The 57,671-nt window shown below is 53.1% G+C and carries 56 protein-coding genes, 2 tRNA genes and 2 pseudogenes (2 of these 60 cut by a window edge); 7 read left to right on the forward strand and 53 right to left on the reverse strand.

The window, feature by feature from the left end; translation table 11 throughout:
* Positions 1-334: the 5' end (the start) of a transposase gene (locus tag NST43_RS22370; protein ID WP_339219482.1), read on the reverse strand. It extends 1,025 nt beyond the left edge of the window; the window shows 334 of its 1,359 coding nt (coding positions 1-334); it begins with the start codon at positions 332-334; the stop codon falls past the left edge of the window.
* A gap of 334 nt (positions 335-668) precedes the next feature.
* On the opposite strand from NST43_RS22370, the gene NST43_RS22375 reads away from it, so the two are divergent.
* Positions 669-1,388 (forward strand): hypothetical protein, encoded by a 720-nt coding sequence (locus NST43_RS22375; protein ID WP_339219483.1) that lies wholly within the window; start codon positions 669-671, stop codon positions 1,386-1,388.
* Between the two features lie 101 nt (positions 1,389-1,489).
* Positions 1,490-1,610: pseudogene (locus NST43_RS22380) on the forward strand (hypothetical protein); the annotation flags it as partial.
* Between the two features lie 331 nt (positions 1,611-1,941).
* Here NST43_RS22380 and NST43_RS22385 read toward each other — a convergent pair.
* A pseudogene (locus NST43_RS22385) lies at positions 1,942-2,363 on the reverse strand (recombinase family protein); the annotation flags it as partial.
* Between the two features lie 357 nt (positions 2,364-2,720).
* On the reverse strand, positions 2,721-2,903 hold the full coding sequence (locus tag NST43_RS22390; protein ID WP_339219485.1) for a hypothetical protein: 183 nt from the start codon (positions 2,901-2,903) through the stop codon (positions 2,721-2,723).
* Positions 2,904-3,180: 277 nt separating this feature from the next.
* Here NST43_RS22390 and NST43_RS22395 point away from each other — a divergent pair, with 277 nt between their 5' ends.
* A complete protein-coding gene (locus NST43_RS22395) occupies positions 3,181-3,396 on the forward strand; it encodes a hypothetical protein (protein ID WP_339219487.1) in 216 nt (71 codons plus the stop codon).
* A 116-nt stretch (positions 3,397-3,512) separates the two neighbouring features.
* Here NST43_RS22395 and NST43_RS22400 read toward each other — a convergent pair whose 3' ends face one another.
* Positions 3,513-3,698 (reverse strand): hypothetical protein, encoded by a 186-nt coding sequence (locus NST43_RS22400; RefSeq protein WP_339219488.1) that lies wholly within the window; start codon positions 3,696-3,698, stop codon positions 3,513-3,515.
* 437 nt (positions 3,699-4,135) lie between these two features.
* Entirely contained in the window at positions 4,136-4,363 is a 228-nt protein-coding gene (locus NST43_RS22405; protein ID WP_209988560.1) for a hypothetical protein, read from the reverse strand.
* 259 nt (positions 4,364-4,622) lie between these two features.
* On the opposite strand from NST43_RS22405, the gene NST43_RS22410 reads away from it, so the two are divergent.
* On the forward strand, positions 4,623-4,856 hold the full coding sequence (locus NST43_RS22410; RefSeq protein ID WP_339219490.1) for a hypothetical protein: 234 nt from the start codon (positions 4,623-4,625) through the stop codon (positions 4,854-4,856).
* Positions 4,857-5,169: 313 nt separating this feature from the next.
* Here NST43_RS22410 and NST43_RS22415 read toward each other — a convergent pair.
* From NST43_RS22415 to NST43_RS22465, 11 genes are all read right to left on the reverse strand, one after another.
* A tRNA-Ile gene (locus NST43_RS22415) sits at positions 5,170-5,243 on the reverse strand.
* A gap of 49 nt (positions 5,244-5,292) precedes the next feature.
* Positions 5,293-5,366: transfer RNA gene (locus tag NST43_RS22420), tRNA-Met, on the reverse strand.
* Positions 5,367-5,451: 85 nt separating this feature from the next.
* Complete coding sequence (locus tag NST43_RS22425) at positions 5,452-5,616, reverse strand: hypothetical protein (protein WP_167347621.1); 165 nt, start codon at positions 5,614-5,616, stop codon at positions 5,452-5,454.
* Between the two features lie 442 nt (positions 5,617-6,058).
* Positions 6,059-6,700 (reverse strand): orotate phosphoribosyltransferase, encoded by a 642-nt coding sequence (gene pyrE, locus NST43_RS22430; RefSeq protein ID WP_339219491.1) that lies wholly within the window; start codon positions 6,698-6,700, stop codon positions 6,059-6,061.
* Entirely contained in the window at positions 6,697-7,413 is a 717-nt protein-coding gene (gene pyrF, locus NST43_RS22435; protein WP_339225505.1) for an orotidine-5'-phosphate decarboxylase, read from the reverse strand. The genes pyrE and pyrF overlap by 4 nt, the downstream gene beginning before the upstream one ends.
* 199 nt (positions 7,414-7,612) lie before the next feature.
* Complete coding sequence (carB, locus tag NST43_RS22440; RefSeq protein ID WP_339219492.1) at positions 7,613-10,834, reverse strand: carbamoyl-phosphate synthase large subunit; 3,222 nt, start codon at positions 10,832-10,834, stop codon at positions 7,613-7,615.
* Between the two features lies 1 nt (position 10,835).
* A complete protein-coding gene (carA, locus tag NST43_RS22445) occupies positions 10,836-12,017 on the reverse strand; it encodes a glutamine-hydrolyzing carbamoyl-phosphate synthase small subunit (RefSeq protein ID WP_339219493.1) in 1,182 nt (393 codons plus the stop codon).
* Positions 12,018-12,101: 84 nt separating this feature from the next.
* On the reverse strand, positions 12,102-13,385 hold the full coding sequence (locus NST43_RS22450; protein WP_339225506.1) for a dihydroorotase: 1,284 nt from the start codon (positions 13,383-13,385) through the stop codon (positions 12,102-12,104).
* A 111-nt stretch (positions 13,386-13,496) separates the two neighbouring features.
* Positions 13,497-14,405: an aspartate carbamoyltransferase catalytic subunit gene (locus NST43_RS22455; protein ID WP_339219494.1), complete on the reverse strand. Its 909-nt coding sequence runs from the start codon at positions 14,403-14,405 to the stop codon at positions 13,497-13,499.
* A gap of 2 nt (positions 14,406-14,407) precedes the next feature.
* Positions 14,408-14,989, reverse strand: a complete 582-nt coding sequence (gene pyrR, locus NST43_RS22460) for a bifunctional pyr operon transcriptional regulator/uracil phosphoribosyltransferase PyrR (RefSeq protein WP_209988099.1) — start codon at positions 14,987-14,989, stop codon at positions 14,408-14,410.
* Positions 14,990-15,610: 621 nt separating this feature from the next.
* Positions 15,611-15,847, reverse strand: coding sequence for a hypothetical protein (locus NST43_RS22465; protein WP_339219496.1), 237 nt, complete (start codon positions 15,845-15,847; stop codon positions 15,611-15,613).
* A gap of 170 nt (positions 15,848-16,017) precedes the next feature.
* On the opposite strand from NST43_RS22465, the gene NST43_RS22470 reads away from it, so the two are divergent.
* Positions 16,018-16,578 carry a GNAT family N-acetyltransferase gene (locus tag NST43_RS22470; protein WP_339219498.1) on the forward strand — a complete coding sequence of 187 codons (561 nt, stop codon included), beginning with the start codon at positions 16,018-16,020 and terminating at the stop codon, positions 16,576-16,578.
* Between the two features lie 302 nt (positions 16,579-16,880).
* On the opposite strand, the gene NST43_RS22475 is transcribed toward NST43_RS22470, so the two are convergent.
* From NST43_RS22475 to lspA, 3 genes are all read right to left on the reverse strand, one after another.
* Positions 16,881-18,134 (reverse strand): LL-diaminopimelate aminotransferase, encoded by a 1,254-nt coding sequence (locus NST43_RS22475; protein WP_209988074.1) that lies wholly within the window; start codon positions 18,132-18,134, stop codon positions 16,881-16,883.
* A gap of 101 nt (positions 18,135-18,235) precedes the next feature.
* Complete coding sequence (locus tag NST43_RS22480; RefSeq protein ID WP_209988072.1) at positions 18,236-19,210, reverse strand: RluA family pseudouridine synthase; 975 nt, start codon at positions 19,208-19,210, stop codon at positions 18,236-18,238.
* Positions 19,203-19,706, reverse strand: coding sequence for a signal peptidase II (lspA, locus tag NST43_RS22485; protein WP_339219500.1), 504 nt, complete (start codon positions 19,704-19,706; stop codon positions 19,203-19,205). The genes NST43_RS22480 and lspA overlap by 8 nt, the downstream gene beginning before the upstream one ends.
* Before the next feature lie 256 nt (positions 19,707-19,962).
* Here lspA and NST43_RS22490 point away from each other — a divergent pair, with 256 nt between their 5' ends.
* Positions 19,963-20,691, forward strand: coding sequence for a TraR/DksA C4-type zinc finger protein (locus tag NST43_RS22490; RefSeq protein ID WP_339219502.1), 729 nt, complete (start codon positions 19,963-19,965; stop codon positions 20,689-20,691).
* A 250-nt stretch (positions 20,692-20,941) separates the two neighbouring features.
* Here NST43_RS22490 and NST43_RS22495 read toward each other — a convergent pair whose 3' ends face one another.
* The 14 genes from NST43_RS22495 to NST43_RS22560 all read right to left on the reverse strand — a co-directional run bounded on the left by NST43_RS22495 (position 20,942) and on the right by NST43_RS22560 (position 38,580).
* A complete protein-coding gene (locus NST43_RS22495) occupies positions 20,942-21,259 on the reverse strand; it encodes a DUF5665 domain-containing protein (protein WP_339225507.1) in 318 nt (105 codons plus the stop codon).
* A 417-nt stretch (positions 21,260-21,676) separates the two neighbouring features.
* The gene (ileS, locus tag NST43_RS22500) at positions 21,677-24,769 is read right to left on the reverse strand and encodes an isoleucine--tRNA ligase (RefSeq protein WP_209988067.1); all 3,093 of its coding nucleotides are present in this window, start codon (positions 24,767-24,769) and stop codon (positions 21,677-21,679) included.
* Positions 24,770-25,896: 1,127 nt separating this feature from the next.
* Complete coding sequence (gene pseI, locus NST43_RS22505) at positions 25,897-26,949, reverse strand: pseudaminic acid synthase (RefSeq protein WP_339219503.1); 1,053 nt, start codon at positions 26,947-26,949, stop codon at positions 25,897-25,899.
* The gene (gene pseH, locus NST43_RS22510) at positions 26,927-27,499 is read right to left on the reverse strand and encodes a UDP-4-amino-4,6-dideoxy-N-acetyl-beta-L-altrosamine N-acetyltransferase (protein WP_339219504.1); all 573 of its coding nucleotides are present in this window, start codon (positions 27,497-27,499) and stop codon (positions 26,927-26,929) included. Before pseH ends, pseI begins: the two co-directional genes overlap by 23 nt.
* Positions 27,477-28,589 carry a UDP-2,4-diacetamido-2,4,6-trideoxy-beta-L-altropyranose hydrolase gene (pseG, locus tag NST43_RS22515; protein WP_339219506.1) on the reverse strand — a complete coding sequence of 371 codons (1,113 nt, stop codon included), beginning with the start codon at positions 28,587-28,589 and terminating at the stop codon, positions 27,477-27,479. The genes pseH and pseG overlap by 23 nt, the downstream gene beginning before the upstream one ends.
* Positions 28,583-29,377 carry an SDR family oxidoreductase gene (locus NST43_RS22520; RefSeq protein WP_339219508.1) on the reverse strand — a complete coding sequence of 265 codons (795 nt, stop codon included), beginning with the start codon at positions 29,375-29,377 and terminating at the stop codon, positions 28,583-28,585. Before NST43_RS22520 ends, pseG begins: the two co-directional genes overlap by 7 nt.
* 4 nt (positions 29,378-29,381) lie before the next feature.
* Entirely contained in the window at positions 29,382-30,299 is a 918-nt protein-coding gene (locus NST43_RS22525; protein ID WP_339219510.1) for an aldo/keto reductase, read from the reverse strand.
* Between the two features lie 19 nt (positions 30,300-30,318).
* Positions 30,319-32,115: an N-acetylneuraminate synthase family protein gene (locus NST43_RS22530; RefSeq protein WP_339219512.1), complete on the reverse strand. Its 1,797-nt coding sequence runs from the start codon at positions 32,113-32,115 to the stop codon at positions 30,319-30,321.
* The gene (pseC, locus tag NST43_RS22535) at positions 32,112-33,308 is read right to left on the reverse strand and encodes a UDP-4-amino-4,6-dideoxy-N-acetyl-beta-L-altrosamine transaminase (RefSeq protein ID WP_209988048.1); all 1,197 of its coding nucleotides are present in this window, start codon (positions 33,306-33,308) and stop codon (positions 32,112-32,114) included. The genes NST43_RS22530 and pseC overlap by 4 nt, the downstream gene beginning before the upstream one ends.
* Positions 33,305-34,270, reverse strand: a complete 966-nt coding sequence (locus NST43_RS22540; protein ID WP_339219513.1) for a GDP-mannose 4,6-dehydratase — start codon at positions 34,268-34,270, stop codon at positions 33,305-33,307. Before NST43_RS22540 ends, pseC begins: the two co-directional genes overlap by 4 nt.
* Positions 34,271-34,281: 11 nt before the next feature.
* Entirely contained in the window at positions 34,282-35,289 is a 1,008-nt protein-coding gene (locus NST43_RS22545; protein WP_339219515.1) for an SDR family NAD(P)-dependent oxidoreductase, read from the reverse strand.
* A gap of 17 nt (positions 35,290-35,306) precedes the next feature.
* A complete protein-coding gene (locus NST43_RS22550) occupies positions 35,307-36,731 on the reverse strand; it encodes a CDP-glycerol glycerophosphotransferase family protein (protein WP_339219517.1) in 1,425 nt (474 codons plus the stop codon).
* Positions 36,732-36,769: 38 nt separating this feature from the next.
* A complete protein-coding gene (locus tag NST43_RS22555) occupies positions 36,770-37,546 on the reverse strand; it encodes a glycosyltransferase family 2 protein (protein ID WP_339219519.1) in 777 nt (258 codons plus the stop codon).
* A 179-nt stretch (positions 37,547-37,725) separates the two neighbouring features.
* Entirely contained in the window at positions 37,726-38,580 is an 855-nt protein-coding gene (locus tag NST43_RS22560; RefSeq protein WP_339219520.1) for a glycosyltransferase, read from the reverse strand.
* A gap of 209 nt (positions 38,581-38,789) precedes the next feature.
* On the opposite strand from NST43_RS22560, the gene NST43_RS22565 reads away from it, so the two are divergent.
* Positions 38,790-39,254, forward strand: coding sequence for a hypothetical protein (locus NST43_RS22565; protein ID WP_339219522.1), 465 nt, complete (start codon positions 38,790-38,792; stop codon positions 39,252-39,254).
* A gap of 93 nt (positions 39,255-39,347) precedes the next feature.
* Here the strand turns inward: NST43_RS22565 and NST43_RS22570 are convergent, their stop codons facing one another.
* The 20 genes from NST43_RS22570 to murF form a co-directional block, all read right to left on the reverse strand.
* Positions 39,348-39,833: a DivIVA domain-containing protein gene (locus tag NST43_RS22570; RefSeq protein WP_036690176.1), complete on the reverse strand. Its 486-nt coding sequence runs from the start codon at positions 39,831-39,833 to the stop codon at positions 39,348-39,350.
* A 131-nt stretch (positions 39,834-39,964) separates the two neighbouring features.
* On the reverse strand, positions 39,965-40,747 hold the full coding sequence (locus tag NST43_RS22575; RefSeq protein WP_339219524.1) for a YlmH/Sll1252 family protein: 783 nt from the start codon (positions 40,745-40,747) through the stop codon (positions 39,965-39,967).
* Positions 40,748-40,752: 5 nt separating this feature from the next.
* Entirely contained in the window at positions 40,753-41,022 is a 270-nt protein-coding gene (locus tag NST43_RS22580; RefSeq protein WP_209988017.1) for a YggT family protein, read from the reverse strand.
* Positions 41,023-41,029: 7 nt separating this feature from the next.
* Positions 41,030-41,473 (reverse strand): cell division protein SepF, encoded by a 444-nt coding sequence (sepF, locus tag NST43_RS22585; protein WP_036690181.1) that lies wholly within the window; start codon positions 41,471-41,473, stop codon positions 41,030-41,032.
* Positions 41,473-42,168 carry a YggS family pyridoxal phosphate-dependent enzyme gene (locus NST43_RS22590; RefSeq protein WP_339219525.1) on the reverse strand — a complete coding sequence of 232 codons (696 nt, stop codon included), beginning with the start codon at positions 42,166-42,168 and terminating at the stop codon, positions 41,473-41,475. Before NST43_RS22590 ends, sepF begins: the two co-directional genes overlap by 1 nt.
* Before the next feature lie 4 nt (positions 42,169-42,172).
* Positions 42,173-43,030: a peptidoglycan editing factor PgeF gene (gene pgeF / locus NST43_RS22595; RefSeq protein WP_339219527.1), complete on the reverse strand. Its 858-nt coding sequence runs from the start codon at positions 43,028-43,030 to the stop codon at positions 42,173-42,175.
* Positions 43,031-43,238: 208 nt separating this feature from the next.
* Positions 43,239-43,583, reverse strand: coding sequence for a YlmC/YmxH family sporulation protein (locus tag NST43_RS22600; RefSeq protein ID WP_209988007.1), 345 nt, complete (start codon positions 43,581-43,583; stop codon positions 43,239-43,241).
* Between the two features lie 165 nt (positions 43,584-43,748).
* Positions 43,749-44,531, reverse strand: a complete 783-nt coding sequence (gene sigG, locus NST43_RS22605; RefSeq protein ID WP_339219529.1) for an RNA polymerase sporulation sigma factor SigG — start codon at positions 44,529-44,531, stop codon at positions 43,749-43,751.
* A 78-nt stretch (positions 44,532-44,609) separates the two neighbouring features.
* Positions 44,610-45,332 carry an RNA polymerase sporulation sigma factor SigE gene (gene sigE, locus NST43_RS22610; protein ID WP_036690190.1) on the reverse strand — a complete coding sequence of 241 codons (723 nt, stop codon included), beginning with the start codon at positions 45,330-45,332 and terminating at the stop codon, positions 44,610-44,612.
* Positions 45,333-45,351: 19 nt separating this feature from the next.
* Entirely contained in the window at positions 45,352-46,308 is a 957-nt protein-coding gene (gene spoIIGA / locus NST43_RS22615) for a sigma-E processing peptidase SpoIIGA (protein ID WP_339219531.1), read from the reverse strand.
* A 214-nt stretch (positions 46,309-46,522) separates the two neighbouring features.
* On the reverse strand, positions 46,523-47,386 hold the full coding sequence (locus NST43_RS22620) for an Rpn family recombination-promoting nuclease/putative transposase (protein ID WP_339219532.1): 864 nt from the start codon (positions 47,384-47,386) through the stop codon (positions 46,523-46,525).
* A gap of 117 nt (positions 47,387-47,503) precedes the next feature.
* A complete protein-coding gene (gene ftsZ, locus NST43_RS22625) occupies positions 47,504-48,619 on the reverse strand; it encodes a cell division protein FtsZ (protein ID WP_209987998.1) in 1,116 nt (371 codons plus the stop codon).
* A gap of 63 nt (positions 48,620-48,682) precedes the next feature.
* Entirely contained in the window at positions 48,683-49,945 is a 1,263-nt protein-coding gene (ftsA, locus tag NST43_RS22630) for a cell division protein FtsA (RefSeq protein WP_209987995.1), read from the reverse strand.
* 326 nt (positions 49,946-50,271) lie between these two features.
* Positions 50,272-51,036: an FtsQ-type POTRA domain-containing protein gene (locus NST43_RS22635; RefSeq protein WP_339219534.1), complete on the reverse strand. Its 765-nt coding sequence runs from the start codon at positions 51,034-51,036 to the stop codon at positions 50,272-50,274.
* A gap of 66 nt (positions 51,037-51,102) precedes the next feature.
* A complete protein-coding gene (murA, locus tag NST43_RS22640; RefSeq protein WP_209987992.1) occupies positions 51,103-52,386 on the reverse strand; it encodes a UDP-N-acetylglucosamine 1-carboxyvinyltransferase in 1,284 nt (427 codons plus the stop codon).
* 185 nt (positions 52,387-52,571) lie between these two features.
* Positions 52,572-53,687, reverse strand: coding sequence for an undecaprenyldiphospho-muramoylpentapeptide beta-N-acetylglucosaminyltransferase (gene murG, locus NST43_RS22645; protein ID WP_339219536.1), 1,116 nt, complete (start codon positions 53,685-53,687; stop codon positions 52,572-52,574).
* Between the two features lie 5 nt (positions 53,688-53,692).
* A complete protein-coding gene (spoVE, locus tag NST43_RS22650) occupies positions 53,693-54,790 on the reverse strand; it encodes a stage V sporulation protein E (protein WP_209987984.1) in 1,098 nt (365 codons plus the stop codon).
* 49 nt (positions 54,791-54,839) lie between these two features.
* Complete coding sequence (gene murD, locus NST43_RS22655) at positions 54,840-56,261, reverse strand: UDP-N-acetylmuramoyl-L-alanine--D-glutamate ligase (RefSeq protein ID WP_339219539.1); 1,422 nt, start codon at positions 56,259-56,261, stop codon at positions 54,840-54,842.
* Between the two features lie 3 nt (positions 56,262-56,264).
* Positions 56,265-57,230 carry a phospho-N-acetylmuramoyl-pentapeptide-transferase gene (gene mraY / locus NST43_RS22660; protein WP_339219541.1) on the reverse strand — a complete coding sequence of 322 codons (966 nt, stop codon included), beginning with the start codon at positions 57,228-57,230 and terminating at the stop codon, positions 56,265-56,267.
* A 16-nt stretch (positions 57,231-57,246) separates the two neighbouring features.
* Positions 57,247-57,671 carry the 3' portion of a UDP-N-acetylmuramoyl-tripeptide--D-alanyl-D-alanine ligase gene (gene murF / locus NST43_RS22665; RefSeq protein WP_339225508.1) on the reverse strand. The gene runs 985 nt beyond the window's last position, so 425 of the gene's 1,410 nt are visible here — the last part of the coding sequence; its start codon lies beyond the right edge, outside the window — the gene reads right to left on this strand; the stop codon is at positions 57,247-57,249.

Below are 57,671 nucleotides of genomic sequence, written 5' to 3' on the forward strand. Positions count from 1 at the left end.
AAGTTCGCGTGACGGAGGTCAAGGTTTCGACTCGCTGAACGGTGTCGCTGCTGAGTGAAGTCAAGAAACGCCGCCAAGCAAATTGGCTGTGATTCAGAAACCGGTAGACGGCATCTTTGCCAGGAAACGCTTCACCTTTGGAACTTTCGAGCAGACGAAACCAGTTCTTCTGATGAAAAAGCAAGACAAAAACGAGCATAAATAGATGGGAACAGGTATAACCAAACGTCTTTTTGAATCCTGCTTTTCTCAAGTGCTTCAAGACACCGAGTTCCTGAAAAGCAGGTCTCATTTCAGGTGGGAGTTGATCTAGGGACGACTTTTGTTTTATCATGGAAGGGACACCTCTTCTGTGGTTTAGTGGATCTCGACAATCTCACTTTACCAAAGGAAGCGGTGTTTTTCTATGTTGGCAAGATCGCTACTTAAACCAGCTTCACCTTAACACCGGCTTGGGGTCAACTCAATTTTGACTCTGCGAAAGTTGAGTTACGAGTAACAACAAAGAGCTTATTTTTGCTTCTCTAGATAAAAACCTCAGCCTATCCACCGCCACTGGCAAAATCCAACCCCTTCCTAAAGAGCTGGCGGCTCCTAAGTTTTTCGCCACTGAAAGCAAAAGCTACTACGTATTTCTGGACAACCGGAATAAAAAGACCGTATATGAGGTGTACAATACACAACGTAAGCTGCTGTATAAGGTGAAAGCTGATAATTATGATCCTAATCCTACCAGAGCAAAAACCTCATTGCGAATAATGGATGACAGCTCGCTTCTTATCTTCTCTCATTATTATGACGATACCACGTTAAAGAAATACGATCAAAAAGGAACTTTGCTCTGGAAAAATACTTATCCAAAACAAGTACTAGAAACCCCCAAATTAATGACCAGAGATGGACATATCTATCTGCAATACGAGAACAAAGCTTCCAGGACAGAATATATCGTAGCCTTGAACCCTGCAAACGGCAAAGAAATGTCTAAACTGACCTTCACAGGTTACCTAGACCAAATGCATTTCGGCTCTTTCGAGGCAGCCAATATGCCAGCTTCCAGACTAGAGACAAGGGGAAGTAATAATATGGCTGCACCTGCAGATCTCAATCTCTATGTTAGGGGCAAGGAAACTGGAGATGTTCAATATGATATGTTAAAGCTGGATACTGAGTTGAAAGAGGTTGACCATTATGAGCTGCGCGAGAATTCTTATCTGGATAACTCCTTAGAAAGCACTATTACACAAGCGCTGCCAGGGACAGTATCCAGCAAATTTCATGTTCTTTCCTCCAACAATGACTCCTTCTATGTCTATGTCCATGGTAAAAAAACTGCGGACAGATATCTAATCAAAGCACATAGGGAGCCGGTAAAGACCCTCAACTAGTTCTTCTGATACCCACTCCATAGACTAACGCCCTACATACAATATGGGGACCTGGCTGCATACATGCAGTTAAATTGTTAGCTCAAAAGGAGCTGGAATCAGTGAATTCAGGAACAAGGCTTACCGGACGGGTTATCTACAAAAGGTGATCCGGGCTATGAAAAGGCACGCAAAAATTGGGACCCGCATACCGACAGATTCCCGAAAGTGTTCAAATTTTCGGTATGCACCAAAAAAGGGTCCCTTCTACGGTTACCCAAATTAAAAAATATTTAGGACCCGGGGGAAATCAGTTTTTCTAACATTTCTCCTTTTCCTAGCTCTCTCAACTTTTCGTTCAATTTGTCCCGCCGTTCCTGAAGTTTAATCGGTTGTACAAAAGTAAAATCAAACAAAGCATCAGCACTCCCCCCCCATTGTCATACCGGAATATGATGCAAAATAGTAGTTTTTATAATCTCCGTTATCATAGTAATGACCGAGACTAGGAACACCGCCTGAATCGCGAGCACTCATATCGTTTCCGGCTTCTTCATGCCGATCCTTCTCATTCAATGCCTTCTGCCTGCCTTGAACGATTCTTCTTCCGTTCCTGTTCCGCCACGTATGCCAGGAGGCTAAGGAACTGATCCTCCATAACCTTTCCGAAGTCTCCCATGGTCTTAAACTTTCGGGAATCGAACGGTATCTCGTTATCCAGGCATACAATGTCTGCCCCGATCTCTCGCGTGATATACTTCCACTCCGCAATGATGCCATCATAATCTCTACCTAGCCGATCCAGGGCATCCACATAAACCAGATCACCTTCCCGCAGCATGAGCTGCATCGCCTGGTAACGTGGACGATCAAAATCTTTGCCGCTCTGCTTATCCACAAAACAAACCGTTCCTCAATACCTAATTCCCGGAACTTCAAAAGCTGACGCTCTACATTTTGCTCCTTTGTTGAAACTCTTCCATATGCGATCTTCAATGGTCCCCCTCCTAATAGAACAAACGTCTCAAATGATCCCTTGAATCACTGAGACGTTCCAAAACTGATTTTATGGTCTTTTGCAACGAACTAATAACCAGTTATTCCGCTGTCTCAAAAAGCATGCTTTTTGGAACTGTTCCTTCATTTATATTTAGAAGTCCATTAAGATTCTGGAACTACTTTATAATAAACCGCCTCAATACTCCCCTTAATTGGAAGGACACAGGCTCCAGTTTTTTTAGACTGGAAATTATTTTTCTGGCCTGATCCCCCTCTATTTCTTCAAGTGTTGTATAACATTCAAACCGTTTTCCCATACCGTAATTCCCGTATACACAGCGATCTTTATTTCAATCACTCCTCGGTTATTATGATGTTGTCTTTGCCAGCGTAAGTAACACGAGCGATTTTATTGTCTGCATCTTTTATCTTCACGGTGTACCTATCGACTAGCTTGATTTCCAGTAACTCCGTTACGAAACTTGCTTCCAGCAATTTCAGAATATAAAACTGCTCTAAGGTTTCAGCTTTGATCATCTCGAATTCTCCCTTTGCTTTATGTGTTTACTGATCAGTGTCTTCGGACTGCGTAACTACTACAACGTATCCCTTACACTTGCTACTGGATTGTCCTTCGCAATCTGCTCAATTTTGCTGTCCAGTTCCTATCATGCTGCCTTTTTGCCGATTTGGGATACTGATCCCTTTTGTTCACAGTTCATTCATTAAACTAGGCAAATGCCCTAAGCATTCCGCTCTTGTACTTACATATTTATACATGTACTTAAATTAATAGAAAAAAGGAGTTTTATTAATGAACTATTATTATGGGAATATCCCCCCGCGTGTACCTTATACACCCGTTGGTTGTGTTGGAAAATGGACCTTAATAGAAATGAATAATGGAGCAGTATTTCCAATGCTTATTTCAATTGCAGATCCTGCGGGAATGACTGTAGGGCAAATACCTCCATCTATGTCAACAACATCATTTCCTTCAAGCTCAATTAAAAATTCTGTTTGTCTATAACTAGAGTTTAATTAGAGGCACCAAGAAATCATTTTCTTAGTGCCTCTTGTCTTTAATGGCTTATACAAAAATATTCCCTGCTGCGTATTCTGCGTCAACCATACATCAAATCGGTCCTATTGAAACGTCTGTTTATAATCCTTGGAATCGAATTTACCCGTTTTCCGATCAACAGCGACCAGGCCGATATCCGTATGAAAAACATGGCATCGATCATTCGAATGTGCATAATGGACTTCTTTATAATCTGCCTTCGTTAATACACGACACAGAATCATTTGTTCAACCAGCCCCAGCTGCATAATTCACCTCCTCATCCGTTGACTTTTCGCAATCTAGCGCAAAACCTCAAAGTGCAAATTCACCGCGCGATTATCAAATTGCCGGACTGCTGCTGCGATAACTGCACGTATCGTGCATACTTCCGGGGGCTTACCTTCCCAGCCTCGATCATAGTTGGCCAGACGTTTACTGAACTCTTTTTGCCGATTCGGATACACGGTCAACCGACTGATTCGACCTTCGGATATCCCATACGAGGATGGCTCAGAGAATACATGTGCTTGTACATAGAGACCTTGCACCTCTCCTTCAAAGACGTCCCCTGCGTACAGGGGACGTTTGTGTTCCAGTGGCATTATTGTTTATCTCCTTTTTCAAAAGATGAGCATACGTACATTTGAGATAAGCATCCTCATGTACAAATCTGAGCATTTGCGCAGCATTGAATACGGGACAATCAGATTTCATGCGACTCATCCTTTCTGTCCTTGAGTTGAAATCCATTCGAATCCTGAACAATCTCTAGATAATCCGCAGGGACTGGGCTAGTAAAATAAGAGCAGTTTTCTTCACCTGATAATACTTCGCTCGGTACCAATTGAATTTGTTCATGAGGTATTCGTCTAACTCTTCCTCCCGGCAAAAATACTTTGCTTGAATCAGCAGCTGCCACTTGTGATATCATTCATGACTCCTCAGAAAGCTACATAACGAATCAAGCCAACTTACATATTCGCGCTTATTACAATTGGGATGGCGACTGCCATACGGAATCGGGGTTACTGGCTGAAGACATCATGAGTAAGGTGTCCATGCGGAGTAAGGTAAATGCAAACGAACAGAAAGAAATGCAGTTCTGGACCATTGAAGAATTCACTCAATTTCTGTAATCCTCGAAGCATCATGTTCATTACATTGCCTTTTCATTAGCCATATATACTGGAATGCGGCGAGGTGAAATTCTGGGGCTGCGGTGGAAAGATATCGACTTTGAGAAGAAAGAGCTGAAGGTTATTCAGACAGCGAATTGGACACGGGATGGCTTGGTGATCCAGCGGGTCAAGCTCTTTCAGAATATTATTGACGATCTTCAGAGCGCTATTCACAAATCGAAGCCTACAAGAAGGATTACGGGGAAGCCTACGAGGACAAGGACCTGGTATGCTGTTATCCCGTAGGAGGTTATATTAAGCCGAAGCAAATCACAGAGGTAAATCCGAAGGTTGCCGCCGAACGCCTGGGCATGACTCCAGCGATGTTTAATGAGAGGTACTCCCATCTGTTACCAATCATGCAAGAAGAGGCCGTTGACAGAATTGAAAATGAACTCAATAAATTCGCAGAAAAGCAGCTTCAACCTGGGGAATGAAAGTCTCCGTTAGCAAATCCGTTAGCAAGCTTAAAAATATGGCCTTTCCCCAATCAAACATATTCGTTACAACGAGTCTATTAACAGCAAAAAACCCTTACTAGGTAAGGGTTTCAGTGAAGTGGGCCCTACAGGACTCGAACCTGTGACCAATCGGTTATGAGCCGACCGCTCTAACCAACTGAGCTAAGGGCCCGGACTAGGATATCCGTATTATACGAGTGCTGTCCGGTGTAATAAGGTAATTGCGGGGGCAGGATTTGAACCTGCGGCCTTCGGGTTATGAGCCCGACGAGCTACCGGGCTGCTCCACCCCGCGTCAGTTAATAATTATTCAAACAGCGACAATAGATAATATACAATATATCCATGGATAAAGTCAAGGATGATTTTGGTTTTTATAGCTAAGGCAGAAAACGAACTCCATAACGCCCCTTGCGCGAACGGTATATTTCCACAAAACTCGGATCATGATAGCCATAGATCCAGCCGTCCTGCTCCAGTCTTTTGGCAAGGCAGCCCGCTTGAAATCTGGTCCTGAATAACTTGGCAAAATAGATCCAATTCATGATACCCTCTTCTCCTTCATCACAATAATATTATGTCCCGGTGCTATTTATCATGCCCAGTTTTGCAAGAAAATTAGAGGATTGCTTCGCGGAGCGGATGGCAATTTCTGCCCGTATTTAGGTGACTGGTTGAAGGATAACGCTTGGATATTGGAGTGTGCAGCTAATTAGGGGCTGTGGAGATAATGAGCAGTTGAGGGGAAACAGTTGGATTTTGTACACTTGCTTGACTGGAAATCGTCTCTTCAAAGGAAATAATTGCATTTAGGTCATCTAATTCTGGCGGTATCTGCGTTGAGCCCAAAAACAAATTAATTAAAGCAATAAAAAAGAAGCCCATCCCCCAGCATAGGGGGACAAAGCTTCTCCTCATCTTCTCATTCTCTACGCTTACCTATTCTCTACGTACCCTCAACCGATCCTCTGCTTCTTCTCCTAAGCCCTACACGCCGAACGTAGCAGGGTCCTGGCGCCAGGATTGCAGCAGCGCTACATCGCTCTCAGCAATCTTGCCTTGAGCCAGCGCAACATCGATGAGTGTGCTGTAGTTGGACAGGCTCTGGAGCGGAAGCTGTGCAGCGGCGAATGCTTCTACCGCGCGGTCCAGCTCGTAGCTGAAGATGGCCAGGACGGCCAGCGGGAGGCCGCCTGCTTCCTGTACGGCCTGCGCGGCCTTGATGGAGCTGCCGCCGGTGGAGATCAGGTCCTCGATCACAACGACCTTCTGGCCGGGCGTGATCAGTCCTTCGATCTGGTTCTGCTTGCCGTGGCCCTTGGCTTTGTCCCGGATGTAAGCCATCGGGAGACCGAGCTTATCGGCCACCCAGGCCGCATGCGGGATACCGGCGGTTGCTGTCCCGGCAATCACCTCGGCGTCCGGGTAGCTGGTTCTGATCAGCTCTGCGAAGGCCTCCGCAATGTAGTTGCGGACAGCCGGGAAGGCCATGGTCAGACGGTTGTCGCAGTAGATCGGCGATTTGATACCGGAGGTCCAGGTGAACGGCTCCTGCGGGCGCAGGGCTACGGCTCCGATCTCCAGCAGATGACTTGCGACCTGTTCACTTCGATTCTCTAATATGCTCATGCTTGGCTCATCTCCTCAATAATAGTCAGTGCTGCCGCACGCGGATCTGCCGCTGCTGTAATCGGCCGGCCCACTACCAGGTAGTGGCTGCCTTGGCGGATGGCTTGTCCGGGCGTCATTACCCGGGACTGGTCGTCCAGGGACGCCCCGGCAGGCCGGATGCCCGGGGTAACTGTACGGAACTCTGGTCCGCAAGCTTCGGCAATCACCACGGACTCCTGCGGGGATGCTACAACTCCATGCAAGCCAGCCTCCGCTGCAAGCTTGGCGTACCGTACCACCGCATCAGTCACCGTTCCGGCTATGCCGATTTCGCGGTTCATTACTTCCTGGCTGGTGCTGGTAAGCTGGGTTACCGCGATAATCAGCGGCAGTTGCAGCGCTGGCTGAAGGCTGACGGCCCGGGCTGCCCCTTCCACCGCAGCAGCCATCATGGCAGCTCCTCCGGCGGCATGTACATTGAACATATCCACGCCGAGCTGGGTCAAGCTCTCCGCCCCGCCCCGAACGGTGTTGGGGATATCATGCATTTTGACATCGAGGAATACCGAATATCCTCGTTCCTTCAGCTCCCGGATGAAGTCAGGACCAGCTGCATAGAACAGCTGCATGCCCACCTTCATATAACAGGGGATGCCTTCGAGCTGTTCGATCAGCGCCCGCGCCTGGTCTGCATTCGGGTAATCCAGGGCGACCATCAGCCTTCCGGCCATTTCCTTACGCTTTTCTGCTTGTAGGGTGTTATCAGGTTCGTGTTGTTGCTGCTCTGCTGTCCCGTCCATTCGCTTACCTTCTTTCCTGGTCAAAGTGGTCTCCTAACCAACCCTTTCAAGGTCCCGGGCATAGGGGAACGGTCTGCGTTAACGCAAACCGTCCCTGTAGCAGCCTGTTACAGCTGCCTAACCCTCTATCTTATTGTCCGACAAAAGCAGGCATCGGCTGGGACGAGAAGTTAATCGTCTGCAGCATTCTCAGCAGCGCCGTTACCGTATCGAGCGAGGTCATACATACGACGCCGTTCTCTACCGCTTCACGGCGGATGCGGAATCCGTCACGCTCAGGCGTTTTGCCCTTGGTCAGTGTATTGAAGACGAAGTTCGCTTGACCGCCGCGGATCAGATCCAGAATGGTCGGCTCACCCTCATCCAGCTTGTTAACGTTCATGACGTTCAGCCCGGCCTGCTCCAGGGCCGCTGCCGTACCGCCGGTGGCGATGATTTTGTAGCCCATGGCATGGAAGCCCTTCATCAGTTCAACCGCTTCAGCCTTGTCTTTGTCGGCTACGGTTACGATGATCGCGCCGGTAGCTGGAATCTTCATGCCTGCGCCGATCAGGCCTTTGTAGAGCGCCTTGGCGTACAGCTTGTCGCGGCCCATGACTTCACCGGTAGATTTCATCTCCGGTCCGAGCGTAGGCTCTACTCTGCGCAGCTTGGCAAAAGAGAACACCGGCACTTTTACCGACACATAATCGCTCTCCGGCCATAAGCCTTCCGTATACCCATCTTCCTTCAGCTTGCCGCCAAGGATGATCTTGGTTGCCAGATTCGCCATCGGGATGCCGGTCACCTTGCTCAGGAACGGAACCGTACGCGAGGAGCGCGGGTTAACCTCAATGACATACACTTCATTCTGATAAATGACGAACTGGATGTTGACCAGTCCGATGGTCTTCAGTTCCTTGGCGATCTTAATGGTGATCTCGGAAATTTTCTGCTTCAGGCCCTCATCCAGATATTGCGGCGGGTAGACTGCGATGGAGTCACCGGAGTGAACCCCTGCGCGTTCCACATGCTCCATAATGCCCGGAATGACAACCGTCTCTCCGTCGCAGATAGCGTCCACTTCCACTTCCTTACCCAGCATATAGCGGTCGATCAGCACCGGATGTTCCGGATTGACTTTTACCGCTTCAACCATGTAGCTCAGCAGCTCTGTGTCGTTGTAGACAATCTCCATGGCGCGTCCGCCCAGGACATACGATGGACGAACCAGCACCGGATAACCGAGTGACTGCGCCGTTTCGACGGCTTCATCGATGTTGATTACGGTCTTGCCTTTAGGTTGTGCGATATTCAGACGGGCCAGCAGCGCTTCGAACTTCTTGCGGTTCTCGGCTTCATCGATGCTCGCAAGGCTGGTACCCAGTATATTCACACCTGCAGCAGCAAGCGGTGCAGCCAGGTTAATCGCGGTCTGTCCGCCGAACTGTACGATAACTCCGATCGGATTCTCCTGGGCAATTACGTTCATGACATCCTCGAAGAACAGCGGTTCAAAGTACAAGCGGTCAGAGGTATTGAAATCCGTAGATACGGTCTCTGGATTATTATTGATAATGACGGCTTCATAGCCAGCCTTCTGGATGGCCCATACCGCATGTACCGTGGAGTAGTCGAACTCAATTCCCTGGCCGATACGGATCGGACCGGAGCCGAGTACAATGACCTTCTGCTTATCGGAATGAATGACCTCATTCTCTGTCTCATAGGTAGAGTAATAGTATGGCGTTGAAGCCTCAAATTCTGCGGCGCAGGTATCGACCATTTTGAAGACCGGAACCAGCCCTTGCTGCAGACGCAGCACACGCACTTCCGACTCCTTGGTGAATGCCCCGCCTGGACGGCCTTCGGCACGGATCTCGGCAATCGCCCGGTCTGTGAAGCCCTTACGCTTGGCCTGATACAGTATGTCAGCAGACAGTGTCTCTTCGGCACGGATCTCGTCCTCGAAGCTCACGAGCCCTTCGATCTTGGAGAGGAACCACCAGTCCACATTCGTAATATCCTGAATCTCCTGCAGCTCATAGCCGCGGCGGAAGGCTTCCGCGATCAGGAACAGACGCTCATCATCCGGCTTGGCAAGTCTATAGCGCAGCACACTCTCTTCAAGCAGCTCCGCTCCCGGCAAGCGGAAACGGTGGACACCGATCTCCAGTGACCGGATGGCCTTGTGAATCGACTCTTCAAAGGTACGGCCGATCGCCATCACTTCACCGGTCGCCTTCATCTGTGTACCCAGCTTGCGGTTCGCCGAGATGAACTTGTCGAACGGCCAGCGCGGGATTTTGCTGACGATATAATCCAGTGTAGGCTCGAAGCAGGCGTAGGTCTGGCCGGTCACCGGATTGACGATTTCATCCAGCGTATAACCGAGGGCAATCTTGGCCGCCATCTTGGCAATCGGATAACCGGTCGCCTTCGACGCCAGCGCCGAGGAGCGGCTTACGCGCGGATTCACTTCAATCACATAGTACTGATAGCTCTGCGGATCTAATGCGAACTGAACGTTACAGCCGCCTTCAATATTCAGCGCGCGGATAATCTTCAGTGAAGCACTCCGCAGCATCTGATATTCACGGTCGGACAGCGTCTGGCTCGGTGCCACAACGATACTGTCGCCCGTATGTACGCCAACCGGATCAAAGTTCTCCATGTTGCAGACTACGATACAGTTGTCGTTCGCATCACGCATAACTTCATATTCGACTTCCTTCATACCGGCGATGCTCTTCTCGACCAGACATTGGCCGATCGGGCTGTAACGGATACCCGCCTTGACGGTCTCGCGCAGCTCTTCTTCGTTGTCACAGATCCCGCCCCCGGTTCCGCCCAGCGTGTAGGCAGGACGAACGATCAGCGGATAGCCGATTCCGGAAGCGAAGCCCATAGCTTCTTCCACACTGGTGATGATCGCGCTCTCCGGCACCGGCTGATCCAGCTCACGCATCAGCTCGCGGAACAAATCGCGGTCTTCTGCTTTCTCGATGGATTCGAGCTGGGTCCCCAGCAGCTTCACGTTCTCCTTCTCCAGGACTCCGGCACGGGCCAGTTCAACAGCCATGTTCAGTCCGGTCTGTCCGCCGAGTGTCGGCAGCAGTCCGTCCGGACGCTCCTGACGGATAATGCCAGTCACGAATTCCAGCGTGATCGGCTCGATGTATACTTTGTCCGCCATATTGGTATCGGTCATAATCGTCGCCGGGTTGCTGTTGATCAGCACGACCTCGACGCCTTCTTCTTTAAGGGCCTGGCAGGCCTGTGTGCCTGCATAGTCGAATTCGGCAGCTTGACCAATAACGATCGGGCCGGAGCCGATAACCAGAATTTTTTTGAGTTTATTGTTCTTAGGCATGTTATAGAGCTCCTTTCACGGCTTCAAGCTGGGGTGCGGATGATTTCGGTGCCGTGATTCTGGCATTCGCTGCAAGCTGCGCCTGACGCGATCCGGCCGGCCGCTGTGCCTTGTGGTCTGCGATCAGCTGCAGGAAGCGGTCAAACAGATAACTGCTGTCATGCGGCCCCGGTGCCGCTTCCGGATGGTACTGCACCGAAAAAGCGGGGTAGCGGGTATGCTTCAGTCCTTCAACGGTCTTGTCATTATTATTAATATGGGTAACTTCCAGGTCTGTGCTGGCAACCGATTCCTCGTTCACCGTGAACCCATGGTTCTGGGAGGTAATGAAGCAGCGTCCGCTCTCCAGCTCCTTCACCGGATGGTTCCCGCCGCGATGGCCGAACTTAAGCTTCTCCGTATCGGCGCCGCAAGCCAGTGCGAACAGCTGGTGTCCCAGGCAGATGCCGAAGATCGGGTATTCGCCGAGCAGCTCGGAGATCGTCTGTACCGCATAAGGCACATCCTTCGGGTCTCCAGGGCCGTTCGAGAGCTGAATGCCGTCAGGGTTCAGGCGGCGGATCTCGTCTGCGGTGACATCATGAGGCACAACCACTACATCGCAGCCGCGGCTGTTCAGCTCGCGCAGGATGCCTGTCTTCGCGCCGTAATCGACCAGCACGATGCGTTCTTTGGTGCCCGGGCTGCTGTAGGCTGCTGTAGTTGAGGTACGTGCCACCTGATTGCGTAGCTCTTCAATGGTAGTGTCACCCATCATCTCCATCAGTTCTTCCACACGCTTGTTAGAAGTGGTGAGGATCGCCTTCATGGTGCCGTAGTGGCGGATAATGCGGGTAAGCATACGGGTATCAATCTCGCTGATGCCGGGAATATCATATTCCTTCAGCAGATCGTCCACACTGTATTCAGCACGCCAGTTGCTGGGTACGGATTCGTGGCGCCGCACCACAAAGCCGTGTACAAAAGGGCGCACGGACTCGAAGTCATCACGCGTAATCCCGTAATTCCCGATCAGCGGATACGTCATGGTGACGATCTGGCCGCAGTACGAAGGGTCCGATAGTACCTCCTGATAGCCTGTAATTCCTGTGTTAAAAACAACCTCGCCCGTCTTCTCGCCCTCCGCGCCAAATGCGGTGCCTGTAAACAGTGTTCCGTCCTGAAGCAGCAATCTCGCCTGCATGCCTTCCACTCCTTCTTGTTTCTGTAGTCTGATTCTTATGTCACAGCCATGCAGCCTGGCTGCATGGGCTACTGCTTACTTCTGTTAAGCCTCACTCCATACGGCTCTGCCGTCTACCCAGGTCTTCACCGGCCAGCCCTTAAGCTTCCATCCGGTAAAAGGTGTATTGCGACCCTTGCTCGCAAAAGTTGCAGGATCTACTGCCTTCTCTTCATTCAAGTCAATCAGGGTCAGATCGGCAGGCGCCCCTACTGTAAGGCTGCCTGTATTCAGTCTGAACACCCGGGCCGGATCAGCGGTCATCCGCTGGACCAGCAGGGACAGATCCCATTTGCCTGTGGCCACAAAAGCGGTATACAGCAGCGGGAAGGCCGTCTCAAAGCCCACGATGCCAAACGGTGCAAGCTGCATGCCTTTGGCTTTCTCTTCCTCGCTGTGCGGGGCATGGTCGGTCACGATGATATCCAGCGTGCCGTCCAGCAGCCCTTCGATGCAGGCTTCTACGTCGCGGCGCGAGCGCAGCGGCGGGTTCATTTTCCAATTGGCGTCCATGCCCGGAATATCTTCCTCTGAGAGCAGCAGATGATGCGGGCATACCTCAGCGGTCACCTTAATGCCGATTTGCTTCGCCTGGCGGATCAGCCGGACCGATTGCTCGGTGCTGACATGACACACATGATAGTGAACACCCGTTGCTTCAGACAGCAGAATGTCACGGCCTACATGAATTGCTTCCGACTCATTCGGAATTCCCTTCAGGCCATGCTTGTCGGCAAAAGTGCCTTCGGCTACCGGCGCTCCTTCTACCAGCGAGTTATCCTCACAGTGGGCAATCACCGGCATATCCAGTCCCTTCGCCAGCTTCATCGCATCCTTCATCATCTGCGCACTCTGCACGCCTACACCGTCATCGGTGAAACCAATCGCTCCCGCTTCCTTCAATGCCGCAAAATCCGTCAGCTCACGTCCCAGCTCATTCTTGGTAATGGCCGCGTAAGGCAGCACCTTCACCAGTCCCGCTTCGCGCGCCTTATCCTTCACCAGCTGTACGATCTCGGCACTGTCAGTTACCGGGCGTGTGTTCGGCATACAGGCTATGGTCGTGAATCCGCCCTTGGCCGCCGAACGCGCACCCGTCTCAATGGTTTCCTTATGCTCGAAGCCCGGCTCACGCAGGTGCACATGCATATCGATCAGTCCCGGAATCAGCAGCTTACCATCCGCTTCAACGCTCTCGCCGGCTTCCTCTACCGCCTCGGCGGCATCCTGAATCTTCGAGATAACTCCGTCCTGCACAACAATATGCTTGCGCTCCAGCACGCCTTCTTCGTTCAGTACACTGGCATTTTTGATGATCACGGTTAGGATTCTCCTTTGTGCCTTCCGGCCGCAGCCGTAAGCTCTGTAGTTATTATATAATAAAAATTCATCTTTGTGTATATTTATTAATTCTCTTATGTGAGGTTTTTTTCTGCTGCGCTACTGTAGCGCCCGCTCCATGACAGCCATCCGTACCGGCACTCCGTTCGCCATCTGCGGGAAAATCCGGGACTGGCTGCTCTCCACCACCGCATCGTCGATCTCCACATTGCGGTTGACCGGCGCCGGGTGCATGATGATTGTTGACGGGTCCAGCCTGGACGCCCGTTCCTCTGTCAGTCCGAAGTACTCCCGGTACTGCTCAGCCGATAAAATAATGCCCGAAGCATGCCGCTCCAGCTGCACTCTCAGCATCATGACCACATCCGCTTTCAGCGCTTCTTCCATAGACACGTATGGAGCGTAGGCCGCAAGCTCCGGAGCCTGCATATTCGCCGGTGCGCAGAACTGCACGCTTGCCCCCAGTTTCGTGAGTGCCCAGAGGTTGGACCGTGCTACCCGGCTGTGCATAATATCCCCGATAATCGAGACCTTCAGGCCCTTCAGTCCGTTAAAATGCTTGCGCATCGTGTACAGGTCCAGCAGCGCCTGCGTCGGATGCTCGTTGTTGCCGTCCCCTGCATTGATGAGTGGAATGCCTACCTTCTCGGCAAGCTGCTGCAGCACCCCGGCAGGCTTCAGCCGGACCACTCCGGCATCGATACCCATTGACTCCAGTGTGCGCACTGTATCATAGATTGACTCGCCCTTCTCGACACTAGAGGCCGCAGCCGTGAAGTTCAGCACTTGAACGCCGAGGCGTTTCTCGGCCATCTCGAAGGAAAAGCGGGTTCTTGTACTATTCTCGAAGAACATATTGGCAACAAAATGGGCTCTCAGCACCGGCGTGAGCTTCTCGCTCTGTTGATCCCAGTACGCTGTTCTGTCTAACAGCTGGTTAATCTCCGACCCCGCCAGCTCCTTCATCCCCAGCAGACTGCGTTCCTTCACTTTGGTTGCCGTCATCATTGTTATCGTTCCTCCCGGTTTGAAATAATGTACACTTCGTCCTTGCCGTCATATTCGCTCAGGGACACTTCAATCTGCTCATGCCTGGAGGTGGGTACGTTCTTGCCGATATAGTCGGGGCGGATGGGCAGCTCGCGGTGACCGCGGTCAGCCAGTACAGCCAGCTGGATCATCCGGGGCCGTCCGCAATCCATCAGCGCATCCATTGCCGCGCGGATCGTTCTTCCGGTGTACAGTACATCGTCGAACAGGATCACTTTCTTGTCCCGGGTGCCGCTGGTGCCGGGAGGCAGGATCAGGTTGCTGTTCACAACCGTCTTGTCCATCGCTTCCCGGTTATCCCCGCCGCCTTCGCGGTCATCGCGGTAATGGGTAATGTCCAGCTCCCCGTAAGGGATGTCCACGCCCTCGATTTCCTTAATGCGCTCCGCGATCCGCTGAGCCAGGTAGATCCCCCGGGTCCGGATGCCGACCAGCAGGCAATTCTCGATACCCTTGTTTTTCTCCAAAATCTCATGTGCAATGCGTGACAGTGCCCGGCGAATCGCCGTTTCGTCCATAATGACATTTTTTTCAGTAACCATCCTCTTTGCCATCCCCCTGCTTGATCGCCTGTTCAAGTTCCCCGGATAAACCAAAAACTCCTTGCCCAAAGCAGGCAAGGAGTGAAATCCGCAGATTCAAAAAGATGGCGTGTCCGCGCGCATAAAAAGACCCTCCGTACTCATACGGATTCCTTCTTTCATGACGCGAACCTCGATTCACGTTACCTTGCCAGCCTCACGGGACTGAATTAAAGGCGCTATTCAACTATAGGGAATTATGACAGATGGATGGGGGGATGTCAAATTATATTCGGGAGTGTGGGGGGGCAGCGGCTGCTAGAGGGTGGGATACATTTAGGTGAGGGGCGCGGCTGCGGTGATTTTGGACTTTCGGTCGCTGTTGTCTCCAGATTTATTTGAATTAACCGCTTAGCGGATTAAATCTGGAGACAAAGGCGAACGCTATCGCTCCTGCAGTTCCAAAATCCCCTCCGCCGCTTCCACCTAAACGGTGCAGGACAAGGGCTTGCCATCCCCCCTTGGGAGGGGGCAGGCTGGGGGGGCACTATGGCGCTGCGCTGATCGTGCGGACTACACAACTGCAGAATGCAGGAATTGCACTAACGGCACAAGACACCGCATCAGCGGCAATATGCCGGCTCATTTAAAAAAAGTAACCGCCACAATCAAACTTAGTAACAACACGGGAATACCGTAGACAATCATGTATCCTATATATTTCACGGGTCCGGGAAGGCTGGTGAGATCAACTCGCCGAAAAGGCCCCCCGCCTTCGATCAGTTGCTGAGGCAGCAATTGTTCATCAATATAACCGGTACTGCCTTCAGCAATATCAGCTTTCTTATGGGTTTCAGCATGTGAGGGCGTTGTGTTCATCTTCTCTCTCCTAATGGAAAAATAATCGTCGTACAAAAATCCATAGCCCAAGAGTCTAATTATTAGTTCTCATATTATACATTTTTTTACACGGGCGATCCACCCTAATTTCGTTCCAGCCCCTGCTCTGTTATGATAAAACTGGAATGGAACTGGAGGCGAAGAAAATCATGAATGTGGAGTTTATTACTATAGAAGAGTGGGATGAAGCGTGGTGGGGACGGATGGAGCAGATCTACCATGATGCTTTTCCCAGCGGAGCTAAGACAGAAGCGATTCTGCGGAGTATGCTGAACCGGAGGATTGGATACTTACATGCTGGGGTGCATCAGGGGGTGGTTGTTGCCATGGCGGTTACCGGTGTGGCGGGACAAGCTGCGGATAAAGTGCTGATTATTGATTACCTGGCAGTCGATAACGAATCGCGCGGAACAGGGACGGGAACCTGGATGCTGGAGCAGATTAAAGCTTGGGCGGTACAGGAGCATAACATCCGGGGAATTATCATCGAAGCTGAATCTGGTGCTACGGAGTCGCACAAGGAACGTATTCATTTCTGGGAGCGGAACGGGTTCGTCCTGACCTCCTATGTGCATCAATATCGAATGGTACCGGAGCCTTATCAGGCTATGATGCTGCCACTGGGTGAACCGGGGAATGTGCCGGATGATGGTGAAGCGCTGTTCCGCTATATCAATGCTTTTCATAAGGTGGCTTACCGGAAAGGTTAGGCGGCACTGCTTCCCTAATGTTGCACATTATGCAGGAATTCTTCCGCTCATGTGTGCTGTTGGGCCAATTGTTGCAGTTTTTGCAGGATTCATGCCAAATATTTATCATCACCGAATGGATTGTTGTAAAAAGTGCAGGATTTGTGTATCCGGGCTTGGTTTGAGCGGTGCAAGGCTGCAATTTGTGCAACAAATTTGGGCCGGGCAGGGTCAGGGGGGCGGGGCGATCACTATGTAGATAGACGGCGGCAAAAAAAACCGCCGCAGATTCCTCTACAGCGGCATTCCATTCAAACCAAAACTTAAAATTCAAATTCAACGTCGCTCAGACGTCTTTGGATTTCGGAGATGACACGCTTCTCCTCTTCCTCGCCCTTGGCTACGAAGGTCACGGAGAAACGCACGAACGCGCCGGCATCATCCCAAGGCACGGTGGAGATGAGCTTCTCGCGGATCAGGAACTGTGAGAAATCCTCGCCGGATTCGAAGCGGCGTCCGCCCTTGACGCCCTTAGGTGCAGCTACATACAGGAAGAAGGAACCCTTCGGCTTCTCGGCCTTGAAGCCCAGGCTGTTCAGTGCATCCACCAGCATGTTGTGGCGGCGGGAGTATTTGGCGGCAATCGCTTCGGTAATCTCAGGATGAGAGAGACCGAACGCGGCAGCTTTTTGAATCGCGATGAACTGGCCGGAATCATTGTTGTCCTTCACATCACTGAACGCCTTCACAATCAGCGGATTGCCGGCCACGAAGCCGATTCTCCAGCCGGTCATGTTGTAGGACTTGGACAGGGAGTGCAGCTCAACGCCGACATCCTTGGCACCAGGCACGGACAGGAAGCTCAGCGGCTTCACGCCGTCATAAGTCAATGCAGCATAAGGAGCGTCATGGATTACGACTACATCATATTTTTTGGCCCAGGCCACTACTTCGCTGAAGAACTCAGGTGTAGCACTTGCACCAGTAGGGTTATTCGGATAGTTGAGATAGAGCAGCTTCGCCTTGCGGGCTACGTCTTCAGGAATGGAGTTCAGGTCAGGCAGGAAGTTGTTCTCCTTCTTCAGCTCCACGGAGTAGACTTGTCCTCCCAGATACTTGGTATGGGTGCCCAGCACCGGATAACCCGGAATGGTCATGATCGTGATATCGCCCGGATTAATGAAGACGGATGGCAGCATAGCCAACGCAGGCTTAGAGCCGATTGAATGCACGATTTCTGTTACAGGGTCAATTCCGTCCACCTGAAAAACTTCCTTAAGGTACACAGCCGCTGCGTCCTTAAATTCAGGAATACCGTTATCGGAGTAGCCGCGGTTCTCTTCCTTGGCCGCTTCCAGCGCAAGTCTGGACACGATGCCTTCATCCGCCATTTCGTCCGGCTCGCCGACGCCCATGTCAATCAGTTCAATGTTCGGAAAATCCTGCTTCGCCGAGGCTTTGGCGCGTTTGATTTTCTCGAATTTGTAGATGGAGGTGTCCTTGCCGTATCCTTCACCGCCGATGCGGTCTGCAAAATTCGTCTGAATGAATGTAGCCTGATAGTGTTCAATACTCATAATCTTCTACTCATCTCCTGGGCCTATGTTGTGAACCTATACTCTAAATATGACGCAAATCCGGCCGCTGTTCCATGGATTTATAATCTATTGATTTGTACTTATCTGCTGCGCAGCGTAAATAGAAGTTCTTCCATATCCGCCGGAATCGGCGCACTGAACTCCTTGTACTCGCCTGTAGAAGGATGTACAAATCCGAGTACCGCTGCATGCAGGGCTTGTCCGTTCATAGTAGTTCCCTTGCTGCGCCCGTAGATCGGATCACCCACCAGCGGATGGCCGATGAACTTCATGTGAACACGGATCTGATGCGTGCGTCCTGTCTCAAGCTGCAGCTCCAGCAGTGTGCAGTCACCAAACCGCTCCAGCACGGTAAAATGCGTCACGGAGCGCTTGCTGTTCTTCTCGGTTACGGTATACAGCTTACGGTCATGCGGATCACGGCCGATTGGTGCATCTACGGTCCCCTTGTCATGAGACAGATTGCCGTGCACCACTGCGATATAGCGGCGGGTCACGCTGTGCTCCTTAAGCTGGGCGGACAGCGAAGCATGACTGGCGTCATTCTTGGCTGCCATAATCAGACCGGAGGTATCCTTGTCGATCCGGTGGACAATGCCTGGACGAATCTCGCCGTTAATGCCGGACAGGTCCTTGCAATGATACATCAGCGCATTGACCAGGGTGCCGGAGGGATGTCCCACTGCCGGATGCACGACCATGCCGCGTACCTTGTTCACCACTATCACATCGCTGTCCTCATAAGCCACTTCCAGCGGAATATCCTGTGCAATCAGGTCCGTAACCTCGGGTTCCGGCACCGTAACCGTTACTTTATCGCCTTCGTTCAGCTTATAGTTCGCTTTAACCGGCGCGCCGTTAACCACTACATGGCCGCTGCTGATCCATAGCTGAACCTGGGAGCGCGAGATCTCGTCTTCCATGGCCTCTGTAACGTATTTATCAATCCGCTCCCGCGCATTGCCCTCGGCAACGATCCATTCGGTGACGTCTCTTTCTTCCTCGAGGGCGCCAGAATCCGCCAGCTCTTTGACGTCTTTGTTCAAATCATTCATTCCCTTCTTTGACTTCCTGTGATTCCTTCACCTCGGTGACTTCCTGTTCGCCCTTCACTTCCAGCAGCGTGTCCAGAATAATCAGCCCCACCCCGACCACGATACAGGAATCGGCCACGTTGAAGATCGGGAACGTATAGCTTCCGAAATTGAACATGAGGAAATCCACAACCTCACCGCTTAGAATCCGGTCCAGGAAGTTGCCGATTGCTCCGCCAAGGACAAGCGCCAGTGCGGTTGGCAGCAGCTTGCGGGTCTTGCGGGCCTTGTTCAGGTACCAGACGATTCCGCATACAACGACTACCGTAATCACAATGAAGAACCACTGCTGCCCCTCCAGAATTCCGAAGGCGGCTCCACGATTGCGGTGCGACGTAATAATGAAGAAATCCTTGATTACCGGAATTTGCTCTGCGAGCTCCAGCCGGGTGGCAATCAGATATTTGGTACCCTGGTCAATCACAAATACAATTAGCGCAATCAGAAAGTACACCACAGAAGTTGTCACTCCGTTCTTATTTTTCCCGCGGCTTCGCGGTACGAATACTGTATAAAGACTTGTATATTGTAGCACAGGCCTCAAGATACCGTCCATGGCATGGTCATACGGATCTGTAAAGTCAGGGCACTATTTGCCATCGCTAAAAAAGGGCCCCGGAGGCCAAGCTATCTATACAAGCGGAAACGGTTTTGCCGTCTTTTTAAAGGACGGTACCGTTTCAGCGATTAGCTACCGAAAGGAGCTCACAGCAATGAGCCATCTTACATCACAGCAGCTCTCCGGGCTGCGTACTGCTCTCCTGCAGCAGCAGGAGGATATCAAGCACAGGCTGAGTAACAGCGGACAATATGGACTGCAGGAGTCTATGCGGGATAACACTGGAGAGCTGTCCGAAATCGACAATCATCCCGGCGATGCCGCCACAGAGCTGTATAACCGCTCCATGGATATCTCCCTGCTGGAGCGCGATGAGCATGAGCTGGACGATATTGAATCAGCACTGCGGGCGATGGACGAAGGAACCTATGGCATCTGCATCGCCAGCGGCGAACCCATTCCCTATGAGCGCCTGGCCGCCCTTCCCTCCACCCGCTTCACCAAGGAGCACGCCCCCCGCCAGAGCGCTCCATTCACCCGGCCGGCCGAGGAGGAGCTGCTGTCTCCGCCGTTTGGCCGCACCAGCCTGGATGAGCGGGACGATCAGAACGGCTTCGATGGCGAGGATGCCTGGCAGATCGTGGAGAGCTGGGGCAATTCGGATTCCCCTGCGATGGCTGAAGGCAGCAACATCGGCTCTTACAATGACATGGAGATCGAAGCGGACGAAACCGAGGGCTTCGTGGAGCCCTGGGAGAATTTCGTCGCCACCGACATCACCGGCAACCATCTGACGATCATCAAAGGCAACAGCTACCGCCATTACATGGACGACGGGGAAGGCGACTACCTGCTGGACCCGACCCGAAAAGAACGGAAGTAGCACAGCTGACACAGCAATTTAGTACAAACCATGCCCGAGCTAATGCTTGGCAATCGTTAGGAATGATCCGATAAGGGAGCTGGATTGGCTTAATTGCACTTTGTACAAGTAAAACATCTGATTTATACGCGATATCCTGTTTAGTTGCATTCCGAACATCCTACAACTATCCCTGCGCTTGTCTTGGAGCCCTGTTCCATTTCCTTCTATTCGCAATCGCCATGCCCCACAATGTGGGGTTATTTCAGGTTCAGAACGTCTTCAGCTCCAACTGATGCTGGACAATCCGCACAATGTCCGCGATATAGTCGCCAATGATCGGCAGATTCAGCGCACCCAGCACCTGAAGCACATAAATAATCGTCGCTGCAAAAAAAGTAAACCCGAGCGCTATCCCCAGTCCCCTGGCCGCTCCGGAGAGGATGTTCAGCCAGATCAGCCGGAACGGAGAATACAGCAGTTCGGTGTATTCCGAGATCCGTGACTTCTCCATCTGCTGGGCCAGACTCGTGGTCATCCGGTACAGGGCGTTCAGCTTCTCTTCCGGGGGAAGATCGGCCGGATCAATGGCTGCTGTAACAGCCGCTGTAGGCTTAGGATTGGAAGCGCTTGGCTGACTTTTCTCAGGATATTCTGTGCCCGGATCTGTCTTGCCCGTTGGACCTGCTCCAGAATACGGGGGTTGCTTCTCATGCGGCGCGTCCTCCCTGTTGTTCCCTCTGTCTGTGGTTCTGATCGAAATTCTGCCCGGCCCTTCCGGCTGCTTCGGCTGCTCTGCAGGATTCTTCCCGTTGTTCCATCCACCCATGCCCCTGTACCTCCTGGTTGTCTATAAGCCGCAAAACAAACGAGCCCGGTCGAAGAGAATTCTCTCTTCAAGCACAGGGCTCGTCATTTGCATTCTAACCCGTGGAAACTATTCCTTTGCGGCTAGTATATGCCATACATGGACAAGTAATGCAGGAAATGCGCGGCCGCTCTGGAGTTAAGCACCGATATGAATACCGATGCTCTTGCCGCCGGCATCCACTGTCTCATAGGTATAATCTCCGTCAAAATCAACCGTAGTCACCAGTACATTCTCACGCAGCACATGCTCGAATGCAGTCACCGCCGCCTTCAGCTCGTCATCGACATGCAGGGTCAGGGCAATCCGCTTGTCGATCGGCAGATCCAGACGTTTGCGGTAATCCTGCACCGCACGTACGACTTCACGTACCCAGCCTTCCTGTACCAGCTCCGGCGTGATTTCTGTGTTCAGGGCCACAGTCAGTCCATAGCCGGAAGCGGAGGCAAAGCCTGGTTTGGCCTGCTTCTCAACCAGTAGCTCCTCGGACGTAATCTGCAGCTCTTCCCCGTCCGGTGACACAATGGCGATAACGCCTTCTTGTACCGCCTTGCGGGTAGCGTCACTATCCATCGCTTTGAGGAAGCCTTGCAGGAAGCCGACGCTCTTGCCGTATTTCTTCCCTGCTACCTTCAGATTCAGCTTCAGGGTGAAGTCTACGAAGCCGCTGTCGCTGTGCTCGATGACGATATTTTTAACGTTGATCTCTTCTTTGATCAGCTCTTCATAATCCGCCACGTTGAAGTCGTCCGGAGTGGACGCGATCAGCTCGGACAACGGCTGGCGGGTCTTGATGCCGCTCTCGTTGCGGACGTTACGGGCCAGCTCGACGATGCCGCGGGCGTACTCCATATCTTTTTCCAGGGCAAGATCGATCAGGTTCTCATCCGCTGCCGGATAGTCTGCCAGATGCACGCTCTCCCCGCCGCCCAGGTTCGTGAAGATATCCTCGGACAGCATCGGAGTGAATGGAGCCATCAGCTTGGCTGTGGTCAGCAGGACATGCGTAAGGGTGCGGTAAGCGTCCAGCTTCTCTTCGCCCAGCCCGCTGCCCCAGAACCGGTCACGGGAACGGCGGATGTACCAGTTGCTTAGCTCATCCACGAAGTTCTCAATGGCCTTAGAGGTGTTCACAAAATCATTCACGGCCAGGCCCTTATCGAGCAGCACGATCAGGCTGTTCAGGCGGGACAAAATCCAGCGGTCGAGCTTATGCTCAGACAACTTGAACGGGTGATCCGCAGGATCATAGCCGTCGATCCCGGCATACAGCGTAAGGAAGGCATGCGTGTTCACCAGAGTGTCCACTACCTTAGACTTCGTCTCCCCGACCAGACCGCGCGAGAACCGTTTGTTGTTCCACGGCGCACTGTCAGACAGAATGGCCCAGCGGAAGGCATCCGTGCCGTATTCGTTCATGATCTCCCAAGGGTCAATGACATTGCCTTTGGATTTGGACATCTTTTGGCCGTTCTCATCGAAAATATGGCCGTGGGCGATAACCGCCTTATACGGCGCCTTGCCTGTGAACAGGGTCGATACGGCCAGCAGGCTGTAGAACCAGCCGCGCGTCTGGTCGATCCCTTCGCAGATCATATCTGCCGGATACTGGTCCTCGAACCGGTCTTGATTCTCGAACGGATAATGACTCTGGGCGAACGGCATCGAGCCGCTGTCGAACCAGACGTCGATCACTTCAGGGGTGCGGACCATGATGCCGCCTTCGCTGAACGGGCTGCGCAGCTGAATATTATCCACGTACGGCTTATGCAGCTCGATATCCTCAGCCACCTCACCGATGGCCATTGCTCTCAGCTCGGCGATGCTGTGCGGCGCGAATTCCTTGCCGGTATCCTGACAGACCCATACGTTAAGCGGCGTACCCCAGTAGCGGTTACGGCTGATATTCCAGTCCACCAGCTCCTCCAGGAACTTGCCGAAGCGGCCTTCGCGCACATGGTCCGGGTACCAGTCCACACTGTTATTGTTGGCAATCAGCTGATCCTTGATCGCTGTCGTCTGGATGAACCAGCTGTCTGTTGCATAATAGAGCAGCGGGGTGTCGCAGCGCCAGCAGAACGGGTAGCTGTGCTCGTATTTCTCTTTATGGTAGAGCAGTCCGCGTTCAGACAGCACCTTCACGATATCCAGGTCACAATCCTTCACGAACCGTCCTGCAAAATCACTCACTACATCCGTATACTTGCCGGAAGTATCTACTACGTTCACAAAGCTGATCCCATTCTCGCGGCAGCTCTTATAGTCGTCTTCCCCGTGTGCCGGAGCCATATGTACGATCCCGGTACCGCTGGAATCCGTTACAAAAGAGGCTCCGACGATCACATTATGCTTCTCCGCCTTGATATAACCGAACGGCGGTGTATAGCTCTGGCCGATAAAGTCAGCGCCTGTGTGTGTAGACAGGATGGTGTACTCACCCTTCAGCACTTCGTCCACCAGATTCTTCGCCAGTACATACACGCCGTCTTCCTGCTGCGCACGCACATATTCCATAGCCGGATTCATCGCCAGCGCCATATGCGCCGGAAGCGTCCAAGGCGTAGTCGTCCAGGCCAGCACATAGTCGCCGCTGCCGTCCAGCTTGAACTTGGCGGTAGCACTCAGATCCTTAACTGTCTTATACCCCTGGGCTACTTCATGGGAGCTGAGGGTCGTCTGACAGCTCGGGCAGTACGGGCTGACGCGGTGACCCCGGTACATCAGGCCCTTCTCATGAACCGTAGCCAGGATGTTCCACACGCTCTCGATATACGTATTGTCCAGCGTTACATATGGATGATCCAGATCCGTCCAATAGCCGATCGCTTCCGTGAATTCCCGCCACTGCTTCTCATAGCCGAATACACTTTCCTTACATTCCTTGATGAACTTCTCCACACCGTATTCTTCGATATCCTGCTTACCGGAGATGCCGAGCTTCTTCTGCACCCCGAGCTCTACCGGCAGGCCGTGCGTATCCCAGCCCGCTTTGCGGATGACACGGAAGCCCTTCATGGTCTGGTAGCGGCCGATAAAATCCTTGATGACCCGGCCCAGCACGTGCCCGATATGCGGCACCCCGTTCGCCGTCGGCGGCCCTTCATAGAACACATAGTTCGGGCGTCCCTCGCGGTTCTCCATGGAGCGGCGGAATGTGTCCTCCTCGCTCCACTTTTTCAAGATCCGGACATCTCTGGCCCGGGCTTTTTCTTTGACGTCTACCTTATGCATGATGGTCAATCCCTTCGTTTAGTCTTAAACTTTATCGGATATCATCCGAGCCTTCTTCTTAAAAGATTTTAAAACTTTAAAGATTTTCGATCCCTCCCAAACCCTCCCTTCGCCAAGGGAGGGCCCCAAGGGCGCTGCCCTCTGGACACCCGAAATCAGTGCATCGTGCGAGGAGCGGGGGCAGTGGACGGGAAGGATTACTTCGGCGGAGTCCTCGGCCCTTCTTAGGCTGCCCTACGGGTACGCCTGCGGGGCCTTAACCGCGCTAATGCAGCATGAATCTTTAACTCAGGCCCACTGAAGATTGGATGAAAAGAAGCCACACCAACCGAGTAGGTCAGTCCTAGCGGACCGCAGAGCCGTTATATTCAAGAAAACAGCACTTTTGGCGAGCTAACGGACCCAGTCGACCTTATTGTCCTGCTAAGAACCATCTAGAAGCGAAATTTCCGGTAATAAGGGCTGTGGGGTCCTTTACTTGCCCTAATAGTAGCTTTCTTCCAAAATAAGAGCTCCTCAGTCCGTTACACCGTCCGGGCTGTGCCTGGGGTTCTTGCCGGGGGCTCTTGGCCCCTCGCTCGGGGCGCAGTTAAGGCCACGCAGGCGTTCCCGTAGGGGAGCCTAAGAAGGGCCGCTCCTTCCGCCAACAGAGTCCATTCCCTTCCGCCCACGCCACTCTTTCCACGGAGCACTTGCCTGCGGGTGTCCAGAGGGCGGCCAGCCCTTGGGGTCCCCCTTGTAAGGGGGATTTAGGGGGATGCCCACCACACAAAAATACGCCGCCCCGCCCCCAAAGGGGCGAGACAGCGCTCGCGATACCACCCTAATCTGCACTGCACGCACATCACAAGGGGTGTGGATTCAGTACAATCTCAGTCCGCAGGCAATAGACAACCATGCGGGTCCGGGATAACGTCCGGCAGACGGCGGAGCCTACACACGTATACACGCTTCAGCTTAGCTTCTAGGGGAGGATCTTCGGGTAAGGCGTGAACGATCGGCTCGCAGCAAGCACCGACTCTCTGGAGAACGTTACCTTATCGTACTTGTCCCGTCATCGAATTTAGATTCAATGGATACAGATATGTTCTAGTTATAGACGTTTTCGCCCCAATTGTCAAGGCAGATTACAGCAGCAGGTCCCAGTTCAGCGGGGTGCCGATGGGCAGATCGGTTCTTAAGCGTTTGCCGAGAAGCAAGTCATAATACTTGGGCGCGAGGCCGTAGCCGGGACGGATGACTCTGATGTTATCCGCAGTCAGCAGGTCCCCGGCCTTGATGTCCTTGGAAGTATAGACGGACCGTCTGAATTGCAGGGATTTCTCTTCTTCGGGGGTGGGACCGATGGAGACGCCGCCGAGTGCCCTCCAGGCCGTATTTGTCTCCCGGACCAGGGAAGCGAACTCTGCCGGCTCCAGGGAGAATGCAGCATCCACCCCGCCTTCTGCACGGTTCAGGGTAAAATGCTTTTCGATCACCGTACTGCCCAGCGCCACGCTTGCTACTGCTGCCCCTACGCCCAGGGTATGGTCGGACAGGCCCACCTGAGCACGGAAGACGTCGCGCAGATACGGAATGGTATTGAGGTTGGTATTCCCGGGTGAAGCCGGATAGCTGCTGGTGCATTTGAGCAGTATATATTCCCGGCAGCCTGCCCCGGTAATGGTGCGGACAGCCTGTTCAATATCTCCAAGCGAGGCCATCCCGGTGGAAATAATCATCGGCTTCCCTTTGGAGGCTACCTTACGCAGTAAGGGAATATCATTATTTTCAAAGGAAGCGATCTTGTAGCAGTCTACGCCGAGGGTCTCCAGGAATTCGAGCGAGGACTCATCGAACGGGGTGCTGAACGGAATCATCCCGAGCGCCCTGCACGAAGCAAAGATAGGCTCATGCCACTCCCAGGGCGTATACGCCTCAGCATACAGCTCATACAGCGATTTCCCCTTCCACAGTCCGTTCGATTCCCCAATCATGAAATCCTTATTCCGTAGATTAAGCGTCATGGTGTCCGGCGTATAGGTCTGGATTTTGAACGCATGTGCGCCCGCCCGGGCGGCGGCCTTAACGATTTCGAGCGCACGGTCCAGCGACTTATTATGATTACCGGACATCTCCGCGATCACAAAAGGCGGATGCCCGCTGCCGATGGTGCGGTTACCGATCTTTATTTCCTTCATGGCCTGTCGTTGCCTCCTCTGTCAGCCGTAGCCTGTGCTTCTCCCATTGCTCCCGGAACAGGGCCATCAAGACCACATCCACAGGCTGATGATTTCTGATCCGTTGTCTGCCTAACCTGCCTTCCTCTATGAAGCCTAGTTTGCGGTGATAGGACAAGCTCCGCTGATTGAAATCCAGAATTTGCGCACACACCTTACTTAGCTGCTCCACCTGGTAAATATGGTCCAGCGCCAAGATTCCCATCTTGGTGCCGGAGCCGGGGGGACAGCTCTTGTCCCCTATATAAAAGCCCCACTCACAGGTCTTGTGGACCTTGTCGATCTGTGAGAACTGCACGAAGCCTGCCGGTGTGTCCAGATAGTAACAGATTCGGACCACCCGGCTGATATCCTCCGCTATGGTATTCATCCAGTGAAGATGCTCTTCAAGCGGAATGATCCCGTCATGATTCATATAGGGCCTAATGTGATCGGCATTGCGCCATTCCCATATTAGCCTGCTATGCTCCTGGCTCAGCTTCTCAAGCCTATAGTCCCTTAGGTCTGCCATAGTCCCCTCCCATAATCCTGTCTATGACCTCATCCCATTTATCCTCGCCCATCAGGCGGAGCGCCTGCTCCGACATGGCCCGTACCCTGGCCGGGTCAGCCAGCATAGCCTTAAGACCCTGCTCAATTCCTTGGGCGGTCACCTCGTTACTCTTCCCCAGGCTGAATGCAGCCCCCCGCGCATGAACCAAGGCCGTGATCTCCCGCTGATTATCCGCCGTAATAATGCACAGCGAAGGCAGGCCCAGGTAACAGCGCTCCCAGGTCGTACTTCCGCCTGCTCCGATGGAGAGGTCCGCCTTCTGCATCAAGTCAGCCATGTAATCAACCTGACAATGGAAGCTGGCCTGTGGCATCGTGTCGCATAAGGCTGCGATGTCATCCTTGCGGCGGTTCATTCCGCCTGCTACGACATCCAGCTTCAGGTTAGCGAAGGCGGGACTTTGCAGCGCCTGTAAGGTTTTGAGAGTCTCCCCCGTAGGATCTGTGCCGCCAAAAAACACCAGAACCCTGCTTATGCTTCCGTCCCGTTCAGTCAGCCCCAGCTTAGCCGCGCGGAATTCCGGCCGCAGCAGCGTATAGCATGTGCCTGTCAATTTCGTGCAGTAAGCGGGAAGCAGCCCCTGGTAGCGGTCCCTGGCAGCAGATGGATTGGGGTCCAGCAGCAGATCGCATTGATGCGGACGGTCCGCCAAATCATCGATGGCCACGATCTTCTTCACTTTTCCCTGCACCCATGTCTCCCACCGCTTATCAATTCCGTAATGGTCAACAATGAGGCAATCTGCAGGAGCAGCTCCCTCCAGCCGCTGCACCGTCTCCAGGGCATCGGTCCGCCAATCCACCTGAAGCCAGAATGCAGCGTACGACGGATCATCCGGCGAGGGCAGCAGCTTCACCGCATAGCCCTGACCCCTGATATAGTCTGCCAGATTCCCCGGCAGCTCGCGGCAAATGAACGTGATCTGCCCGCCCCTGGCGGCAAGCCCGCCTGCAAGTGTCAGGCAGCGCATGATATGGCCCGTGCCCATGGAGTACGAGGAATCGGCCCGAATCCATATATTCTTCTGGTTAGCTGCTGTGCTTACCATGCGGTCCAGCCTCCGTCAACAGAGATATTCTCACCTGTAACATAGCTTGAGGCGGCGGAAGCCAGGAACACCATCACTCCCTTCAAATCTTCAGGGGTGCCGATCCTGCCCAGCGGATTCTTCCGCTCCAGCTGCCGGATGAACTGCGGGTCGGCTTGAACCGCTGCATTAGGAAAAGGCCCAGGCGATACCGTATTCGCTCTGATTCCGTGCTGCCCGAAGTGGCAGGCAATGTAACGGGTAAACTGGCCTATCGCCGCTTTACCTGCTCCGTAATTGGCGGGATTATCCATCCCGCTGTCTCCGTAGACCTCCGGGTTAGGCGAGACTAGCCCGTACATCGAGGAGACGTTAATGATGGAGCCTCTCTTTTGTTCAACCATATAGGGCAGGACCGCCTTGACACATCTGAAGGCTCCATTGATCGTCCCGTCCAGCCCGGCCAGCCACTGCTCTTCACTCATAACTGCCAGCTTGGCGGCTGAGCTGAACGCGGCATTATTCACCAGGATATCGATGCTTCCGGCCGCTTCAGCGATGCTCTGAATACATTCTCTGACTGATGCTTCCTGCCGGATATCCATAGCCTTGCCGAAGCAGGCTGCTCCGGTGGTGCGGGCGATCGCCTCAGCGGCCTCCATGCAGCGCTGTCCGTTCGAGCTTACCAGATAGACTGCCGCGCCAGCCTCAGCCAGCCCCTCCGCTATGGCTGTGCCCAGATAACCAGCCCCTCCGGTCACAACCGCTGTCCGTCCTTGCAGATTAAATAATTCTTGAAGAGTACGCATCCGGTTACTTCCACCTCCTGGGGTCAATGATCTCTACAGGAATATCCGCAAAGGATTCACCAAGCGTCTGTCTCACCGCCCGGTTTAGAGGGGGCAACGCCATCATCCGCAGGTTCTCCTGCACCTGCTCCACCGTCTCGCAGCCAATCACCAGTCCGGATATCCCCGGAAGATCCCTCACATAGAGGAAGCACAGCTCTTTAACCGCTATCCCGGTTTCCTTGCTGTACCTGATTAATCGTAACAACGGCTGCTCCGCTTGCTTCAGTCCCGCCGGAAGCTGCTCCGGTGCCATCAGCAGCAGGCCTTGCAGATAGACACTGCGGACGAAGATTTCTGTGCCCCTCCGGGCGAGTTGGTCCAGCACTCCATTCGCTAGCCACCTCTGGTCGAGGACATTCAGCGGAATTTGAATGCTGTCCAGCCCCTCCACGCTCAAAAAATTCGTAACATCCTCCGCATCATACACAGATACGCCGATTCTGCGGATCAATTGCAGCTGCTTCAGCTCCTGCAGCATTCGCAGAATTTCGCCGCCGTGGTAAGTCATATCCAGCGGATCATGCAAGAGACAGACATCCAGCGCAGAACACTTCAGCCGGTTCAGGGAAGCATGCACGGAAGAGGTGACGAACCTCCTCCGCGCTTCCTCCGAGTGCAGCCCTAACCTCTGGACGGAAGGGAGCTTCGTCACAATCTGCGGCCGGCTCTGCGGCTCAGTGTGTTCCAGGCAATCTCCGATAATAGACTCGCTGTCCCCGTAGCCCGGTGCGGTATCCAAATAACCGATCCCCGAGGAGAGGGCATATTGGAGCAGCCCGTTCCTCTGTTGCACAGAGCGGTTGACAGCTGTATTCGCAATCCCGTAATTTCCGCCCAACTGGGCCGTCCCCAGCACAAGGCTGGCTTTATTTATCATCATCCGAAGCCTCACTAACTTGTTATAGTCCCTTCTTCAGGGTGGTTGCTGCATTCAACTCCTTGACCAGCTCTGTATCATCCCGCCATTTCACCTGAATGCCCCGGTTGCGCTCAGCCACCTCAGGGTGGCCCTGCAGGAATTCCTTCAATTCTTCGAAGGATAGCGGTCTTGCACCCACATCCAGTGCCTGGTAGATCTCCTCAAACAGCTCCAGATCCTGAATTTCATCCATGGTCAGCCGCCACTCGGGGTGCACCCACTCCGCAGGAAGGTCCACAGCATTGAGGTTGAAGAGATGCGGATTGTTGAAAAAGTAAAAGGACAGATACTCCGCATGCGTAAGCGGATTGGAATAGTGCAGCAGCCTTCTCAGCGCTTCAACGGTAAAAACATCCCCCACCGTCCCCATAGTCGACTCCTTGGCGTAGGTGAAATCTGCACCGCTTGCCAGATGCCGGTCTATCAGAAGCTTAAGCATCTCAGGAGAGATCGCCGGATTGTCGCCGGTGACCCGGACTACGATATCCGCCTGGACCGCTTCAGCCACGCTCAGCATTCTTGCAGCCACATTGTCCGGGTCGCCGGTTACCACCTTCACCTGATGGTTCAGGTTGAACGCCGTAAGCGGCTGGTCATCCGGCAGATCCGAGGTGGCCAGCACCACCTCATAGCCGCCCGGCACAGCCAGACAGTTCATCAGGCACCTCTCGATGGCTGGAATGCCGTGAATTTCGCGCAACGCCTTGCGGCGGAGCCGGGTGGATTTCAATCTGCAGATGACGGCGATGCAGATTTTGGGTGCTTTTACCTTCCCCGGCGTGATGGGTGTGTTCGCTGGAATTGCTGCCGTTGCAATCATAGGGAATTGTACGGAAGCATTGCGGACCATGAAGGCATCCGGCACGGAGGAACGTTTATAGCTTATGTTCTCGGGTGTGATCATTTGACCCGGGCGCAGTTCTGTGCGGGAGACAATTCTCAGGGAGGAATCCTCCAGATAGCTTCTTTCCGATTCCTTGATTTCCAGGCTGCCTTGTACACACTCTGCCCGGCGCAGCTTATCCACCATCCGCCCAAACTCCTCCGGCTCCAGCGCGGAATAGTAGTCAATGCCTTTCTCCGCACGGTTCAGGGTGATATGCTTCTCAATGACACTGGCACCCAGCAAATAGGCATAGACCGGAAGATCGACCGCCATTTCATGATCGGCATCCTCATGGTCCGCGAACCCCACCTCCAGCTGATAGGTTTGTTTGATATGGGCGATACGGCTCAGGTTGGAATCCTCTGTCCGGGTCGGATAGCCCTGGAAGCCGTGCATGAGCACGATGGGGCCTTTGTAATGGCTCCGAATGTAAGATAATTGCGTATCCATTTCTTCCTCCAGCCAGCCGCCTACACCGATGAGCAAGGGCTTATCGAACTTTAGCAGGGCTAGAGTCAAGGGGAGCGACTGGAGCACAGTTGTTGGTATTTTCAAGCCATCTACCTGCGATTCAAGCTCCGTGAGCAGCCCGGCGCCCCATTCATCGTAGATATCTACCCACACCTCCATTCCCGCATCCTTGGCAAGCTGTACAGCCTCCGCCCATTGCTGTTTGCCGATGAACAAATCGATATACGTCTGATAATGGATGAAATCCGGCACCGCTAGGCTGTCGTAATGGAACCATTGAAATTTCACCCCGTCAGCGCCGCTGCCTGCGGCCGCTAGGATCAGCTCCCGCAGCCGGCCGGGGTCGCCCAGATGGGCATTGGCAATCTCGGCAATCACCTTCACTTTGGCCACATTAATCACTCCCTTCTCTATTTTCACTTGGAGTAGTGGCGGATCACCTTCTTGACCGCAGCGACCACATCCAACACATCTTCAGGTTCCATACCCGCATATAGCGGGAGTGTAATGAATTCCTCGTAGCAGCTCTCAGCGACCGGACAGATTCCCTTGCGGAACCCCAAGCTTTCGTAGTACGGATGCAGATAGGCGGGGATGTAGTGGACGTTTACTCCGATGTTCTCCTTTTGCAGCGCCTGAAAGACCGTCTTACGGGTGGCCTTCAGCCTTACGAGCTGCAGTCTGACAATGAACAGGTGCCAGCTTGACTCCGCCTCTGGAAGCTGATGCGGCAGAATAAGCTCCTTGGTCGCGCTCAGCTCTTGCAAATACAAGGCGGCAAGCTGCTTGCGCTTCTCGATGAAGCCCCCGATTCTGCGAAGCTGGGAGATGCCGAGTGAGGTCTGTATATCTGTGATCCGGTAGTTGTACCCGAGGAATTGCATCTCATAGTACCAGGGTCCGTGGTTCTCCCTTAACTTGCGCTCATCCCTGGTGATGCCGTGGGTGCGGAACTGCAGCAGCTTCTCATAATATACCGGGTTATTGGTCGTGATCATTCCGCCTTCTCCCGTTGTTATATGCTTTACAGGATGGAAGCTGAACATGGTCATGTCCCCGATAGAGCCTATGCTTCTATCCTTATATCTCGCACCCAGCGCATGGGCGGCATCCTCAATCACGATCAGATTATGCTCCCGGGCAATCTGCAGGATCTCATCAAGCTGCGCCGGCTGGCCGGTGAAATGGACGGGAATAATCGCTTTCGTTCTGGCCGTAATGCTCTCCCTGATCCGCTGCGGATCAAGATTATACGTCCGCGGATCGATATCGGCGAATACCGGTACGCCCCCCTGATACAGCACGCAGTTCGCTGTGGCCGCAAACGTCATGGGGGTCGTAATCACCTCATCCCCTTCGCCGATCCCGGCGGCATAACAGGCCCCGTGCAGTGCCGCAGTTCCACTGGAGAAGGCCACGGCATATTTTGCCCCAGTAAACGCTGCGATCTCTGCTTCGAATTGCTCAATGGCCGGGCCGCTGGTCAAATAATCACTTTGCAGCACCTTGACCACGGACTCAATATCCTCGTCATCGATCATCTGTCTCCCATACGGCAAGTAGTGGGCACGTACAGGCTTCCCGCCGTCAATGGCCAGTTTGCTTTTACTCATGACTGGTTCGGCTCCTTTCGGTGAAAGGTCTCAAGAATCCATTGCTCTGTCTGCCGGATGCCTTCTTCAATGGTTACCTTAGGCGTCCAGGACAATTGCTTCTCTGCCTTGTTGTAATTACATAACAGCTTCTGGATCTCACTCTGCGGATGAATATGGGGAACATGCTGGATCGGTGCCTGCCCGTCTGCAATCAGCTCGGCCAATTGATTGACGGTGATATCCTCACCCGTGCCTGCATTGACAATTTCTCCGTGGAGCTTGTCGCTGTAGCCTGCCTCCACTACGAAATCTGCACAGTCCCCGACATATAATAGATCCCGTGACTGGGTGCCGTCCCCGTAGATATTCAGCGGCTCGCCTTTTAATTTGCTGTGGATGAAGATCGCCACAACGCCGCCTTCGCCGCCGGTTTTCTGATAGGGACCATACGTGTTAAACGGCCTTACGACCACCACCGGCAGATCATAGGCATAGAAATAGGATAGCACCATATTCTCCGCAGCGATCTTGGCCCCGGCATAGGGAGAGGCTGGCTTGATTGGGGATTGCTCGTCAATTCCCTGTTCATCCACCGCTCTGGCGTAGACCATGCAGGTACTCATGAAGACCATCTTCACCTGCTGCTTGCGGCATTCCTCGAGCAGATAGAAGGTGGCCAGCGTATCATTATTGAACGTGGTCTCAGGATCATCTATGCTGTCTTGCACATTAATGCTTGCCGCCAGATGGTAGCACAGGTCGAAGGAAACCTCCCGGAAAAGCTCCTTCAGAGCTTCTCTGTCCTTGAGGTCCATGATCTGCACCTTCTGCAAATGCTCGCTATCTTCATACTCCTTCAGATTATCCAGCGATGAGTTCGCCAGATTATCGACGACCCATACGCTTTGTCCATCCTTTAACAAACGTCCGACCACCCATCTGCCGATGAATCCGGCACCTCCGGTTACGAGTATATTCATAGTAGCCTCCACTAGATTAGATTTTGTTCCGATGCCAGCTTCTTTACCTGCTCCTTGGTTAGCGGGATCTCTCCCTCGGAGCTGTAGGTACCCGGCTTCGGCCTGCTTGCTTCCCGGTAGGACTGCGGTGCAGCATAGGGGGAAGGGACAATGTATACATCCTTTAATTCATAAGCGCTTAAGGATTCCTCATGGGTCATTAGCTCTTCGTATCTCTTCTCACCGGGCTTCAGGCCGATCTCCAGGATCTTCACCGTAGACGACGGGGGAACCCCGTATTTCTTCGGCGCTTCCTCGGCTACAACCTCAGCCAGATCCTTCAGCCTGATCACAGGCATCTTCAGAATAAAAGTCTCCCCCCCCTTCGCCAGCTGCAGGGACTGAATGGTGAGCCGGGTCGCCTGCTCCAGCGTCATCATGAACCTGGTCATGGACAGATCCGTTACGGTGATCGCTCTGCCTTCTCTCGCCTGCTTCACGAACAAGGGAATGACAGATCCCCTGGAGCCCATCACATTCCCGAACCGTACGGTGCAGAACACCGTTTGGCTGGAGCCTCCCGAGGTGACGGCAGAGGAAATCAGCTTCTCCGCTGACAGCTTGGTGGCTCCGTAGTTGTTGGTCGGTGAAATGGCCTTATCTGTGCTTGTAAAAACGACCTTGCTTACCTTCTGCTGCTTCGCTGCCTGAATCACGTTATGCGTGCCGACAATATTCGTAAGTACAGCCTCGAACGGGTTATATTCACAGAAGGATACATGCTTCATGGCGGCCGTATGGAACACATAATCTATATCCTCCATCGCCGCCAGCACACGGTCATAATCCCGGACATCGCCGATCAGGTAGCTAAGCCTGGCGTTCCCTTGCAGCTCATCCTGCAGCTCGAACTGCTTATACTCGTCTCTGCTGAGAATCCGGATAACCTCTGGCTCCTGCTTCAGAAGGAGCTTCGCAATACTTTTCCCGATGGTGCCGGTACCGCCGATGATCAGAATCCTTTTATTCCGGAAAAACATACTCTCCACCTCCCGCTTCATCGCTTCTCGCTTCCATGGATCAAGCGGTTCATGAGATCCGCAAGCACTTTGCCGGAGTCAGGAATCTGATAGGATTGCTGCAAGAATTTCTTTTTTACAGTCTTGTAGTTTAATCTCTCTATATTGCTGGAATAATAGCGGGCGATGATGCGGGTTAAGTCAGCTGGCTCTTTTTGAATATAGCGGTCAAGGGCATCATAGTAATCATATTCACGATTGGCCTGAATGAATTTGTAGACAAATACAGGCTTGCCGAATAAAAGGCCTTCGAGGGCAACCGTGGAGAGAGTGGCGACCACAGCGTCCGATTTCATAATCAGCTCACGGGTGTCAGCCTTGCGGTCGGTAACCACATGAACATTGCTATATTCTTCTTCATACTCGGTATAGAGCGAAATCAGCTTCTTGGACAGCTCCCAGGGATGGGGCTTGATAATCAACTGAAACTGCGGATGTGAGGCCAATTGGGTGAGCAGGGTGCGGATCTTGGCTTCATCCAGCGTCGGTCCGGTAGCGATTAATAAGGTGATTTTATGAGGATCAAGCTGGTAGGTTTCTCTAAAAGGCTCTATAGCGGTAGGCTTCGAAGTAAAGATATCATCGTAACGGGCATGGCCGGTAATCACGATCCGCTCGGCTTCAAGCCCTCTGCGCACGTACCAATCATGTTCATATTGCCCGTAGATTCCGATGTGGCTGGAGAATACAGGGATGAATGCTTCCTCTCCCATCAGAATTCCGTGCTGCAGACATACGCTGGGAATCCCCTTGATCCCTGCAACGACGGCAAGTGCCCGGCTGGCTACATCTTCTGTCGTACCTACCATTACAGCGGCTACCGGCAGGTCATTGTAGAGATTAAATACCATTTCAATGGTATCTATAATGGAAGGAATCCGGCTTAGGAACGTCTGGGTAAAAAATTCATTGCTGAACGCAGGATGTCCTTCGGCCTTGGCAAAGAGTTCCTCCGCACGCCGGACCAGCTCTTCCGCAGCAGCTTTGGTGTCCTGCTTGTAGCCCAGGCTGTATACATTGGGAATGCCAAACAGCTCATCCGCTCTGGAGCGGGATAGAATCATGGCCGAATCTCCGCTGAAATGCTCGCTGATCGTTTTCTCCGACATTCTGATATAGTCCAGATTAATCAGTATTTTGCCCTTCAGATTGGACTTCACAGGCTGATAGAGCGGCGCAACCCTATTTTCAAAGAAAGGCTGAATCTGGTGCTGCTCATGAATACTGGAATGCTCCAGCTTCAGCCTGAACCCGCTGCTCCCCATCTCGCTTCTAAGCTCATCATTGATTTGTTGATAGAAATTCGTCATCAGGGCCAGAGGGATATTCCTGTACTTCAGCTCCTGCGCAGCATGGATAAATTCACTATAGAGCGACCAGTAATTGGATAGATAGATAGACATCCGTTTCCCTCCTTATGGTGCCTTTCTCTGCAGAGGCCTTATTTCTTGTGCTGCTGGATTAATTTCAGATCTTCTCTCAGCTCCTTGCAGGTTCGCTGCGGCGGAAGCATCTGAATGAACTGGCTCTTCTCCTGGTGCTGCAATTGATAGTGAATCGACAGCTCGGTGATATAGTTATCATCCAGAACCTCGTCAACGGGGTAGAAGTCCCAGAACTGGTTCAGCCGCCAGAAGAAACGGCCATCGCCAATTCTATAGAACTCCGGATTCTCATCCCAGTAGGACCCGAACTTGTCTTGAATGACCGGAAGAATGGAGCTTCTGTGCAGGATGGAGCAATGATCGATGACGCAAGGGGCCACCGAAACGATTTTTTTGGCCGGTCTAAGCTGGCTTCGGGTCACTTCATCCTGTTCGTTCAAGTAGTTGACCAGCGATGCAGAGTAGGCAATCATGACCTCGGGGTTCTCCTCCAGATAGTCAACCATCTGCTCTAGTCTAGTATTTCTGTAACAGTTGTCATCCGTGGCATAGGAAATATACTCTCCCTTTGCTTGATGCAGGGCTTGATTGATCAGCGCGGAATATCTGACCTTCTCCACTCTCTGTGCCAGCGTCTGAATGTTGCTCTGAATGAAGTGGATGCGCTTATCCTTCAGATAAGGCTCAATAACTTTAAGGGTCTCTTCATTCGAGTTATCATCCATCAAGTAGAATTCAAAGTCTGTAAGCGTCTGATTCAGAATGGATTCAATGGACTTTGCGACATATGCGGCCTTATTGTAGCTGGTCATTATGATCGTGACTTTTGGCAATCGAATACCTCCCTCACTGTTTACTTGCTATCATATGTCTCCTTCTTCGAAACGTTATAGGTTAGAAGACTAAATTTTCAAAGGAGTGACAGATTGCTGCCCTGAATCTATGGGCAAACCTGAATAAACGCCTAACAGAATGACTGTGAGGCGTCTATCAGGTCCGGTAAATCCGTCTATCAGGCTTGCACGTTCATCAACAAATCATGTATCCGGTGCTCAAAGGTATGGGCAGCCAGCACCTGCTGTCTTGCTGCTTCAGCGATACACTGGCGCTCATCATCATGCGCCATGTAGTAATGGATCTTCTGCAGCAAATCATACTTATCCTGATAAGAAACCACCTGTGTGCCTTCCCCGAACTGATGGCGGAGTCCGCTTTTGTAATCCGTTAGCTGGAACGCTTCACAGCTGGCTGCGTCAAAGGTACGGTTGTTGATGCTTGTGGCGATAATCCCTGCCCGGTTCCGGTTGTACTTCTCAGCGGAAGGGCGGTGGATATTCAGCACAATCTTCGCCCCGTTGTAAAACTTAGCAGCCGTCTCCGGCGGGACCCAGGCATTCATCAGCTCCACATTGCGGTTAGCGCCCTGCTTCCATTCATGATAGTACCGGCCCCATCCCCTCCCCACCAGCTGGATACGATAGGCCGTGCCTGCAAGCAAGGCTTTTATAAGCTCAATCCGGTTACTGTAAGGCACTCCCACTAAGCAGATATCACTGGTGTACTCTTCGGATACAGCTGCGGGATGAAACAGATCAGGATCTGTGCCCAGCGGCAAATGATAGACCCGGGGGTGCCCCAAGACCCGATAATGCTCCACTGCAGCCTGGTCAATGGTGAAAATATAATCAAAATAAGCAATCAGTGGAGCCGTCCAGTCCATGTAATAAGGGTCCTCTGTCATCCAGACTGCCGACTTCACCCCGGATTGTCTGATGAACTCCAGCACAGGCTCGGGAGCCTTCAGACCGCCCATAAGCAGAATCAGCTGCGGCTGCCAGAAAGGCTGGTTAAGCTTTAATTCATTCAAAACACTGCCAGGCTGGAAAGCTCTGCAATGATGTCCCGCTTTCTGTAAAGCCTCCGCGATACGCTGTTCGAAGAAAGCATACACACCCTGGAAGCCTGAAGTTATAAATAGAATATTCATAGCTATCACCACCGTAAGTTCCAATATTTTTCAAAGTCCATAGGATGTTGTCTCTAACATAATATTCAATCAAAACATAGGATGGAACTATGTCAGAATATGGAGGTGAAAAAATGCCAAATACCCTGGTAGAATTTGCACGGAGCGTCAGTAGCAATCTATCATTTGGACCTACCATTCCAATCGACGGGACCCAACGCCTGATTTTAGAATTCGGTATGCCCGTTCCTTCTGCTCCAAGCAATTTCGTTGAGCTCACTACAACGGTTGGCTGGTTGGTTACGAACGTGTTTGCTACACCGCCCGTTCAGCCCACTCTCCTGCTTGAATTACTTGTGGATGGAATCCTCGTAGGCAGTGCTGAACAATCCGCCATCCCGGCGGATGAAGATGAGACGGTTCGAATGACGACCATGTTCCAGACCATCCTTACCGATCTTCCTGAAGGCTATTATGCGTTTCAAGTCTTTGCCTCCAACCTGGAGGATCTCCAAGGCGAAATTAATCTGAGTGGCCCCATCCACATTACCGGAAAAGTAATCGTACCCGTTTAGAAGGCACAAAAAAAACTCCTTAGCAGAGGTCTTGATTGACCTACTGCTAAGGAGTTTTTGTGTATTAGGGTCCAAGTTAACCGTCGACCAGGCTCAGAGCGCGTTCTCGCTAACCTCGCGGCTCTCCAGCGCATTCCAGTCATCCTGGGACAGCAGCTCCAGCTGGGCTTCCAGCAGCGTCCGGAAGCGGGTACGGTAGATGGAGGCCTGCTTACGCAGCTCCTCTGTCTCAATCGCCACCTTGCGGGATTTGGACAACGCTTCGTTAATAATCCGGTCGGCGTTCTTCTCCGCTTCCTTGAGGATCAGCTGGGACTCCTTCTTGGAATTGTTCTTGACATCATCCGCAGCCTCCTGGGCCACAAGAATAGTCTTGGACAGACTCTCTTCAATATTCACGAAATGATCCAGGCGTTCCTGAAGGGTTAATAGCTGGTTGTGCAGCTCCTTGTTCTCCCGGATCACACTCTCGTAATCCTTGATCACCTGATCCAGAAATTCATTGACCTCATCTTCGTCATAACCGCGGATTCTCCGGGAGAATTCCTTGTTATGTATATCGAGCGGTGTTAATGGCATGCTGTGCACCTCCTAGAAATTTCGGTGAAGATTATAGATGAAAGACAATTACCGGCGCACGGCCTGCTAAATGTCCATATTTCCCTGAGATTATCAATTTCGACAAGCACAGCTGTAATCCTGCAAAGACTTCAGACAAATTTGCCTACCAAAATCCGGTAACGGCCCTTCTTCGTCAAGCTGCCGATCTCCAGCACCTTGAACCGTCCGAAGCCCTGGATCGAGACCATATCCCCGTCCTTCAGCGAACAGGACGGATCTTCCTCAACCTTCCAGTTCACCCGGACGCGCCCGGCCTTGATCGGCGCCAGAATCTTGCTCCGGCTCAGCCGCGTCACATCCGCTGCAATCCCGTCAAGCCGGAGGGAAGCCACTGTGAATTCCAGCGTCTCCAGCTTGACCTCACTGCTGCGCAGTCCTGATAACGGCAGGATCTCGGTACTGACGTTAATCCGGTGTACCCCGGTCAAATGGATAGACAGATAATCTGCAATGTCGGCAGCCACCACTACGTGACAGCCGTCATCCAGCACATGAATATCACCGATCTTGCCTCTTTTGATGCCAAGTCCCAGGATCGCTCCCATATAATCCCCATGCTCCAGCGAGAGAAATTTCTGTTCGCCGGAGGTGATCGCCAGCACGCTTAGTTCCATATCCTCATCCGTGAGGTCACGATAATCCGGAGCCACCAGTCCCCGCTTCCGCTCGGCATCCGAAGAACCGCCCTCCCAGCGCACAATCACATCAGGGTGGCGGTTCACCAGACTCTGCAGAATATAAGCCTGACGGGGGTCCAGAAATTCGGTCAGCTTCGTCTCATGATACTCCCCGGCACTCATGACCCACTCCGAGGCCTTGTCCACAAAGGGCCGCTCATCCGGGTGAAAATGCCCGTAGATTTCATTCTTCATGGGACTCAGCCGAAGACCGAGGCCACGATAGACTGAAGTCCGACTACGGCAAAGCGCAGCACGATTATCGCGACAATCGGGGAAATATCCACCGTTCCAAACAGCGGAGGAATAATCCTCCGGAACGGTGCCAGATACGGCTCTACCAGCTTGCCCAGCAGCTCGCCGATAAAGTTCTCACGCAGATTCGGCAGCCAGGACATCAGAATGTATACGAGAATCATGTAATAGTAAATCTGGAATAGGATGTATATAATTGAAGATACTTCGTTCAAAACCTGCTCACCTCATTCTGTTGTAATCTTGCTCGTCACCCAGGATCTCGGTAATGGAGCCTTGAATCTCCACGGTGTCCGGTGTGCACATAAATATATTGCCCCCAATTTTGGATATTCCTCCACCCAGAGCATAAACAGTACCGCTGAGAAAATCGATAATCCGCATCGCCTGGTCATTGCGCACCCGCTGCAGGTTAATCACTACGGTGCGGTGTGAACGCAGATGGTCGGCAATCTCCTGGGCCTCGTCATACGAACGCGGCTCGTAGAGCACAACCTTTACATTTTTTTGGGAATGAATGCTGACGACGTTGGCCCTCTGATTCTTGCGTGTTTCTACAGGGGCGGGTTCGTATTCATCCTCATCGCGGGAGATTTGCTCCCGTTCCACAATCTCCTCTTCCTCCTGTAAGCCCAAGAAACTCATAAATCGGTTCATCACGCCCATCATTCTCCCTCCTCATGACCTACTAATACCGTTCCCAGGCGTACCCGGGTGGCGCCTTCCTGTATCGCCACTTCAAAGTCATTCGACATACCCATCGACAGCTCTTGTATTGGCTCAGGTGTCAAACCCAGCAGATTCAAGCGGTCACGCAGCTCGCGGAGTCCGCGGAATACCGGCCGGGTCGCCTCGGGGTCTTCCGCATGAGGGGCCATCGTCATCAGCCCGATTACCTTCACCCGGTCAAGCGGGGCGATCTCCCTCAGGAAGTCCTCCACCGCTTCCGGCGCCAGGCCGAACTTGGTATCCTCGCCCGAAATATTCACCTGCAGGAACACCTTCACATCCATTCCGGCAGCTTCAGCCTTCTTATGCAGCTCCCGGGCCAGCGACAGCCGGTCCAGGGAGTGAATATATTGAAATTTACCGATAACGTCCTTCACCTTATTCGTCTGCAAATGCCCGATAAAGTGCCATATTCCCTTATGCCCAAGCGCATTCCATTTCGGCTCCGCATCCTGCCAGCGGCTCTCGGCGATCTCCTCAAGTCCTGCCTCCAGCACAGCGGCAACCGTATTCAGCGATACGTATTTCGTTACCGCAATCACCTTGACTTCACTGGCATCCCGGCCGCTGGCCGCGCAGGCCCGTGCGACACGTTCCCGGGTAGTGGCTATTCTTTCTTGTAGTGAGGTCAAAATTTCAACTCTCCTTTATTCCGATCCAGCTCGTCATTCTCCCAGTGACCCCGTTTTCCTTCCGGTACGAAAAGAACAGATCACTGTTACAGCTTGTACACCAAGTTGTACATTCGATATGAGTCGGCAATATTCCTGCTTTTATCATAATGCGTTGATTCAATTCTTTCAAGTTAAGCATCATTTTGCTGCTGTCTGTCTCCGATGGTCTATATAAAGTCCGCGCGCCTTCCGCCGCATCCGGCAGGTTCAGCCCGGCCTCCAGCCGGCGGACAGGGTCCATTACATAATCATCCACCTCATAGCAGCAGTCTCCGATGGAAGGCCCTATAGCAGCCTGTATGTCCTCTGGACGGCTCCCGTATATCTGTCCCATGCGCTCCACCATCGCGGCCGCGATTTCCGCCACGGTCCCCTTCCAGCCTGCATGCGCCAGCCCCACCACATGATTCAGCGGATCATGGAAGAACAGCGGCACACAATCAGCGTAAAAAGAAGTCAGCAGCACCCCGGGCACATTCGTCAGCAGCCCGTCAGTGGCCTGAAAGGCAGACGCCCGGTCCAGACTGCCCCGGCCGCGTTCCTGTTCTGTAATGACAGCGATCTCTTTGCCATGCGTCTGCTCCCCGCAGGTCCAGTCTGCAAGGCGGAAGCCCAGACTCCCGGCCAGCAGGCTGCGGTTAGCCAGCACATCCGCCGGATCATCCCCTACATGAAAAGCACAATTGAAGCTGTTATACGGTTCTTTGCCGCTGCCGCCTGCTCTGCCGGTGAAGCCTGCAGTAATGCTACTATGCGGCTCACGCCACGGCTCCAGATGCAGCAGCATGGGCGCTGCGCCATTGTGCATAAACGGTTCCATCTCTTCACCTCCGCTTAAGTGTACCACAAAACATTCCCCACAAACTCTACCCCACAAAGTGAAGTAATGCTTCGGAGTGAATTCAAATACTTTGCGGGGGCCCCGAAAACATACTTCACAAACATACAACACAAACTCAGTCCACGCCGTACATTTCTCAATCCACTCTATGACTATACCCATAAAGGCAGAAAAAAGACGCACCTCATTAATAAGTGCGCCGTTCACTGCGGTCCGGCCGTTCCAGGTACATCATCTCGCGGTCTTCCTGTCCCTGCGGCAGGCGGGGCTCTTCCAGCTTCACCAGCACGACATCCGCACCGATCTTCACGATATTCCGCCACGGAATCACCAGGTCGGTGCCGCCGCCGAACAGCCCCATAAATCGGGTATACCCCGGGACAATCACAGCGTCAATGACGCCTCTACGCAAATCCAGCTCCAGATCGCTGATCTGGCCCAGCCGTTTACCGTCGACAATATTGATTACATCTTTGGTTTGGAAATCGGAGATTTTCATCTTTTTACCCGAAGCTGACGTTTCCTCAATCATCCTGCCACCCCTGTACATTCAGACCTATAGCTTCAGTATATGTCCTTAGGGCTTGGCCGCATGACTGTATTCCACAGCCATTGCGCCCCGGACATATAAAAGGATATCCCGGCTAGCCGCTAGGTGCCGCCATCCGGAATATCCTCCGCTCATTTATAGACTGTGTCAGGACTTTACATGCTTTTGCATTTGCTGGATCGCTGATTTCTCAAGCCGTGAGACCTGGGCCTGGGAGATGCCAATCTCGTCGGCGACCTCCATCTGGGTCTTGCCTTCAAAAAACCGCATGGATAAAATGCGTTTCTCGCGCTGCCCCAGCCGCTGCATAGCCTCCCGGAGTGCAATCTCCTCAATCCAGGACACATCCTTGTTCTTGTCGTCACTGATCTGATCCATCACATAGATCGGGTCCCCGCCGTCATGATAGATCGGCTCGAACAGGGATACCGGGTCCTGGATCGCGTCAAGGGCGAAGACAACATCCTCCTTCGGAACACCGAGCGCTTCAGATATTTCAAAGATCGTCGGCTCCCGCGAATTCTGGTTCGTCAGGCTGTCACGCACCTGCAGCGCCTTATAGGCAATATCGCGCAGGGAGCGGGATACCCGGATCGGGTTGTTGTCGCGCAGGTAGCGGCGGATCTCTCCGATGATCATCGGCACCGCATAGGTGGAGAACTTGACATTTTGCGATAAATCGAAATTATCGATGGCTTTCATGAGTCCGATGCAGCCTACCTGAAACAAATCATCCACGAACTCTCCACGATTATTGAACCTTTGAATCACGCTTAGCACAAGCCTGAGGTTGCCATTTACCAATTTCTCTCTGGCGGATCGCTCGCCCTGCTGCTGCAGCGAAGTGAACAATACCCGCATTTCCACGTTCGTGAGAACAGGCAGCTTGGCGGTGTCCACACCGCAAATCTCGACTTTATTTCGGGTCATGATGATTAACCTCCCAAGGAGAAACATTACTGTACATTATCTCCCCGGTCCGGCATTTTATTCCTCAGCTTTCATCACTTACACCATCTTGTTGAACTCCTTGCGCAGCCGCTTGATAATTCTTTTTTCCAGCCGCGAAATATAGGATTGGGAGATGCCCAGCAGATCGGCCACATCCTTTTGCGTTTTTTCCTCGCCGCCCCGCAGCCCGAACCGCAGCTCCATAATCAGCCGTTCCCGCTCGCTGAGCTTCTCCAGCGCCTTCTGCAGCAGCTTGCGGTCGACCTGCTCCTCAATGTTCCGGTAGATCGTATCATTCTCCGTGCCCAGCACATCCGAGAGCAGCAGCTCGTTGCCGTCCCAGTCAATATTCAGCGGTTCATCAAAAGAAACCTCGCTTCTGGTCTTGCTGTTACGCCGCAAATACATCAGAATCTCATTCTCAATGCAGCGTGAGGCGTAGGTGGCGAGTTTGATTTTTTTCTCCGGATCAAAGGTGTTGACCGCCTTAATCAGTCCGATCGCGCCAATGGACACCAGATCCTCGATGTTGATGCCGGTGTTCTCGAATTTCCGGGCGATGTAGACCACCAGCCGCAGGTTGCGCTCAATCAGCATAGCCCGGACCGCCGCATCCCCGCTGGAGAGCCGCTGGAGCAGGAATTCCTCCTCCTCGCGCGTCAGCGGCGGCGGCAGCGCTTCGCTTCCCCCGATATAATAAATCTCCTGGCTCTTCAGACCGAGCAGAAACAGCATGCGGTAATACTGCAGTTGCAGCACAAGCTTGAATTTGACCATTATTGTTCCTCCTATAGGTTACTTAGCCCATCACCTTGTCAGCCAGCGCTTCTGGAGCACTCTCTTTATGGGTCAGGTCAGGATGTATGACCGCCCGGTACGCGCCGTCTCCCGACAGTGTCCCGCCATCCAGCCCGATGAGTACCCTTGTGCTGCAAAAGGTATCACCGCCAAGCTCTATCCTCACCTTATCCGGCTTCAGCGCGAGCATGAAGGATGCCCCGCGGTTGACGCCCCTGTACGGCACCAGCCGTATCCTGTCCTGCCAGGCGAACGACTGCCCGTCCGTTTCAAGTATAAGTGTGTCTGCGCCCGTCTGAGTCAGCCTACCCTTCCAGGAAGCCGGCAAATGGCCCTCCCACAGCGAGGCTTCCATCACCATGACCGGAATCCTCGTCAGCGGATCACTGAGCCGGTTCCCGGTATCCAGCAGTCCGGGACAGGTGACCGACACTCCGTCAATCTCCACCGTCACTTCCCCAATATAGGAATCCAGCTGCTCTCTGTGCCGGCGGGAGGACTGGATCAGCTTGAAGAGCAGCAGCACCAGCGGAAGCAGGGCAAGCACGAACCAGAAGCCGATCTTCAGCCGGTAAGCTTGGCCCCCCGACGAGGTGAAGATCATGCCCTTCCAGATGTCACCAGAGCTTTGCAGCAGATAATGAACGCCTATGATCCCTCCCGCCGCCGCAAAATTAATGATATAAAACGCCCCAAATGCCCGAAGATAGCTTTGCAGACTTCTAAATCCAAAGGCTATCCAGATCATCAAAACCGATAACCCGAATTTGATGAGAAAGGTATACAGAAAGGACAGCTCCGGTACGAACATCATGACAACATAGAGCGCACCCGTCAGCGCTGAGAGAGTCAGGCGCCACCAGATTACCTTGTGCTTAACCAGCCAGCTTGTCAGCCATAGCAGGACTCCGTCGATCAGCAGATTGGCGGCAAAAATCAAGTCAATATACACAACCATCGCTCTCACCTGCCTGCAAGCGGATATCTATCCGGAGGCCGGGATGCAGGCTCTCTTTTTAGACGATAAGATTAGTATAGAAACTCCCGCATCCAAAGTCTGTCTAAACATGGGGGGCGTTCTTGCAGTTTTTTTGTCGAGTTATGGGCCTTGAGAGGAACTTCAGCGCACAATAAAAGCCAACCCTAAGCGGCTGGCTTCATACGTGATGTATTTAATTGTTGATAGATTTCAACTCTTCTTCGGAGAGTCCGGTTGCTTTCTGCACTGAAGCACGATCCATTCCCATAGACAGGAGATTCTTTGCTATTATCCGCTTGGCCTCAAGTTCACCCTTCGCAGTGCCTTCCGCCACTCCCTTAGCGAAGCCTTCTCTCAGCGCACCATCCCGCTGCGAGGCTTCGTCCATCAGAAACTTCTGGCGGTCCTCATATTTACGGCGGGCTTCTGAATCCTGGCTCAGAAATTCCAGCGTCTCCATCGCCTTCTTCAAGGCTGGCTCATTCATTTGCAGCACCTCCCAATCAGAGTAGTCAATCCCTTTCAGGAACAGCAGCCAGTTCACAAGGCCGCCCGCGCCGGGCGTAACCGGCTGGTTCAGCTTGGGCAGCTCCAGGAAATGAATCTCGATATCGTCTGTCAGCGGCGCTCCGCTGCTGTCCTCCCGCAAATGAAATACACTGTGTGTATGTTCATTCGGGAGCACCTTGTAATTCAGAATGTTAATCGTCACGCATTTCTTCAGCTCGGTATATTTCCCGCTGACCTGAAGCTGCCCGGCATAACGCTTGCTCCAATAATACAACGTGCGTTTCTCAATATCATATTTGTTGAACAGCTGCATCTCAATGTTGATCAGCTTGCCGTCAGCCGTCTTGGCCCATATATCAAATATCGCCTGCTTATCCAGCGGATCATCCTTATCCGTATAGGGATTGAGCAGCACCACTTCCTCCAGCGGAAGATCGCCCGCATCCAAGAATATTTGGTTCAGAAAAGCGAGCAGTACATCCTTGTTGCCTTCGCTTGCAAAAATCCGCTTAAATACAAAATCCACCCGGGGGTCCAGCATTTCCATGGTATCGTCTCCCGTTATCGTTATTATACAGCCTGAAAAACAAAAAAAACACCATACCCCGCAGTTCAAAGCTGCGTGATACGGTGCTTCCGTAACAGTCTATGCTATTAATGGCTCTTAATCATTATTGCCGCGTGTCCGGTTACGCAGGAAGGTCGGAATATCCAGCTGATCAGAGCTTGTCTGATTCCCGAACGGACGAAGATTCTCACTCTTGCTCTTATCAGCAGCCGGTTCGCTGTTTGCCGCAGGGCGGCGTACAGGGGCTATTGGAGAAGGCTTGTGTTCAAAGCCGGTCGCAATAACCGTAACCTTGATCTCGTCCTTCATACTCTCTTCGATAATGGCACCGAAGATCATATTCACTTCAGGGTCCGAAGCAGAGGTAACAATCTCGGCAGCTTCATTCACTTCGTACAGGGAGAGGTTAGAGCCGCCTGTAATGTTCATAATGACACCACGTGCCCCTTCGATGGAGGTTTCAAGCAGCGGGCTCATGATCGCCTTGCGGGCCGCCTCAGACGCACGGTTCTCACCGGTGGCAATCCCGATGCCCATAAGCGCTGAACCGCGCTCTGTCATAATGGTCTTCACATCGGCAAAGTCAAGGTTGATTAGGCCCGGAACCTGAATCAGGTCGGAGATACCTTGTACCGCTTGACGGAGCACATTGTCCGCTTCACGGAAAGCTTCCAGCATTGGGGTCTTCTTATCCACAATCTCCAGGAGGCGGTCATTCGGAATCACAATCAGCGTATCAACCTTTTCCTTGAGCGCTTCGATTCCAAGCTCTGCCTGGTTGGCACGTTTTCTGCCTTCAAAAGTGAACGGGCGGGTCACGACGCCTACCGTCAATGCGCCGCACTCTCTGGCGATTTCGGCAATGACAGGCGCTGCACCTGTTCCGGTACCGCCGCCCATGCCTGCGGTTACGAAGACCATATCCGCACCCTTCAGCGTATTCGAGATCAAATCACGGGATTCCTCTGCCGCCTTCTTACCGACCTCAGGATTCGCTCCTGCGCCAAGTCCGCGGGTCAATTTATCCCCGATTTGTAATTTATGCTCCGATTTGGCCATATGCAGCGCTTGGGCATCTGTATTAACTGTGATGAACTCAACACCCTGAACGCCATTTTCAATCATCCGGTTCACAGCATTGCTTCCGCCGCCGCCGACGCCGATGACTTTTATTTGAGCCAAGCTCTCCATTTCAAAATCAAATTCCAACATATTGTTTCCATCTCCCCCTTGAGTAGTGCTTGGATGGCCAGTCCAAGTGTATCTGGATTACACTTATATGAACTCGCTAAACATATTCTTTAGTCGTTCCACCAGACCAGGCTTCTTGGAAGAATCCTGAACCGGCGCTGTGCTCTGCTTGCTGCGGTTAACGGTCTTCTTGTTGGCACTTCCGCCGCTGCTTCGTCCACGGTAGTTACGCACAACATTATGAAGGATGCCTACGCCGCCTGTGAAGCCGGGGTCGCGTACTCCAATATAATCCGGTACGGCAATCCGTACGGAGGCTGCCAGCTCGTTCTGGGCTACCTTAAGCACCCCGGGCATCGAAACTGTGCCACCTGTAAGTATATAACCTCCGGGAAGCTCCGTATAACCAAGCCGCTTTACTTCCTGACGGATCAGATGGAAGATTTCCTGGACTCTCGGCTCGATAATCGCTGCCAGATCCTCCTGGTTGAACTCCTTCTCCACATTGCTGCCAATACGCAGAACCTTGAAGACGACCTCTGAAGCGGCATCGTCGATCCAGGCACAGCCGTATTTCAGCTTGACCTTCTCGGCCTGATCGGTAAGTGTACGCAGTCCGTAAGCAATGTCATTGGTTATGAATTCTCCTCCGATCGGAATCGTGGAGGTTGCACTTAGGGAACCTTCTTCATATACGGCTATTGTTGCTTGACCGGCGCCAATATCGACCAGTACAGCCCCCATCGATTTCTCATCTTTGGAGAGCGCTAATCCGCCAGCCCCGAGAGACATAAGGACAAGATCTTTAACCTTCAGACCTGATTTCTCCACGCAGCGGAGCAGATTATGTATGGGAGTCTTGGCACCGGTGATGATCGTAGCCTCCACTTCCAGGCGAACGCCGATCATTCCGCGCGGGTCCTGAATGCCTTCAAGGCCGTCGACGATGTACTGCTTGGCGACAACATCAATGACCTCGCGTTCCGGCGGGAGTGCTATAACCTCCGCAGCCTTGATTACACGGTCGATATCATCTTCGCCGATCTCACGATCTTCATTCTGAACGGCAACTACGCCGTGGCTGGATTGCAGGCCGATATGATTGCCGGATATGCCGACATACACCTCGGATATTTGAATACCGACCATTTGCTCCGCATGCTCTACGGCACTCTTGATCGATTGCACAGTCTGATCGATGTCTACAATCGCACCCTTGCGTATCCCTTCCGAATCAGCAGATCCAACGCCAATAATATTGAAGGTTCCACTAGTAACTTCCCCGATTATTGCCCGAACTTTGGATGTACCGATGTCCAAACTAACAATGATGTCATTGTTGCTCAAGCCCTATGGCACCTCCTGTTATAATCATAATAAACAACCTTTGATCCCGGTCGCGGGAAACATCTCTGTACATATTCAACATTCCTAATCCTTTCCCTCTTTTTTCAACAAATTTTTTGAGAGGAATAATATGACAAGGTATTCACGTGCAGACAGGCGCCCTCCGCTTCGCGGGATCAGCACCTGACATTCAAATAAGGAAAACAAGAGAATAGCGGCTATATCCTGCAATGCATCTCAAAAAATCCGCAGAAAAAAGAGGGATATTGCTTTATTGCCCGTAAAACAGATTGTAGCATTTTTTCCACCCTATTAGTAGGGACTATTTACTCCCCAGGTTCTGCGTCTTCCCCGGTGTCCCCGGCTTCACTATGAAACGGAACATAGGAATCCGCCTCCAGCATTTTGATAAGTCCCGGCTCTTCCGTCAAGATCACCTGATTCAAATAGCCTACTTTATCCTTCAGCAGTGAAATTGCCGTAATGACCTCAAAGCGTGAACGTGTGTAAAGCTTGATCCGGTCCGGAAAAGACAACGTCGGGGAAGGCACAATCTCCGATATATCACTGGTCTGCTCATTCGGAATTCCGGCCAGCGCCTGGCACAGCTTGGTCTTATATGGATCGTCAGCCTTCCAGTTGGTCAATATGGGCTTCTCCACGGCAATTCCGGTATCCGTCACAGAGACGGCGGCCCCGCTCGACAGAATAGCTTCCAGTACGCCTGTCTGGTCCAGTTCATAGGCAACCGCAGGGTACTCCTTCACAGTGATCGTAACCACACCGGGGAACTTCTTGCTTACTTGCGCCTCCTGCACAGTGTCCAGCTCCTCCAGCGCCTTCCCCACGGAATCTCCGGAGACTGCGAAGAACTGTCCGCCGATCTTCAGGCCGCTTGCAGCCAGGAGCTGCTCACGGGATGTATATTTATCCCCCTGCATTTGAATGGCCGTAATCTTGCTGATCGACGAACGGAAGAAGATGACAGCCAGGAGCGCAGTAAACAGCAGAGCCAGAATGATGATGATTTTACGGTTTTTTCTCTTGCTAGGCTTGTCCTCTTTCAAAAGAGGTATTCGCGTTTTTGGCATTCTCATATCTCCGTAATAAGGCCCTGTCTCCTTCCTTCACGGTTCTACCGAAGGAGACAGGGAGCTTTAATTGGCCATATCCATAGGGTCCGGCACAGGCACCTTGCGGCTGATGCGTGCCCCCAGCTTCTGAAACAATAACTCGATGCCGTCATATCCCCGGTCAATATGATGCGCCTGCTCTACGATGGTGGTTCCCTGAGCAGCAAGCCCGGCAATCACCAGGGCCGCTCCTGCCCGCAGGTCAGTGGCTTCAACCGTTGCCCCATACAACCGCTGAACGCCGCGTATGAAGGCCCTGTTGAGATCAATGGAGATATCGGCCCCCATCCGGGCCATCTCCTCCACATGCTTGAAGCGCCCCTCAAAAACCGTTTCCTTGATCACACTGAATCCGTCCGCCAGGGACAATAGAACCATAACCTGGGATTGCAGATCTGTAGGAAAAGACGGATACGGAGAGGTTACAATTCGCTCTACCGCACGGGGACGTCCCATACAGCTGATATTAATTATATCATTGCACACTGTAATTTGAACACCGGCGCGCCTCAGGATATGGATCAGGGAGGTCAAATGTCCTGCATTGGTGTGGGTCAGCGTCACATTGCCCCGCGTGGCGGCAGCAGCGATCATCACGGTTCCGGCAACAATCCGGTCGGGAATCACCTCATAGCTGCAGGGATGGAGCTTGCGGACACCCTGAATGGTGATCGTATCCGTTCCTGCGCCGATAATCTGTGCCCCCATCGCATTGAGGAAGTTCTGCAGATCCTGGATCTCCGGCTCTCTCGCCGCTCCAGAGACGGTGGTCGTGCCCTCGGCCATGGCCGCAGCCATCATGATATTCTCCGTGGCACCTACGCTAGGATAATCCAGATGGATATCACAGCCTCTCAGCCTGTCAGCCCGGCAGCAGATCCGGCCGGCTGTCTCCTCAATCTCTGCCCCGAGCAGCTTCAAGCCCTGCAGATGGAGGTCGATCTTGCGCTCTCCGATGGCGCAGCCTCCCGGCTGATAGATTGTCACTTCCCCGAACTTAGCCAGAAGCGGTCCCATCAGGAAGATGGAGGATCTCATCTGCCGCATCAGGTCCTCCGGAACATGAGAGGTCAGCAGAAATGACGTATCCACGGTTACTCTTTCCTCTTCATGCACCGTCCTGCAGCCCAGCCGCTCCAGGATATGCAGCATCGTTTCGATGTCCAGCAGCTTCGGCACATTATGCAGTGAGTGAACTCCTTCGGCCAGCAGGCTTGCTGCCAGAATCGGCAGTGCTGCATTTTTTGCTCCATGGATACGTATGGTGCCTGACAGGGGATTTCCACCCTCAATCACCAATTTGTCCAATGTATCACCTCCGAGATTACCGCTCACCCACCGTAAGCACTTCCTGCACCTCTGTCTTTCGGGATTGGCCGGAAGGGTCTCCGCTTCCGGGTTCCAGACACCAAGAAGCGCTCTGGGTGATTGTCACGATTATAGGATCATCCTATGTTCGGAGCTCCATGTGTGTGACAATGTAAGCCCGGATTCTAGCGTCTCCGTCCTGCAGCCAGCCTGCGGAGCTCGGTGACCACAAGGGAGGCGGAATCTCTTTTGCCAAGGCGTCTTGAGGCCTCCGACATGCTGCGGTGCAGCGTATCCGCCCCGATGATCTTCTGAACCGCAGTGAACAGCGCCTCACCGCTCAGATCCTTCTCAAGCAGCACTACTGCCGCGCCTTCACCTTCCAGCGCTCTGGCGTTGGCTTCCTGATGGTTGTTGGTCACATTGGGAGACGGAATAAGGACAGAGGGTATGCCAAGCGCGGTAATCTCTGCAAGAAAGGAGGCGCCTGCCCGGTTCACGATCAGGGAAGTGCAAGCCAGCACCTCAGGCATATTGTGAACGTACGGGAGGACATGCAGCCAGTTCGGTAACCCGCCCAGCTGCTCGCGCACCGCCTTGCGTGTATCCTCGAAGTAAGACTCTCCGGTGACATACACATAGTGGACATTATTACCCTTACCCACAAATGAAGCCATTTCAATCATGGCGCGGTTAATCGCCTTGGCCCCTCCGCTTCCTCCGACGACCAGTACAACCGTGCTTCCTTCAGGAATGCCGAGGGAAGCGAAGCCGCGCTGCGGGTTCGCCGTCATGACCGTAGTGGCCCGGGGATTGCCCGTATAGATTACATTCTTGGCCCCGGGAAAAGCTGACTCTGTACCTTCAAAGCTCACGGCAACCGTGCTGGCATACCGGCTGAGAAAACGGTTGGTCAGTCCCGGAATCGCGTTCTGTTCATGGATCAGTGTCGGGATGCCGAGCCGGGAGGCTGCATACACTACAGGTCCGCAGACATACCCTCCGGTACCGACTACCACATCAGGCTTGAATTCGCGCAGCATCGCCTTGGAGGCTTTGACCCCCTTCAGGAAGCGCATGACCGTCTTCACATTATCCATCGACAGCTTACGGCGGAAGCCTGTAATATCAATTGCCCGGAAAGGCAGATTCTCCTGGGGAACCAGCTTGCTCTCCAGTCCACGCTTGCCTCCAATATACAGGAAGACAGAATCCGCATCTTCGGATTCCAGTTGTCTGGCTACGGCTACGGCAGGATAGATATGTCCTCCCGTGCCGCCGCCGCTAAGTACAATACGCATGTCTTTCACCTCGCATAACGGGATAAATTAAGCAGAATACCAAGAGCTGTGAGCATCAGGGTCAGCGATGAGCCGCCGTAGCTGATCAGCGGAAGCGTGATGCCCGTTACCGGAATCAGGCCGATCACTACACCGATGTTAATCACCACCTGAACCGCCACCATACAGACGATGCCTACGGCAAGATAGCTGCCGAAGCGGTCCGGCAGGCTCATGGCAACCTTCATTCCGCGCCAGATCAGCAGCAGGAACAGCAGCAGCACGGCCAGACCCCCGATGAATCCCAGCTCCTCGGCCAATATTGAGAAAATAAAATCAGTCTGCGGCTCCGGGACGTAGCTGTACTTTTGCCGGCTCATTCCGAAGCCCAGTCCGCCCAGCCCTCCAGGACCCACCGCATAGAGCGACTGGATGATCTGATACCCGGCGCCCAGCGGATCGGACCAGGGGTCCAGGAAAGCGGTGATCCGCTGCAGCCGGTAAGGCGCAGCGGCAATGAGCCCGGCGAACCCGGCCAGCCCCAGCGCACCGAGGGAGAGCAGATGCTTCATCCGCGCTCCCGCTGTGAAGACCATCATCAGGGCCGCACCGAACATGACAGTGCCTGTGCCGAGATCCGGCTGCAGCATAATCAGCGCGAACGCGGAGCCGATCAGCGCAAGCGGCGGAAGCAGCCCGCGCATGAAGCTGGAGATGTCATACTCCTCGGTTCCGAGCCACTTGGCCAGGAAGAGGATCATCCCCATCTTCATGAATTCAGAGGGCTGAATGCCGAAGGAGCTGATGCCGATCCAGCTGCGCGCACCGCCGCGCACCACTCCGATGCCTGGAATCAGCACCAGTACCAGCAGGAAGAAGCACACCAGCAAGAGCGGCCGGGCGAACTTCTTCAGCACCAGATAATCGGTGTTCGCCGTAATGAACATCGCGATGAGGCCAAGGCCTGCGAACAGCAGCTGTCTTTTGACAAAATAAAACGAATCGCCATAATTGCGGAAGCCCAGAACGGACCCGGCACTGTATACCATTACCATACCGATAGCCAGTAAAGCCAGTATCGGAAGCAGCAGCCAGATATCGGGCGCATGACGGGATTTGTTCATCAGGAGCACACCTCTTGCATCCGTAGTAGGGGCTTATCCACCCCCCTACTTAAAGGTTATGCACCGCCTCTTTAAAAATACGCCCGCGCTCCTCATAGGAGGTAAACATATCCCAGCTGGCGCAGGCAGGGGACAAGAGAACTACATCCCCGGCTTCCGCCAAGGCGGAAGCCTCCCGCACAGCTTGCTCCAGCACGGCAGCGGCACTCTCCCCATTATCGACGGAGATGACCGTCTTTACTCCTGCCAGCCGGGCTACAGCCGCCAGCTTGTCCCGGGTCTGCCCAAGCGCCACCAGAGCTTTGACATTCTCTCCGAGGACAGGCAGCAGCTCCATATAATCCGAGCCGCGGTCCAAACCTCCGGCAATCAGAATGACCGGCTTCCGGAAAGAGGCCAGTGCCATGGAGGTAGCTTTGGAATTGGTAGCCTTGGAATTGTTATAATAGGCGGCCCCTGCCTTGTCCGTTACGTACTCCAGCCTGTGCTCCACCCCGCGGAAGGAAGCCAGCACCGGACCCAGCACCGCCGGGTCCGCCCCTGCGGCAATCGCAATACCGCAGGCAGCCAGCGCATTCCCCACATTGAAGCGGCCGGGAAGTCCAATAGAATCGACATCGGCTATTTCGGTCTCGCTCCCGGTGTAATCGCGGTAGATAATGACCCGCTTCAGCTCGTCAACCGTATCCTCCACGTAGGACGGGCGCACGAAGATACCCTGCACCAGCTCCTCGTTCATGGAGAAGGGCAGAATTCCCGCCTTCAGATAAGGTACCAGCTCGCGGCAGACCGGATCATCCCAATTCAGCACAGCGGTATCCTCCGGTCCCTGATTGGCGAACAGCTTGGATTTGGAGGCTACATAATCCTCCATGCCCCCATGGTAGTCCAGGTGGGTCTCCGCCACATTCAGCAAGGCAGCAATCTTGGGCCGGAAGGCTTCCGTGCCCTTCAGCTGGAAGCTGCTTAGTTCGACCACCATCCAGTTGTCCGCCTCAGCCTCCTGTGCGGCCTGAGAGAGCGGTGTTCCTATGTTCCCGGCCACAATGGGGTGCATCCCTGCCGCCTCCAGCATATGGCCCACCCAGGTCGTTGTAGTGGTCTTGCCGTTGGAGCCGGTGATGCCGATCATCGGGGCAGCGCAGAGATGATACGCTACCTCCACCTCGGTCACCACCTCAATCCCCAGCTCCAGCGCCTGTTGTACCGGAGCGGCCGAATAGGGAATTCCCGGGTTCTTGACAACCAGCTCCACGCCCTCGTGGATCAGGCTCTCCGGATGCCCGCCGCATATAACAGAAATTCCCAAAGATTCCAGTTCGGAAGCTTCGGGACTCTGATCTCTTTCCTTTTTATCATTGACCGTCACCACAGCGCCGTGTTCATGCAGCACCTTGGCCACCTGGACGCCGCTTTTGGCGAGCCCCAGGACGACCACCTGTTGACCACGGTACAGATCCGGATGTTTCATTCGTTACAACCCCTTGATGAGATATAGTCCAGCTGCCGCCAGCACGAGGCCTACCGCCCAGAAGGAGACGACTACACGCCACTCCGACCAGCCGCCCAGCTCAAAGTGATGATGGATCGGGCTCATTCTGAATACCCGTTTGCCGCGTGTCTTAAACGAAGCAACCTGAATAATCACGGACAGCATTTCAACCACGAAGACCCCGCCGATGACCACAAAGAGCAGCTCGGTCTTGGTGACAATCGCAATCGCGCCAATCGCCCCGCCGATCCCGAAGGAGCCGAAATCACCCATGAACACCTTGGCAGGATGGGCATTGAATACGAGAAAGCCAAGCACTGCGCCAATCATCGCAGCCGCACAGACACCAGCGGCAATCGAGGTTGCCTGCATGGCTACCACCGCGAAGGCTGCGAGCGCAATCGCGCTTACACCTGACAGCAGACCATCCACACCGTCCGTGAAGTTAACGGCATTCGTGACCGCCATCATCATCAGCACAATGAACGGATAATAGAACCAGGGGCCCCAGTCCAAGCTGAAGGAGGTTCCCGGAACGCTGATATTCGTATTATGCCCGGCAGAGATTAGCAGGACACTTAGCACAACGCCGACCAGCAGCTGGCCCAGCAGCTTCTGGCGCGCCGTAAGGCCGAGTGAGCGCTTGAACACAATTTTGATATAATCATCCAGGAATCCAATGAGTCCATAACCCAGTGTAGCGGCCAGCAGTACATAGAAATCCGAATTAATCACCGAGAATTTCAGAAAAGACAGCGTGAACGCGACCATGATGATTATTCCGCCCATGGTAGGGGTTCCCGCCTTTTTCAGATGGGTCTGGGGCCCGTCGTCACGAACCTGCTGTCCCAGCTTAAGCCGGCGCAGCAGCGGTATGATCAGCGGAGCGGCAATGACCGCAAGGATAAAGGACACAGCAATAGTCAGCAGAAGTAATTGATAATCCATGGGTACACCCCTCCTTTTAGTTAGAATTCACTTCAGAATGTTCTTTCAAGCGGTGGAGCACTTCCTCCAGACGCATCCCTCTGGATGCTTTGAACAACACAACATCATCATTGCCGCACATCGCGGTCAAGGCATTGATCAAGGCTTCTTTATCTGTAAAAGCAAAGATATGCCCAGCCTCGAACCGCTCCGAAGCCGCCGCCGCAAGCTGTGCTGACAGCGGGCCGAAGGTGAAGACATCATCCGTCAGCGCCGGGTCGAGATAGCTGCCGATCTGCCGGTGGAACTGAAGCTCCTCCGGCCCGAGTTCCAGCATGTCTCCCAGCACCGCGATTCTGCGTCCGCTGCATTTCATGGACTGCAGCACATCAATCGCCGCCCTCATGGAGGTCGGGCTTGCATTGTAGGCATCATTCAGCAGAACCAGCCCGCTTGCCGCCT

The organism is Paenibacillus sp. FSL H8-0332 (genome assembly GCF_037963835.1).
Classification (GTDB): domain Bacteria; phylum Bacillota; class Bacilli; order Paenibacillales; family Paenibacillaceae; genus Paenibacillus_AQ; species Paenibacillus_AQ rhizoplanae.

Coding starts and splice junctions, on each gene's coding strand:
- NST43_RS22470 (WP_339219498.1), top strand. CDS start 16,018: ATGAATGTGGAGTTTATTACTATAGAAGAGTGGGATGAAGCGTGGTGG.
- spoIIGA (WP_339219531.1), bottom strand. CDS start 46,308: ATGGTTGTGTATATTGACTTGATTTTTGCCGCCAATCTGCTGATCGAC.
- NST43_RS22480 (WP_209988072.1), bottom strand. CDS start 19,210: ATGAATGATTTGAACAAAGACGTCAAAGAGCTGGCGGATTCTGGCGCC.
- NST43_RS22465 (WP_339219496.1), bottom strand. CDS start 15,847: ATGAACACAACGCCCTCACATGCTGAAACCCATAAGAAAGCTGATATT.
- NST43_RS22525 (WP_339219510.1), bottom strand. CDS start 30,299: ATGATGATAAATAAAGCCAGCCTTGTGCTGGGGACGGCCCAGTTGGGC.
- NST43_RS22425 (WP_167347621.1), bottom strand. CDS start 5,616: ATGAATTGGATCTATTTTGCCAAGTTATTCAGGACCAGATTTCAAGCG.
- NST43_RS22545 (WP_339219515.1), bottom strand. CDS start 35,289: ATGTTTTTCCGGAATAAAAGGATTCTGATCATCGGCGGTACCGGCACC.
- NST43_RS22575 (WP_339219524.1), bottom strand. CDS start 40,747: ATGAAGAATGAAATCTACGGGCATTTTCACCCGGATGAGCGGCCCTTT.
- pseC (WP_209988048.1), bottom strand. CDS start 33,308: ATGAGTAAAAGCAAACTGGCCATTGACGGCGGGAAGCCTGTACGTGCC.
- murG (WP_339219536.1), bottom strand. CDS start 53,687: ATGCGTATTGTACTTAGCGGCGGCGGCACGGGAGGACATATCTATCCT.
- pgeF (WP_339219527.1), bottom strand. CDS start 43,030: ATGGAACCGTTTATGCACAATGGCGCAGCGCCCATGCTGCTGCATCTG.
- NST43_RS22635 (WP_339219534.1), bottom strand. CDS start 51,036: ATGCCAAAAACGCGAATACCTCTTTTGAAAGAGGACAAGCCTAGCAAG.
- NST43_RS22400 (WP_339219488.1), bottom strand. CDS start 3,698: ATGCAGCTGGGGCTGGTTGAACAAATGATTCTGTGTCGTGTATTAACG.
- sigG (WP_339219529.1), bottom strand. CDS start 44,531: ATGACCCGAAATAAAGTCGAGATTTGCGGTGTGGACACCGCCAAGCTG.
- NST43_RS22410 (WP_339219490.1), top strand. CDS start 4,623: ATGCGGCGAGGTGAAATTCTGGGGCTGCGGTGGAAAGATATCGACTTT.
- mraY (WP_339219541.1), bottom strand. CDS start 57,230: ATGGATTATCAATTACTTCTGCTGACTATTGCTGTGTCCTTTATCCTT.
- NST43_RS22600 (WP_209988007.1), bottom strand. CDS start 43,583: ATGATTGAGGAAACGTCAGCTTCGGGTAAAAAGATGAAAATCTCCGAT.
- NST43_RS22565 (WP_339219522.1), top strand. CDS start 38,790: ATGTCAGAATATGGAGGTGAAAAAATGCCAAATACCCTGGTAGAATTT.
- pseG (WP_339219506.1), bottom strand. CDS start 28,589: ATGGTAAGCACAGCAGCTAACCAGAAGAATATATGGATTCGGGCCGAT.
- spoVE (WP_209987984.1), bottom strand. CDS start 54,790: ATGAACAAATCCCGTCATGCGCCCGATATCTGGCTGCTGCTTCCGATA.
- NST43_RS22570 (WP_036690176.1), bottom strand. CDS start 39,833: ATGCCATTAACACCGCTCGATATACATAACAAGGAATTCTCCCGGAGA.
- ftsZ (WP_209987998.1), bottom strand. CDS start 48,619: ATGTTGGAATTTGATTTTGAAATGGAGAGCTTGGCTCAAATAAAAGTC.
- NST43_RS22620 (WP_339219532.1), bottom strand. CDS start 47,386: ATGGAAATGCTGGACCCCCGGGTGGATTTTGTATTTAAGCGGATTTTT.
- NST43_RS22490 (WP_339219502.1), top strand. CDS start 19,963: ATGAGCCATCTTACATCACAGCAGCTCTCCGGGCTGCGTACTGCTCTC.
- murD (WP_339219539.1), bottom strand. CDS start 56,261: ATGAAACATCCGGATCTGTACCGTGGTCAACAGGTGGTCGTCCTGGGG.
- pyrE (WP_339219491.1), bottom strand. CDS start 6,700: ATGAGCATATTAGAGAATCGAAGTGAACAGGTCGCAAGTCATCTGCTG.
- pseI (WP_339219503.1), bottom strand. CDS start 26,949: ATGAAGGAAATAAAGATCGGTAACCGCACCATCGGCAGCGGGCATCCG.
- pseH (WP_339219504.1), bottom strand. CDS start 27,499: ATGGCAGACCTAAGGGACTATAGGCTTGAGAAGCTGAGCCAGGAGCAT.
- NST43_RS22520 (WP_339219508.1), bottom strand. CDS start 29,377: ATGCGTACTCTTCAAGAATTATTTAATCTGCAAGGACGGACAGCGGTT.
- carB (WP_339219492.1), bottom strand. CDS start 10,834: ATGCCTAAGAACAATAAACTCAAAAAAATTCTGGTTATCGGCTCCGGC.
- NST43_RS22395 (WP_339219487.1), top strand. CDS start 3,181: ATGAACTATTATTATGGGAATATCCCCCCGCGTGTACCTTATACACCC.
- carA (WP_339219493.1), bottom strand. CDS start 12,017: ATGCAGGCGAGATTGCTGCTTCAGGACGGAACACTGTTTACAGGCACC.
- pyrF (WP_339225505.1), bottom strand. CDS start 7,413: ATGGCCGGAAGGCTGATGGTCGCCCTGGATTACCCGAATGCAGACCAG.
- pyrR (WP_209988099.1), bottom strand. CDS start 14,989: ATGGTTACTGAAAAAAATGTCATTATGGACGAAACGGCGATTCGCCGG.
- NST43_RS22550 (WP_339219517.1), bottom strand. CDS start 36,731: ATGTCTATCTATCTATCCAATTACTGGTCGCTCTATAGTGAATTTATC.
- NST43_RS22475 (WP_209988074.1), bottom strand. CDS start 18,134: ATGAGTATTGAACACTATCAGGCTACATTCATTCAGACGAATTTTGCA.
- NST43_RS22540 (WP_339219513.1), bottom strand. CDS start 34,270: ATGAATATACTCGTAACCGGAGGTGCCGGATTCATCGGCAGATGGGTG.
- NST43_RS22405 (WP_209988560.1), bottom strand. CDS start 4,363: ATGATATCACAAGTGGCAGCTGCTGATTCAAGCAAAGTATTTTTGCCG.
- ileS (WP_209988067.1), bottom strand. CDS start 24,769: ATGCATAAGGTAGACGTCAAAGAAAAAGCCCGGGCCAGAGATGTCCGG.
- NST43_RS22390 (WP_339219485.1), bottom strand. CDS start 2,903: ATGATCAAAGCTGAAACCTTAGAGCAGTTTTATATTCTGAAATTGCTG.
- sepF (WP_036690181.1), bottom strand. CDS start 41,473: ATGGGCGTGATGAACCGATTTATGAGTTTCTTGGGCTTACAGGAGGAA.
- NST43_RS22455 (WP_339219494.1), bottom strand. CDS start 14,405: ATGATGACGGCAACCAAAGTGAAGGAACGCAGTCTGCTGGGGATGAAG.